The organism is Volucribacter amazonae (assembly GCF_029783845.1).
Taxonomy (GTDB): domain Bacteria; phylum Pseudomonadota; class Gammaproteobacteria; order Enterobacterales; family Pasteurellaceae; genus Volucribacter; species Volucribacter amazonae.
This window is the reverse complement of the sequence record NZ_LWID01000001.1, coordinates 1,835,343-1,893,013: the sequence shown is the minus strand read 5'-3', so window position 1 is coordinate 1,893,013 and position 57,671 is coordinate 1,835,343. Positions and strand designations below refer to the sequence as shown.

The following is a 57,671-nucleotide window of genomic DNA, read 5'->3' as shown; positions in this document are numbered from 1 at the left end:
GGCGTACAATAATCAAACCCATTTGCTTGTAAGGCTCGTAACACCTTTGGGTGAATAGGTAAATCAGCAAAACCTTGCTGAGTTAAATGTTGATGTTGTTGCATAATAACAAATTCATTTTGCCAATAAATAATAAAATCGTCTAAGCATATCACGAACCACTCAAAATGACGAATGTTATCATCAGGAAAAAAGTGCGGTGGGTTTTGAAAAAATTTTTATCAAGCAAACAGTAAAATCCACAGTATACGAGCAACATTTGCCAAGCATAACCTTGAGATAGATCAATAGTTATACTGAATTACACCTAAAGAGGTAGATAACTCAAGGGTTTATCATTGCCTATTATGCTAGAATGTCGCCTCGTAAAAACGATGAGATTTGTTGATATTCAAAGGATATTCAAATTATGTGGAAATGGCTACACCCTTATGCCAAAGCAGAAACCCAATATCATTTATGTGGTAAATTTATCCCTTTCTTTGCCCTATTAACCCTTGCCTTACTAGGCATTGGCTTAATTTGGGGCTTAGCTTTTGCACCAGCGGATTATCAACAAGGTAATAGCTTCCGCATTATGTATGTCCATGTGCCTACTGCCATTTGGTCAATGGGAGTTTACGGCTCAATGGCGATTGCGGCATTGATTGCGTTAGTTTGGCAAATAAAACAAGCACATTTAGCCATGATTGCTATGGCACCCATTGGGGCAGTTTTTACTTTCTTAGCTTTGGTTACTGGGGCAATTTGGGGTAAACCCATGTGGGGAACTTGGTGGGTATGGGACGCACGTTTAACCTCTGAATTAATTTTATTCTTTCTCTATTTAGGTGTATTAGCACTTTATTCCGCTTTTCAAGATCGCAATGTGGGAGCAAAAGCGGCAAGTGTGTTAGCTTTGGTGGGAGTTGTCAACTTACCCATTATTCATTTCTCGGTGGAATGGTGGAATACCTTACATCAAGGTGCCAGCATTACTAAATTTGAAAAACCTTCCATTGCGACCCCAATGTTAATTCCACTTATCTTGGCAATATTTGGTTTTTTAACCTTATTTATTTGGCTAATGTTAATACGTTATCGTAACGCTTTATTACAAGAAGATGCCAAACGTGCGTGGGTAAAAAATTTGGCACAACAAGCTAGATTGAATTAGGAGGTAATATGTTTTTTTCCAGTTGGAGTGATTTTCTTAATATGGGAGGCTATGGCTTTTATGTTTGGCTTTCCTATGGTATTTGTTTTGTTACTATTTTAGTTTTATTTGCCCAAAGCCTTGCTGGAAAACGAAAAGTCTTTGCGGAAATTCAGCGTCAACAACAACGTGAACAACGTTTACAACAAGCCCAACAATCTGGGGGACATCAACTATGACCCCAAGACGTAAATCAAGGCTTGCTATTGTCCTATTTGTCTTAATCGGCGTTGCAATTACCTTGGGCTTAATGCTCTATGCTTTACGCCAAAATATTGATCTATTTTACACCCCAACAGAAGTGGTTTACGGTAAAAATAATGATGCCAGTACCAAGCCTCGGGTAGGGCAACGAATCCGTATTGGTGGTATGGTGGTAACAGGTTCGGTACAACGTGATCCTAATAGTTTAAAAGTACAATTTGATTTAAATGATATTGGTCCTGCGGTAACCATACAATATGAAGGGATTTTGCCTGATTTATTTCGTGAAGGACAAGGCATTGTTGCCCAAGGATTATTAATTGAACCAACTGTTTTACAAGCAACGGAAGTCCTTGCAAAACACGATGAAAATTATGTACCGCCTGAATTAGAAGAACAAATGCAAAAAGTACATCAACCCATGGGGATCTCCGATCTTAGCCAAGAATCCGAACGAGATCGTATGCTCAAACAGCAAGGGGCAAATCCATGATTGCCGAATTAGGAAATTATGCCCTTGCTTTGAGTTTAGCTATTGCCATTCTGTTAGCAATTTTCCCATTGTGGGGGGCTGAAAAACAACATACCCAACTTATGTCATTGGCTCGCCCAATGACTTTTGGGCTTTTTATTAGCTTAAGTGTTTCTTTCTTATGCTTATTTTATTTGTTCGCGGTGAATGATTTTACCGTACAATATGTTGTCAATAATTCAAATAGCCAATTACCTCTTTACTATCGCCTTTCAGCCACTTGGGGGTCACACGAGGGATCACTATTATTATGGATCTGGTTATTAACCCTCTGGAGTGCAGCAGTGGCTATTTTTAGCCGCAAATTACCGCAAGAAGCTATTGCTCGGGTATTGGGTATTATGGGAATTATTAGCGTAGGATTTCTTATTTTTGTCCTGTTTACCTCCAATCCTTTCAGTCGCACTTTCCCCGATTTCCCTGTTGACGGTCGGGAACTCAACCCGCTATTACAAGATATCGGCTTAATCTTCCACCCCCCTTTGCTTTATATGGGCTATGTGGGCTTTTCAGTGGCTTTTGCCTTTTCTATTGCTTCGCTAATGAGTGGCAAATTAGATACCGCTTGGGCGAGGTGGTCAAGACCTTGGACCATGGCGGCTTGGTTATTCCTGACCCTTGGTATTGTACTCGGTTCTTGGTGGGCTTATTATGAACTCGGCTGGGGTGGCTGGTGGTTCTGGGATCCTGTGGAGAACGCCTCGCTAATGCCTTGGCTAGCGGGTACAGCCTTAATTCACTCACTAGCGGTAACCGAAAAACGAGGGAGCTTTAAGGCTTGGACTGTCTTATTAGCCATTCTTGCTTTCTCTCTTTGTTTATTAGGCACATTTTTAGTACGTTCAGGCATTTTAGTATCCGTACACGCCTTTGCCTCTGATCCTACTCGAGGCTTATATATTCTCTCTTATTTAATTGTAGTCATTGGCGGTTCACTGGCGTTATATGCCTACAAAGGTAGCCAAATTCGCTCTATGGATAATGCGCAACCTTATTCAAGAGAAAAAATGTTGCTATTAAATAATATTTTATTAATGACCGCACTTTGCGTAGTCTTACTCGGCACATTACTGCCTTTGGTACATAAACAAATTGGCTTAGGTACAATTTCTATCGGCGCACCTTTTTTCGATCAAATGTTCCTAATATTAATGATCCCTTTTGCTTTTTTATTGGGCATTGGACCTTTAGTCAAATGGCGGCGAGATCAAGTTTCAGCCATTGTTAAACCTGTGATAATTAGCCTAGTGATAATGTTAATTGCAGGCTTTGTACTCCCTTATTGGCTACAAGATCAACTTAAAACCAGTGCCGTACTTGGCGTTATGATGGCTGTTTTCATTGTATTGCTAAGCCTATATGAATTGCATCAACGTGCCACGCACCGCACTTCCTTTTTTTACGGTTTAACCAAACTTTCTCGTTCCCATTGGGGAATGATCATCGCCCATCTTGGTGTGGCGATGACCGTTTGGGGAATTGCCTTTAGCCAAAATTACAGCGTGGAACGTGATGTGCGTATGCGAATTGGCGATACCGCAGAAATTGCTGATTACCAATTTCAATTTAAGGGCATTCACGAAGCCAATGGACCAAACTATGAAGGGGGTAAAGCAGAAGTAGCAATTTCACGCCAAGGCAAACACATTACCACCCTTTATGCAGAAAAACGTTTTTATACTGTTAGTAAAATGACCATGACCGAAGCCGCTATTGATTGGGGGTTACAGCGAGATTTATATGTGGCACTCGGCGAAAGCCTTGGCGATGGTTCTTGGGCATTACGTTTATATTATAAACCCTTTGTACGCTGGATTTGGTTCGGCGGTGTCAGTATGGCATTAGGTGGACTACTTTGCCTCTTTGACCGCCGTTATCGTTTAAACTTAACCACCAATAAAAAATAACGAGTAAATGCCGATTATGCAGAAAAAACTTTATATCCCATTAATCCTCTTTCTGGCGTTAGCCCTCACTTTCTTCGTCCAACTTCAACGCAATGCGGGCGGAGAAGATATAAAAGCCCTTGAGTCCGCCTTAATTGGTAAACCTGTACCAACACGCCCCTTGCAGGATCTTTTTGCTCAACAACAATATGATCAACAATTATTTGCACAAGGAAAACCCATTTTACTCAATGTTTGGGCAACTTGGTGTCCTACTTGTTATGCTGAACATCAATACCTCAACCAATTAGCCGATGAAGGAATAACCATTATTGGCCTAAATTATAAAGATAACCGCAAAAAAGCCATTGACTGGTTAAAACAGTTAAAAAATCCTTATCAAGCCGTATTGGTTGATGAAACAGGCTCTTTTGGTTTAGATTTAGGCGTTTATGGCGCACCCGAAACCTTTATTATTGATGGTCAAGGCATTATTCATTATCGTCATACAGGCGACATCAATGCACAAGTGTGGCAACAAAAATTACAGCCCATTTATCAACAACTTTTTACGGAACAAAAATAATGAAAAAACTGACCGCACTTTTCTGCTTACTGTTTAGCTTCCCCCTTTGGGCAAGCATTGACGTGCTTGATTTTGATTCCGCTCAACAGCAACAAGATTACCATAGCCTAACACAACAGCTACGCTGCCCGCAGTGCCAAAATAATAATATCGCCGACTCCAATGCCACCATTGCCGTAGATATGCGTCATAAGGTTTTAGAATTGCTCAAACAAGGGCAATCAAAACAAGAAGTAGTGGATTATATGGTGCAACGTTATGGCAATTTTGTCAGTTATGACCCACCCATTACCGCCTCCACTCTTATCCTATGGATTGCACCTATCTTGTTGATTGGATTAGGGATACTACTGGTATTTAAAAAATCTCGTCATACCTCCAATCCCTCCTCAACAACTGAGCTGAATTTAGAACAGCAACAACGTTTAGCCAATATTCTAAAAAATGAGGAAAAACAATGATTTTTTGGATTATCGCCTTAGTATTTACCCTTATCATTGCTGTTATCTGCTTTTACCCACTACTAAAAAACAACACAGCACAAAAAAAAGACAGCATACATCAACGTGATGAACTCAATAAAGCCTTTTACTTAGATAGGTTACAAGAATTAGCACAAGAAGAAGCCCTAGGTTTACACAACAATAGCCAACAGCTCAAACTAGAATTACAACAAGCATTACTTGATGATATTCCAGCACAAAACACCAATTCAACATCATCAAAACATACAAAAATCAACAAGATTTGGTTTAGCTCCGCCTTGTTAGTTATCACTATCATCGCAAGCCTTGCTTATTTTCATGTCGGTGCTTGGCAAACAGAACACCACTTCGCTCAAACAGAACAAAAATTACCCTATTTTTATCAACGTTTAAGCGAAGAACAACAAAATCCTATGAGCGACAGTGAATTACAAGAATTTGCCACCGCACTACGCTTATATTTACACAATAATCCGCAAGGCAGCAGCAAATGGTGGTTACTAGGACAACTTGCCATGAACCTCAATCAAGGACAACTTGCTCATGACAGCTATGCTAAAGCCTATCAGCTTGCTCCTGATAACGAAGAATACAAACTCAGCTACGCACGTATCCTAATGTTTTCCGAAGATCCTTCGGACAAATTTAAAGGGGAAGAATTATTAAAAGCCTTAGTACGCGCTAATCATACCAATGTACAAGCCCTAAGTTTACTGGCGTTCCATTACTTTGAACAAGAAGACTATAAAATGGCAATCGTCTCTTGGGCAACTATGTTAAAACTACTCCCCAAAAGCGATCCTCGTATCCCTTTATTAGAAAAAAGTATCCGCTCAGCCCGCGATGCTTTGGAGGAACAGGAAAAATAATCTATTAATGTGGTACATAAAAATTATTGTGAAAACATTAAAAGAAAGCCAAAAACATGATTTTTTCGTCGTTTGCATTATTGGTATTTAAAACATCAAGATTATTTGAATGAACGCTCAGAGAAATGCAATGAAAAGGTTATTTTCCTTATAAACATAAAGGATTAAGAGGGGCATTAGCGAGCATTAAATATGATGAAAGGTATTTATTTACCTTTGAAAAGTATGAGGAATTAAATATTGAAAAAACAACAAATCGGCTAGAAGGTTTATTTAGTGAACTTAAGCGGAAATTAATTAATCACAACGGATTAAGTAGAGAACGTAAGATTGTGTTTATAAAGGATTTTTTTAATAAAAAGAGCCTGTAGAGTGATATAAAAATAATTAGATCTCACACTTTTGTCCACTTGGAATAAAAATGGACAAAATCCCACATTTTTGTCCATTACACGCTAAAGTAAAAAGGTGCAGTTCATTTTAAACTACACCTTTTGATTGGATAATGAATTAATTTATAACTAGATATGTTGTTCAACAAATGTAGCTAGTTGGCTTTTTGGGAGTGCGCCCACTTGAGTCGCAACCGCTTTGCCCTCTTTAAATAACATTAAAGTAGGGATACTGCGAACACCGAATTGAGCGGCAACTTGTTCATTTTCATCAATATTAATTTTGGCAATTTTTACTTTATCACCAAATTCAGTAGCAAGATCATCAAGTACTGGGGCGATCATTTTACAAGGTCCACACCATGGAGCCCAGAAATCTAATAATACTGGTACATCAGATCTTAATACATCTTGTTCAAAACTTGCATCACTAATATGTAAAACTTCACTCATTTTTTCTTCCTTTGTTATTGTTACAATAATTTCTCAAATAAGTCCAAATTATGCTTTTTCAAGCCTTATGTTATTTTCCAAAGGATAATAACATAAGCAAAATGACAATGTCATAAATTGCTCTAATAGCTTATTTAAATTGTGCTAATGCTTGAGTTAAATCTGCTTTTATATCATCAATATGTTCAATTCCCACAGAAAAACGCAACAAACGGTTACATACTCCACGAGCAATACGTTCTTGCTCTGGAATATCCATATGGGTTTGCGTGGCTGGATAGGTAATAAAACTTTCAGTGCCACCTAAGCTCTCTGCAAAGGTAATTAATTTTAATGCTTTTAGGAACGGAATAACCCAATTTTCTTGTTGTAAACGGAAAGATAACATACCGCCTTTGTTAGGATAAAGCACATCACTAATTTGTGGACAAGTTGCTAAAAATTGAGCAATTTGTTGAGCATTTTGCTGATGACGTTCCATTCTTAGGGCTAAGGTTTTTAAACCACGAATGGTTAAATAGCTGTCAAAAGGAGACAATACGGGACCTGCACCGTTTTGGATATAAAATAAACGCTCAGCTAACTCTTGTCCCTTAGTAACAACTAATCCAGCTAATACATCATTATGTCCTGCTAAATATTTAGTGGCACTATGGATAACAATGTCAGCACCGTGTTCCATTGGGCGGAATAAAACAGGGGTCAGAAAGGTATTGTCCACGATCAATAATAAATTATGGGCTTTGGCAATTTTAGCAATAGCGGCGACATCCGATTCTTCCATTAAGGGATTGGACGGTGTTTCAATAAAAATCGCTTTGGTATTAGCAGTAATGGCTTGTTCAATGGCGGTTAATGAGGTGGTATCCACATACACAGGTTTAACGCCATAGTTATTTTTATAAGCGAAATCTAAAAGGCGATAAGTCCCACCATACACATCACTTGAAATAATCCATTCGTCTGGGCTACGAAATAAATTCATTACTAACTGAATTGCCGCCATACCTGATGAACAAGCAAAGCCATTATCGCCACCTTCTAGCCTTGCGATCCCTTCTTCTAATACGCTACGAGTAGGGTTTTTAGTACGAATGTAATCAAAAGCATCTGTTGGAGCAACGCCTTTAATATCCGTATGGCTATATGCGGTTGATAAATGAATAGGCGTTGCCACTGAACCAACACGAGGATCGGTGCGATTGCCAAGTTGTACAAGTTGAGTATCTAATTGATAAGTCATTAATCTTTGCCTTTTATCCAGAAAATAATTTTACTATTTTGGCATAAACGAGCAGGTTATAAAAGTCATTATCGCCATATCATATAACTAAAATGATAAAGGGATTAGCCATAGCCTAATCCCCCTATCAAGTGATGAATTAAATATCTACGGGTTGCCAATTTTTATCTTTTAATGGTGGTAAATAGGCGAGTCCCTGTAATTGTTGTTGCCAAAGGTTATCAGGCAAATCGTAATGATCAGCACGATCAGGATCAATGGTTACTTCAATTTGATGCTCTTGCCCAGTGTGAATAAGTGTCGCCAAATTAGGATTAATCATTACCGCTTTACCCACCGCAATGAATTCAGCCCAACCAGTATTAAATGCATTTAATATATCTTGAGCGGATAATAAACAACCCACGCCAATTAATGGTAATTTGCCACGAATACGTTGATGAATTTGTTCTATTCTAGTTAATGCAGGGTTTGCACCACGACGAGCTTTTTTGTAAAAATCCCAAAGTGAAATATGCAAATATTGGAGCGGTTTTTCCACTAAAGCATCAATTAAAGCAAAGGTATCCGTCATCGTCAAACCTCGCTCCCCAGCTTCTTCTGGTGAGAAACGATAACCAATAATAAAATCGGGACGTTGATATTGTTGGCGAACTTGCTCGACTGCATCAATAACGGCTAAAGGAAAACGTAAACGATTTGCCAATGAACCACCCCATTGGTCAGTACGCTGATTGGTTTGTGCCGAGAAAAATTGTTGGATTAAATAACCATTTGCCCCATGAATTTCAACACCATCAAAGCCTGCTCGTATTGCTAATTCTGTTGCTTTAGCAAAATGATGAATAAGGGCGATAATTTGTGCTTCTGTTAAGGTTTGAGTTTGATTCGTACCAGAGGGCGAAACTGGGGATTGTCCTGCTAGTAATTGCGGTAAAGCCTGATCACCCCCATGGTGAATTTGCAAAATAGCCTTAGCACCTTGTTGTTTTATGATATTTGCCTGTTGTTGCAAGCTCGCTAAGTCAGATTCTTGACAAGCGTAAGGTTGCCCCACAAAGGCTTTCCCCTCTAATGATACCAATGTGGCAGCGGTAATAAACATACCAAAATCCGTAGCACGATGAGCGAGAAAACGGCGTTCTTGTTCGCTTATACTGCCATCTGAATGAGAACCATAATGGGTCATTGGTGCAACAACCAAGCGGTTTTTAATGGTTACGCCATTATTGAATTGATAGCTTTGAAATAAGGGGCTAAATTTTTCTACTTTCATTTTTTCTCCTATTTATATTTCTTTAAATCTAAAAATATAGATTTATTTATTTAATAAAAAATGCGATAAATCCACCGCACTTTTATAGTCTTCCTACATTAAAATAATACAGCGTTGATACGCCTTGTCTTATTTTAAATTGAAATGACTATTGTTATAAGTAATGTTGTAATTGTTGCAAAAATTTCTCAATCGCTTTTGGGTTATAACGATAATAGGTCCATTTACCTACCCGTTTTGATTCAATTAACCCAGCTTGTTTCAGTGAATTTAAATAGCCTGATACTACAGATTGTGCCAAGCCTGCTTTGGTAGCAATAGCTCCTACACAAACACCACCCTCAAAGTTTTTTTCCTCAGTTGCCATTTGATAAACAGAAAAATGCTGTAATGGCGATTTTAGCCATTGCAACATTTGTAAGCGATATTCATTGCTTAAAATTTTTAAGATTTCATTGATTTCCATAATGGCAATAAATCATATCTATATTTTTAGATTTGTCAATATGAATAATGATGCAAATGCTTTTAAATTAGACATAGTATAGGCTTAGTGAAACAATTTTGTGCCTATTATTCCTTAATGTGCGTCTTTTTTCGGCAATTAAACAAAAAAGTGAAAAACAATGATTGACAGTTTTTGATAAGTCAGTAAAATGCGCGTCATTGATTGCTGATATTGAAATAGCAGTCAACGCAATGCGGGAATAGCTCAGTTGGTAGAGCACGACCTTGCCAAGGTCGGGGTCGCGAGTTCGAGCCTCGTTTCCCGCTCCATTGCCCGAGTGGTGAAATCGGTAGACACAAGGGATTTAAAATCCCTCGGCTTTCGAGCTGTGGCGGTTCAAGTCCGCCCTCGGGCACCATTTAAAATGTCAAAAAAAGATAAATAAAATCAAAAAGTTAGTCGCAGTAGGCGGCTTTTTTTATGCCTAATTTTTGCTAATTTTTCACTCGCTTATTTTGCTAAATGTTCATCTAGTGGCTGTTTGGTGGCTGTAACAGCCACCAAAACGAATAAAAAATAATCAAAAAGCAATCAAAGATGACGTAAAATATTGTTATTTATCAGCCTGTTATTAGAATATATTCATTTCTCAGATCATTTTTAATTATCTTACCTAAAATTGATATAAATAAAGCCTTTAAATACGGGTTCACTGACAATTTACTACAAAATTTTTTCAAAAAAACGTATAATTATCGCTATTTTTAGTTATATCATTGTTCCATTTTTCTATTGGAGTTATCGTAAATCAGAGGACAATCAGCATTGTATCAACAAACCTTTACCCTTGAACCACAGGATAATGCACGTTTGCAATCCCTTTGTGGTGCTTTTGATAGTCATCTTGAATTGATTGAAAAATCTTTTAATTTGGTTATTTCTCGCCGTAATTTTACCTTTACTTTGCAGGCTGATGATGAGCAAGATAAGCCACACCATTTAAGTTTAATCAATAATGTAGTGAAATTAATTACACAACTTTATGTGGAAACTGCACCTATTCAGGGTAAAGTGCGAGAGTTAGATTTAGAAGATGTGCATATTGCTATTCAAGAAAGCCGTTTGTTATTGCAGGAAAATGAGGATACATCCTCTTCTGAAAGTAAGGTTTATGCGACTACCATTAAAACCAAACGTGGGTTAATTAAACCTCGTGGAGCAAATCAAATTCAATATTTACATAATATTTTACGCCACGATATTAGTTTTGGTATTGGTCCAGCAGGAACAGGGAAAACCTTTTTAGCTGTGGCGGCAGCAGTAGAAGCGTTAGAAAAACAGCAGGTAAGACGTTTATTGCTCACACGTCCTGCGGTTGAGGCTGGGGAAAAATTGGGCTTTTTACCCGGTGATTTGGGGCAAAAAATTGAGCCTTATTTGCGTCCACTTTATGATGCGTTATTTGAAATGCTTGGTTTTGAACGTGTGCAAAAATTAATGGAACGTAATGTGATTGAAATTGCACCTCTCGCCTATATGCGTGGTCGTACGCTAAATGATAGCTTTATTATTTTAGATGAAAGCCAAAATACCACCATTGAACAAATGAAAATGTTTTTAACAAGGATTGGCTTTAATTCTAAAGCGGTTATCACTGGCGATATTACTCAAGTGGATTTACCTCGCCATCAAAAATCTGGCTTACGCCATGCCATTGATGTGTTATCTGATGTGCCAGAATTAAGTTTTAATTATTTTATGAGCCAAGATATTGTACGCCACCCTGTGGTCGCGAAAGTAGTGCAGGCTTATGATAAATGGGAAGCAGAAGATGAGATCCGTCGTCAGCAACGCTCGGAGCAAAAACGCTTGGAAAAACTTAATGCAGAACAAGTGAAACTTGAACAATTAGCCCATGAGATGAATGATGAATAAGGTAATTATTGATTTACAACTGGCTTGTGAAAAACAAGAGAATTTGCCTAGTCTTGCTCAATTTGAGCAATGGGCGACCTTAGCGGTTAAACCACAGCGTGATGATATTGAAATGACTATTCGTGTGGTTGATGAAGCCGAAAGCCAATATCTTAATGCCACTTATCGGCATAAAGATAAACCTACCAATGTGTTATCTTTTCCCTTTGAAAGCCCTGAGGAAGTAGCGTTGCCCTTATTGGGGGATTTAGTCATTTGTCGTCAGGTAGTGGAGCAAGAGGCTCAACAACAAGCCAAACCCCTATTGGCTCATTGGGCACATATGGTGGTGCATGGCAGTTTGCATTTGCTCGGCTATGATCATATTGAACCACAAGAAGCGGAAGAAATGGAAAGTCTAGAAACCGAAATTATGCAACAACTTGGTTTTGCCGATCCTTATCTTAGTGAGAAAGAGTAGGATAGGATTTCTTTTGTGTTAGCCCGTTCCCTTTATATTTTAGACGTACAAAAACAAGGGGAAATTCCACCGCACTTGGTTCAGCATTTGCTTGATGATATGGTGTGGATTGGCGACAACCCCGTTTTATCCTCAATAAAATTTGTGGCTTTCTCGCAAACTCGCAACCTATTAGGGCAAGAATTTAGCTTGATTATTTATGATTGTCGGCAACAGCTACATTTAGAAAGCCTTGCTATTGTAAGCGGTACTTTAAAAGCTGGGGGAGCGGTAGTTATGTTGGTGAACGATTGGCAAACTTGGCACAAACAGCCTGATAAAGACAGTTTACGTTGGCATAGTGCAACCTATCCCGTAAGTGCGGTTAATTTTCGTCATTATTTTAAACAATGTTATCATCAATTTTTTGCTACGCTTTCCCCCTTAACTGACATAACTTATTTAAAATCGTTATTGACAAATATTACCCTCACTAAGCCTATTGTTAATCAGAGGGCGACTGCACAGCAACAAGCCATTATTGAACAAATTTTGTTACAACAGGCAAAATATTATGTGCTTACCGCACGGCGAGGACGAGGAAAATCAGCTTTAGCGGGGTTATTAGCTAATCAACTTAATGCAGAGGTCTATGTTACCGCTGCCAATAAAAGTGCGGTCAATATTTTGCAAAAATTTTGCCAAAAGAAACTGCAATTTATTGCCCCTGATCAACTTGAGCAACAATTAACTTTGCAACCGCAACAATTCGCTCAATCTTGGTTATTGGTTGATGAAGCCACAAGATTACCCTTGTCTTTTTTATATAAATTTAGTGCTTATTTTAAGCATATTCTTTTTACCACCACCCTTGACGGCTATGAAGGTACAGGGCAAGGTTTTCAACTAAAATTTATGCCAAGCATTGCCGATAAGCAACAACATTTCCACTTAACCCAGCCTTTACGTTGGGCAGAGCAAGATCCTTTAGAATGTTTTGTGAATAAGTTATTGTTATTAGAGAAAGCGCATTTGGAAATACCTGACAACTTAATACCCCCTACCAACATTCAGTTAGAGGCTTGTTCGCAAGCGCATTTAACCACTAATTTGGCAGAGCTTGAGCCATTTTACTGTTTGCTGACACAAGCCCATTATCGTACTACACCGATTGATTTACGCCGTTTATTTGATGGCGATCAACAGCAATTTTGGTTAGCTAAACAGCAAAAGCAATTAATTGGCGGAATATGGGGAGTTTTTGAAGGCGGTATGCAAAATAAGCTATTAATACAACAAATTTTGCAAGGAATACGTCGCCCTAAAGGCAATTTAGTCGCACAATTACTCTGTTTTCAACAACAATTTCCCTTAGCTTGTGAATTAAGAGCATTGCGTATTTCTCGTATAGCATTACAACCGCAATACCAACAACAAGGCATAGGTTCAGCTCTTATTCAGCAACTGATCCAACAATGTTCCCAGCAATCTAGCAAACACAATGGGCTTGATTACTTGTCTGTGAGTTTTGGTTATCAGCCAAGATTAGCACAATTTTGGCAACAAGCAGGGTTTGAATTGGTTTACCTTGGCGAGCATAAAGAAGCGAGTACAGGCTATTATAATGCAGTAGCAATATATCCGCTTAGTGAACAAGGGCAACAATTATGCCAACAGGCTCGGCAATATTTCCGCCGTAATATTGGCTTACAGCAACATTCTTTATCCCTTTATTTTGGGCAAATGCCCTTGGATTGGCAATTACGTCCACAAGATCAACAAAGCCTAAAAAATTTTGCTAAATCGCACCGCACTTTTTATGCTACATTGCCCGCTATTCAACGTTTAATTGCACACACTCAAGATCAAGACTTAGCCTTATTAGTTAACCAAAAAGCCAACCATAGTAAAAAACAATGGTTAGCCTTAATGCGTAATAAAATTTGTCAGTATGTATAATTAATTCAAAACAAAATGGTGTTTGGGCATTAAGGGGAATAATATAGGCAAGCTATTTTACTTAGAAATTCCAATTCAAAAAATGGAAGTAAAAATTTCAGAAAACAACTGTATTTTAAATCAGATAACGGGAGGGATCTCTAAAACAAAATAGCGAGCATATCTCTTTATATTTAACATTAAAAAGCATTTTGCTACGCTATCTTGCTTTAATTTTACTATATTACTCCGCCAAATCAGGCGAATGATATTGATTTAATGGCGGTACAGGTTTACCAATTTTGGCATAAAATTCCACCACAAATTGCTCAAAACGTTGTTGTTCAATGGCTTGGCGAATTTGTGCCATTAAACGTTGGTAATAACGTAAATTATGAATGGTGTTTAATCTTGCCCCTAAAATCTCGCCACATTTATCTAAATGATATAAATAAGACTTGGTGTAATGTTTACAGGTGTAACAATCACATTCAGGATCTAAAGGACTAGTGTCATCACGATATTTAGCGTTACGAATTTTGACAATGCCATTGCTGACAAACAAATGTCCATTACGAGCGTTGCGGGTTGGCATTACACAATCAAACATATCAATGCCACGCCGTACCCCCTCAACTAAATCCTCAGGTTTCCCTACGCCCATTAAATAGCGCGGTTTATCCGCTGGAATTTTCGGCGTAATATATTCTAGAATACGGTGCATATCCTCTTTGGGTTCGCCAACCGCTAAGCCGCCCACCGCATAGCCGTCAAAACCGATTTCCACCAAGCCTTCCACCGAAATTTTACGCAATTCTTCATACACACCGCCTTGAATAATGCCAAATAACGCATTGTTATTGCCTAATTGATCAAAGCGTTCACGGCTGCGTTTTGCCCAACGTAACGACATTTCCATAGACTGTTTGGCATAATCAAAGGTGGCTGGATAAGGGGTACATTCATCAAAGATCATCACAATATCTGACCCCAAATCATATTGAATTTCCATTGATTTTTCTGGTGAAAGAAAAATACGCTCGCCATTAATCGGATTTTGGAATTGTACGCCCTCTTCGCTAATTTTGCGTAACTTGCCTAAGCTAAACACCTGAAAACCGCCAGAGTCGGTTAAAATAGGGCGATGCCATTGCATAAAATCGTGTAAATCGCCGTGCTTACGCATAATTTCTTGCCCAGGGCGTAACCATAAATGAAAGGTATTGCCTAACAATATTTCCGCTCCCGTTGCCCGCACTTCTTCAGGGGTCATACCTTTGACTGTGCCATAAGTTCCCACAGGCATAAACGCTGGGGTTTCCACGCTAAACTCCCCTTGCGGACGCTGAAAAATCAAACGTCCACGTCTTGCTCTGCCGTCTGTTTTGTCTAATTGATATTGCATTATTGCTCCTTAACCGAATAAACAGTTCGATATTTATGTTTAATTTATAGCCATTTGCCATAAACAAAGGGCGATATTTTAATATGATTTTTGCTTTTTCGCTTGAATTTTCTCTCAATTTCCATTTTTTCTGACATAGTCATTTCAATTTTAAATAAGACAAGGTATGCCAATACGGTATTATTTTAAAGTGGGACGGCTATAACAAGGATACTAAGTGAATTCTTTATTCTTTTACCAATATGATAAAAACATATAATTCATAAAAACTTAATCTTTGCATTTGCTTGATTATTATTGATAATAACGCTTTTAATTAGCATAGCATATTAGCCATATAAAAAAGGACAACTATGGATATTCAAGGGATCATTAAACAACAACAGCTTGGTTTGCTCTTTCAACAAGGCAATTTCGGATTAGAAAAAGAAAGCCAGCGAGTTTATGCTGACGGGCGAATTGTAACTACACCGCACCCTAAAACATTTGGTAATCGTGCTTATCACCCTTATATCCAAACCGATTTCGCCGAAAGCCAATTAGAATTAATTACCCCACCTTGTAGCAACCTCAATGACAGTTTGCGTTGGCTATCCGCCATTCACGAAGTAATGGCTCGTTCATTGCCTGAAGACGAATATATTTTTCCGTTAAGTATGCCTGCAGGATTACCTGAAGAAAGTGCTATTCAAGTTGCTCAATTAGAGAATGCCGAAGATGTGGCTTATCGTGAACATTTGGTTGCGGTTTATGGTAAAAATAAACAAATGGTCAGCGGTATTCATTATAACTTCCAATTATCCCCTGAATTAGTGCAAGCCTTATTTCACGCTCAAAATGATTACCAAAGTGCGGTGGATTTTCAAAATAATTTATATATGAAAATGGCACGCAATTTCTTACGTTATCAATGGATTTTGGTGTATTTATTATCCGCTACGCCAACGGTACAAGCTGAATATTTTAACCATAATTCGCCATTAACTCCTAAGCAATATGTGCGTAGCCTACGTTCTAGCCAATATGGCTATGTTAATGAACCTGAAATTAAAGTTTCTTTTGAGAACTTACAAGATTATGTTGCCACCTTGGAACATTGGGTACATACGGGGAAATTAATCGCAGAAAAAGAGTTTTATTCCAATGTGCGTTTGCGTGGGGCAAAAAAAGTACGGGATTTATTAGACAAAGGCATTCAATATTTAGAATTTCGTTTATTTGATTTAAACCCTTTTGAGCCTTACGGTATCAGTTTGGCTGATGCAAAATTTATTCATACCTTTGTGCTGTTGATGATTTGGTTAGAAGATGCGGATCAAAGTGCGGTTGAACAGGGCAAAAAAATGTTGGAAGAAGTGGCGTTAGAATCGCCGTTACAACCGACTAAATTCCGTCAAGAGGGCGAGCAAATTCTACAACAATTAATTGCTATGCTTAAAGATATAGGGGCGGAACAAGATCTAATTGCCATTGCGCAAGACAAATTAAGCCAATTTGCCGAGCCAGCTAAAACCTTATGCGGTCGTTTAGTGAATGCCATTGAACAAGCAGGCGATTATCAAATTTTAGGGGCAAAACTAGCACAACAATATAAACAACAAGCCTGTGAAAAATTTTATGCCCTATCCGCTTTTGCCAATATGGAACTTTCCACCCAAGCCTTAATGTTTGATTTAATTCAAAAAGGCATCAAAATAGAAATTTTAGATGAAAGGGATCAATTCCTTTGCTTACAATTTGGCGAGCATATTGAATATGTAAAAAATGGCAATATGACTAGCCATGACAGCTATATTTCGCCATTAATTATGGAAAATAAAGTGGTAACCAAAAAAGTCTTGGCGAAAGCCGGTTTTAATGTTCCACAATCAGTAGAATTTACCGATCTTGAGCGTGCAGTGGCAAATTATCCATTATTTGAAAATCGTGCTGTGGTGATTAAACCTAAATCCACTAATTTTGGACTGGGCATTACCATTTTTCAGCAAGGGGTAAAAAATAAGGAAGATTTTGCCAAAGCAGTAGAAATTGCCTTTCGTGAAGATAAAGAAGTGATGATAGAAGATTATCTCGTTGGCACTGAATATCGCTTTTTTGTCCTCGGCGATGAAACCTTAGCGGTCTTATTGCGAGTGCCTGCCAATGTGAAAGGGGACGGCGAGCATACAGTCGCTGAATTGGTGGCAATGAAAAATGATCACCCATTACGGGGAGACGGTAGTCGCACACCATTGAAAAAAATCGCCTTAGGGGAAATTGAACAATTACAATTAAAAGAGCAAGGGCTAACGCCATCTTCTATTCCTACCAAAGGACAATTAGTCCAATTACGAGCCAATTCCAATATTAGCACAGGGGGCGATAGTATTGATATGACTGATGCTATGCACCCTAGCTATAAACAATTAGCTGTGGGCATTAGTCAAGCTATGGGGGCAGCGGTATGCGGAGTAGATTTAATTATCCCCGATTTAACCAAACCTGCTGAGCCCAATCTAACCTCTTGGGGCGTTATTGAGGCAAATTTTAACCCAATGATGATGATGCATATTTTCCCTTATCAAGGGAAATCTCGCCGAGTAACATTAAATATTATAAAAATGTTGTTCCCAGAGTGGGAAAATTAGTGAGTATTGGGGGTAAAGTGCGGTCAAAAAATAAAAAGTTTTGACCGCACTTTTGTAAGTGTTTTAATTTTAACTAAACACATAATGATTATCATCAACCCATTTATCTCCAATTTTTTCTCGTGCTGGGATACGTTCTTGCCAAGTGAAGTTGTTGCGGATTGCGACTTGGTTGCTGGCATGATTGGTTACGGCACAATAGAGATGAAATTGCTGGATTTCGGGGCGGTAGCGGGTAATTAATGCTTGTAAGGATTGGCTTACAATGCCTTGATGTTGATAAGGTGGAGCGAGCCAATAACCCATATCGGCGGATTTGTTGGTTAAGTCAAAGCGGTTAAAAGAAATTAATCCTGCTAACTGTTGTTGATAAATAATGCTAAATACGCGTTGCTGTTGTTGTTTTATGTTCGTTAAAGCCTGTGCGATAAAATTTTCGCTATCTTTGGGGTGTTGGGTAAAGCGAACCCAATCTAGATAGTTAGCGAAATAATCACGATATTGTTTAATTAACTGAAAAATTGCTTGGCTATCTGCCATTTGAATACAACGTAAATAACAGTTTTTGTTTACCTCAATAATTTCTGTGATTGGATCATTAAGCATTTTTTACCCTATAACAAATTTCTCTTTCCCACAAAAATTTTTAAAATTATACCGCACTTTGCTTAAAAGCGTTTGTGTTTAGTCTTTTATAGTTGTCCCACTTTAAAATGATACAGCGTTGGTACGCCTCGCCTAATTTTAAATTGAAACGACTATATTTCCGCTTTCTGTTCAATAAACATGGCATCGCCATAACTAAAGAAACGGTAGCGATGTTGCACAGCACTTTGATAAGTCTGCATGGTATGTTGATAACCAGCAAAAGCGGAAACCAACATAATTAAGGTGCTTTCTGGTAAATGAAAATTGGTGATTAAAGCATCAATAATATGAAAATTTTTACCGGGGTAAAGAAAAATCGCGGTGTCGGCAAAATAAGGTTCAATGATTTGACGACTTTGTTTGGCAATGGCTTGTTGTGCCGCACTTTCTACTGAGCGTACCGAAGTTGTCCCTACCGCAATCACTCGTTTGCCTGCCTTTTTAGTGGTAATAATTGCTTCGCAAACCTGAGCTGGCACTTCCACATATTCGGCGTGCATTTGATGCTCTTCAATATTTTCCACACGCACTGGCTGGAAAGTGCCAGCCCCAACGTGTAAGGTAACAAAAGCAAAATTAACCCCTTTTTGTTTTAGTTGATCGAGTAAATCTTGATCAAAATGCAAGCCTGCGGTGGGGGCGGCGACAGCACCTGGCACTTGGTTATACACCGTTTGATAACGTTCTTGATCGGCATCTTCATCTGGGCGGTCAATATAAGGTGGCAAAGGCATATGCCCTATTTGTTGTAACACTTCAAGCAGGGGCAAAGATTGATCTAATAATTCTAGCTCAAATAAACTGCCTTGCCTTGCGAGCATTTTTACCCCAATGCCTTTTCCTTCGCCTAATTTATCCTCGCCAAGCCATAATTCTGCCTGCTCTTTAGGCGATTTTGAGGCACGAATATGGGCTAAAAAACGGCTTTCAGTGAGAACACGTTCTACCAATACTTCCACTTTTCCGCCACTGGCTTTACGCCCAAACATTCTTGCTGGGATAACTCGTGTATTATTAAAAATCAGTAAATCCCCTTCATCAATTAATTCAACAATATCGGCAAACCTGCGGTGAGTAATGTCGCCTGTTTTGCCGTTAAGTTGTAATAAACGACTTGCTCGCCGTTCTGCCATAGGATAACGAGCGATAAGTTCATCGGGTAAATCAAAATAAAAATCAGAAACACGCATAATTTATTCTTTAAAAATACAATTCTATTTGGTGCTGAATTTTAACAAAGATTTGCGTTACTCGCTTGATTTTATTTCTCTCGTTGTCGCCAATAGGTGGCAAATCGTGGTTTGCCCTGATTGGTTACCCCACGATATCGGTAAGTAATCACTGAGCCTATGGCTGGTGGGTTTTGCCGTTCGGCTAAAGTAAATCCTGAGCCAATTTTGAATTGTCCACGATGATTTTCGCAGGTAATTGCACCTAATACTTGGGCAAATTGCCCTTGTCCTTGATGATGAGCGATAACGGTACATTCTTCATCAAGGGTACTTTTCACTTTTAAGATCCGCTGACTTCGCCCTATCATATAGGGTGCTTTGGGATCACGAATGACAATACCCTCGCCCTGAGCTTGTTCCACTTGCTTGAGAAAATCTTGCATATGTTGCGGATTTTGAATGGGAATTTGTTCAATAATCTGAATATAAGGGGTGGGATTTTGAGCTAAATAATCCCTTAAATATTGTAACCTTTCAGTTAAATCGCCCTGTTGGTTTGGCAGATCAAAAACATAGAGTTTTAATGTATCCCAGCCTTGATCCTGTTCCGAACGCACAATAGCGGAGATTTGTTCAAATTGATTGCGTTGGCTAAATAATTCGCCGTCAATAGCGAAAGGGGGAAAATGTTGAGTAAAATAACTTGGTGGCGATAGCAAGTAGCCATTACGGCTGAAAAGATGTTGACCGTCCCAATATCCTCGCACACCATCTAGTTTTTCGCTCATTACCCAGCCTTGTATGTCTTGTGCTTGATAATTTTCTAATAACATAAGATTGGGAGGATTGGCATAACCCCATAGGCTTATCAATAATGTTAAGGTTGTTGAGAATAAATGACGCATATTTCCTCCTTAGATAAATACAATGAACTATAAAACAAGATTGGAAAAAGCCAAAGTACAAGGAAAAAATTTTGCGAGGGAGATCGGAAAAATAAAAAATTGAGCAATAAAATATAGTCGTTTCAATTTAAAATAAAACAAGGCGTGCCAACGAGAACGACTATAATGTAAAAAAACTTGGCAAAATCGCCAAGTTTATGGATTAATCAATGACTTTTTGGATCAAAGCGGAAATATCTGTGGGGAAACGCTGTTGCTGGATCATTTGTTTTATCTCGGCAGAGGAATAACGCTCGCCGGGGTATAACACCACAATACTGCTATCGCCCACTTGTAAAAAGTTTTTCTCGCCAAAGGGGGTATAACGGGTTGCTCCAATGCTAATCACTGCTTGGGTTGGGTAATTGGCTTGTTGGATTAATGAATAAATATCATTCATTGGCCCTTGATCGGGCTGATGATTCATTCGATCAACAATCCAATCTAACAATTTTTGATGAAAATAAGAATAGCTTAATACTGGGCTATCTACGCCATATTCATTTAATGTTGTGCCACGTTGATGAAAACAAGCGATACGATATGCGTTAATTTCACTTTGTTGATCAAAAGAGGTCAATGAAATCAGATTCGTGGCAATGCCTTTGGTTTGCTCGCCCCAGTTTTTCTTTTCACAAATTTTATTAGCATTAGGACGGCGAATAGAACAATCATTATAAGCGGCAAAGGCACGAGGAATAAGTGCGGTTACTTTTTGCTGAGAATATTGAATATCACAAATTAACGCGACTTCAGGCTCAATTTGTAAATTATCCGCCCCTTGGCGAGGAAAGCGAATGTAATCTGCACTAAGTGGATAGGTCGCTAAAAAATCCTTGGCTTGGGGAACATAAAAGGGAAAAATGGCTTTGGGTTGAATTTCCTCTTGCGTTGTTACATTGGCAAAATCTTTTGCCTCGCCTGCTTGTTCTAAATGCCCAGCAAAATTACCTGCGACACCAAAACCAATGGCATTAATAAAATTCATGGTAACTTCTCCTTATTATGATTAATGGGATAATTGATGTTTACTCAATGATTTATGTACAATTTTGACTTTTTTGCCTTTTGCTTGAAAATATTCGCCAAGCTGTTGAGCAATATACACTGAGCGATGTTTGCCCCCTGTGCAACCAATGGCAATGGTTAAATAACTGCGGTTGTTTTGTTCCAACATAGGTAACCAAGTTTCAATATAATTGCGCGTAAGATAGAGAAAATGATTGACTTCACGATGTTTAGCAAGAAATTGGATAACAGGTTCATCTAGCCCTGTCATTGGGCGTAATACAGGATCCCAATGGGGGTTGGGTAAAAAACGTACGTCAAATACATAATCCGCATCAAGAGGAATACCATATTTAAAACCAAAGGACTCTACCACAATATTTAATTCTTTTTCACCATTACCTCGCAAGAATTGGCGTAATTTTTCAGCTAATTCGTGGGTTGAGAGGCTTTTAGTATCAATAATTAAATCCGCTTGCTGAATAAGAGGTTCAAGCTGTTGTTGTTCTAATTCAATAGCGGATTCTAGCGATAAATCTTGCGTGGACAAAGGGTGTAATCGTCTTGAATCACTGTAACGGCGAATTAAGGTACTTTGATCTGCTTCTAGGAAGATAATTTTAATTTGATGTTGTGGAGGGATTTTTGCCAAAATTTCATTGACGATTGTGGGTTTACGTGGCAAATTACGAATATCTAAGCTAATTGCCACCGAGGATTGATTAGCGGCGAGGTTATCAATCAATTGTGGCAACAAATTAAACGGAAGATTATCAACACAATAATATCCAATATCCTCTAATGCTCGTAATGCGACCGATTTACCCGCCCCAGAGCGTCCGCTAATAATGATAATTTCCATTACTTCTTATCCTCATTTATGTGTCTGATTGTAAGTCCACCATTTCAAAAATTTGCCAAATTTCTACCGCACTTTTTGCATTGCGTAACTGTTTACATAAGGATTTGTCGGTTAATTTTTGTGCTAATGCTTGTAACATAGGTAAACAAGTTTGACATTGTTGCTCTGGCAACATAATGGCAAAAAATAAATCAACCTCACGCCGATCTGCGGCATTAAATTCAATCGGGTTTTCTAATTGAATAAAAACCGCTAAGGGCTTTTCCCCTGAGGGTAATTTGGCGTGGGGAATAGCAACGCCATTGCCAAGACAAGTGCAACCCACTTTTTCTCGATTAAACAATTTATCAAAACATACATGTGGATCAAGGTTACCTTGTTGAGCAAGGATTTCAGCCACTAATTCTAATAAGCGTTTTTTGCTAGAGCATAATACCCCTTGCCGAATATTATCTGGGGTCAATAATTCAGTAAATTTCATAAAAATTACAGCTTAAATTGCTCGCCAAGATAAACCCGTTTAACCTGTTCATTATTCAAAATTTCATCAGGTGTACCATTGGCAATCATATGCCCCGCACTCACGATATAAGCTCGTTCGCACACATCTAGCGTTTCACGCACATTATGATCGGTAATTAACACCCCTAAACCACGATCACGTAAATCCACAATAATTTTTTTAATATCAATTACCGAAATGGGATCGACCCCAGCAAAGGGTTCATCAAGTAAAATAAACTTTGGATTAGCTGCTAAGGCTCTTGCGATTTCTACACGACGGCGTTCACCACCAGAAAGAGCTTGCCCTAAGCTATCACGAATATGCCCAATATTAAATTCCTCGATTAATTCATCGGCACGCTCACGCCGTTGCTGTCCATTCAGATCTTTACGGATTTGCAACACTGCCATTAAATTATCATAGACACTTAAACGGCGAAAAATAGAGGCTTCCTGTGGTAAATAACCTACGCCACGTTGCGCACGTTTGTGCATAGGCAATAGGCTAATATCTTCATCGTCAATCCGAATTTTACCTTGATCGTGGCGTACTAAACCTACGACCATATAAAAGGTGGTGGTTTTTCCTGCGCCATTAGGCCCAAGTAAGCCCACAATTTCCCCTGAATTGACTTGTAAGCTCACATCTTCAACCACCTGACGACTTTTATAGCTTTTGGCTAAATGTTCGGCATATAACACTGGCATCATCATCACCTATTTATTTTTTAATTGAGCGGGTAAAAGTACCGTTCTTACGCGAGAATTTGGCGAACCAACGGCATTTAATTGCTGTTTCTTCACATCATACGTAATCACATTACCGTTGATTTTACTATCCAGTTGTTTTAATTCCGCATTTCCCGTTAAGGTCAAAAATTCTTTTGCTAAATCGTAATGTACTTTTTGAGCCTTGCCATCAACAGGTTTTCCATCGTCCATGGTCTGATGAAAAGTAACAGGATTACCCGTTGCATCAATGGTTTCCTGTTGTTTTGAGTCCTGTGGACGAGTAATTACCACTTTTTGCGCTTTGATAACGATTGAACCTTGAGTAATTACCACATTATCGGTAAAGGTAACCACATTATGTTCTAAATCTAAAGATTGATTATCGGACACAATGTTAATAGGTTGATTCGTATCATCTTTTAATGCCCAAGCACTAAGCGAGGCGAGCAATAAACTTGCCGTTAATAAGGTTTTAGAGGCAAAATTATTGATTGTTAATTTCATAATGTGTTTTTACCTGTTCTTGTAAGGTTGCAATTTGTTGTTGTAAATTTCCAGTGAGTTTTTGTCCTGTGGTCACAAAATTTTGTCCATTGATTTTCACTGTGCTATCCGAAGAAATATCATGATTTGTCAAATTTACCACCGCACTTTGGGTTTCAATCCGTTGCAAACGTGAATCCGGTAATAAACTTTGCACCACCACATTGCCCGTTAAATATAATAAGTTTTCTTTGCTTAAGGTGGCAAGATCAGCACGCAATGTCCAGCTCTGTTGTTGTGGTTGATTGCTCTCCGTCCCATATAAATAAACGATCGGTTGTTCAAACTCAGTGCGACCATCGGTTTCAAAATAGGCAACTTTGCTTGATTTTGCCACATATTGACGTTGACCGTTGGTGGGCGAATAAAGCACAGTTTCCATATTTAACCCTGTATATTCTGGGCTTTCTTCGGATTTGATAAGGTTATGCAAATTCTCATCACTTTGATTTAATGAATAAAACCAAGCTAACAATAATAATGCAATGATAGATAGCACAATATTCCAACGAATATTCATAAATTTTTGCTCAAGATAATTCACCCAATATAAAGGGGTAATCATATCACGTTTCTAGTAAATTGTATGCTTATTCATATATTTTACGATTGATATTTTTCAGTCCCATTTATATATCGTTGTTGCACTTTGAAAGATTTCAAGATAAAACGATTATAGTTAACATTTATTTATCCATTTTCCCTCGGATAATTCCTTTTATAGTCGTCCCACCTTGCCTTATTTTAATTTGAAACGATGATATTATTTTGAGAAAAACAAAAATTTCCAGTAAAATAACCGCACTTTTTAAGGATATAAAGCATAATGGCAGATAAACAAAAAAAACGAATTGTTGTGGGGATTACAGGCGGAATAGCGGCTTATAAAAGTATTGAGTTAATCCGTTTATTACGTAAAGCACAAGCCGAAGTAAGGGTAGTATTAACTCCTGCGGCAGAAGCATTTGTTACGCCCCTTACCTTGCAAGCCATTTCAGGCAATGCGGTTTCAACCAGTTTACTTGATCCGCAGGCAGAATTAGCCATGGGGCATATTGAGTTAGCCAAATGGGCGGATTGTGTAGTTATTGCTCCTGCCAGTGCGGATTTTATTGCTCGTTTAACGGTAGGTATGGCGAATGATTTATTATCTACCCTTTGTTTAGCCACCGCCGCTCCGATTTTACTTGCGCCTGCAATGAACCAGCAAATGTTTGCTCAAACGATTACCCAAGCCAATTTAACCCAATTATCCGCACGAGGAATACAGCTAATAGGCCCAGCCACAGGAGAACAAGCCTGTGGGGATATTGGGGCAGGACGTATGTCCGAACCTGAGGAAATTTTTTCTGCGTTACAACAACGATTATTACAAAAACAAGATTTAGTCGGATTAGGCGTTGTGATTACTGCTGGCCCAACCCGAGAGGCGATTGACCCTGTGCGTTATATTAGTAATCATAGTTCTGGCAAAATGGGGTTTGCCATTGCGCAAGCCTTTGCTGAACGGGGGGCAAAAGTAAGCCTTATTGCAGGTCCGACAACATTACCAACACCTCGCAATGTGCATCGTATTGACGTGGAATCTGCTCAACAAATGTGGCAACAGAGTTTAACCTTGGCTTGCCAAAATCAAATTTTTATTGGTTGTGCTGCCGTAGCGGATTATCGGGTTGAGCAAGTGGCAAATCAGAAAATTAAAAAATCTGATGATAGCAATGAAATGATACTAAAATTAGTTAAAAATCCAGATATTATTGCTGATGTTGCTAATCTTTCTCAGCATCGTCCTTTTACCGTAGGCTTTGCGGCGGAAACCCAACAAGTGGCAGAATATGCACAAAGCAAATTACAAGGTAAAAAACTGGATATGATTTGTGCTAATGATGTATCTGCACAAGGACAAGGTTTTAATGCGGAGCAAAACGCCTTGCATCTATTTTGGCATACAGGTAATAAACAGCTTGCCTTAAATCATAAGAATATCTTAGCAAAACAACTAGTAAATGAAATTTTGCAACAATATCAACAATCGCAAATAAAAGAGTAAATTATGCAAAAAATTGATGTGAAAATTTTAGATCGCCGTTTGGGTAATGAATTTCCTTTACCAACCTATGCCACTTCTGGTTCAGCAGGATTAGATTTGCGTGCCTGTCTTGAGCAAGATTTGACAGTGCAAGCAGGACAAACCGTATTAATTCCTACGGGCTTATCCATTTATATTGCTGATCCACATTTAGCCGCTGTTATTTTACCTCGTTCAGGCTTAGGGCATAAACATGGTATCGTGTTAGGTAATTTAGTAGGGTTAATTGATTCTGATTATCAAGGGCCTTTGATGGTTTCGCTATGGAATCGTAGTGATGAACCTTTTACTATTAACATTGGCGATCGTATTGCTCAGCTTGTGTTTGTGCCTGTTGTACAAGCTGAGTTTAATATTGTTGATGAATTTAGCCAAACCGAGCGAGGCGAAGGGGGCTTTGGACATTCTGGAACACAATAATGGCAGAACAAACACAAATTATAAAAAGAACCAAAAAAGAACGTCAGCAGCAAGTGCTAACCGTCTTGACCCATTTATTACATTCAGAACGGGGTATGGAACGTATTACTACAGCTCGTTTAGCCGCAGAAGTGGGGGTTTCTGAGGCGGCGTTGTATCGTTATTTTCCAAGTAAAACCAAGATGTTTGAAGCCTTAATTGACTCCATTGAAATAAACCTATTAAGTAGGATTAACCAGTCTATGAAAATGCAAACCAATACTATGGAGCGAGTTAAAGATATTATGCAAATGGTGTTGGATTTTGCCCGCAAAAACCCCGGGGTAACTCGCATTTTAACAGGGCATGCGTTAATGTTTGAAGAAACCGCATTGCAGTTACGAGTGGCACAATTTTTTGATCGGTTAGAATTTCAATTTACCAATATTTTGCAAATGCGTAAATTGCGTGAGGGCAGAGCTTTTTTGGTTGATGAACGTATCATTGCCTCACATTTAGTTACAGTTTGTGAAGGGCAATTTATGCGTTATGTACGCTCAAATTTTCGTTATAATTCAAACCAAAGTTTTGAGCAACAATGGCGTTTTATTGAATCATTATTTGCATAGTTGTAGAATAAGGAAACATAATGATTATTCCTTGGCAAGAATTAGAGGAACAAACCTTAATTAATATTGTGGAAAGTTTTATTTTGCGTGAGGGAACCGATTATGGAATGGAAGAATTACCGCTAGCAACAAAAAGGGCGACATTATTAGCAAAAATCAAGCAGGGCGATGCAATTATTGTTTGGTCAGAATTACATCAAAGCCTTGATATTAAAGATAAGTCGGCATTTTTAGGTTAATTTAAATTGGGACATTTTTTGGGCGAGGTATTTATGCAAGGAGTTGCATCACAATCACAACAGCAGCAATCACAACAAGAGATTGAACAGCAAGAGCAACAAGAACAAACTCAACAACCAAAACCTTATCAACCCTCCGATCCTGTGTTGACGTGGTTTCTATCCCATTGCCATATTCACAAATATCCAGCCAAAAGCACCTTAATTCATGCGGGCGAAAAAGCAGAAACCCTCTATTATTTAATTAAAGGATCTGTGGCGGTGTTAGTGAAAGATGAAGAAGGCAAGGAAATGATCTTGTCGTATTTAAGTCAAGGGGATTTTTTAGGTGAGTTAGGTTTATTTGACGAAACCAAAGAACGTACTGCTTGGGTAAAAGCCAAAACCGCTTGTGAAATTGCTGAAATTTCCTATAAAAAATTTCGCCAATTAATTCAAATCAACCCTGATATTCTCATGTTCCTTACCGCCCAATTAGCTCGCCGTTTACAAAATACCTCTAAGCAAGTTACTAACCTCGCTTTTCTTGATGTAACGGGACGCATTGCACAAACTTTATTACATTTAGCCCATATGCCCGATGCGATGACTCACCCACAAGGTATGCAAATTAAAATTACACGCCAAGAAATTGGGCAAATTGTGGGTTGTTCACGAGAAACGGTTGGGCGTATTTTAAAAATGTTGGAAGATCAAAATCTTATTTCTGCCCATGGGAAAACCATTGTGGTATATGGCACAAGATAAAAAAGTGCGGTGAAAATAACCGCACTTTTCTTTTCTCATACTTATTTTTGTTTATTTAATTAGAATAATTTTCATTTATAATAATCAAATGCTAGTAATAATCGCAACGGAATGATCAATTATTGAGGATAGAAAGATGAAAAAAGAAGAAGTCGGACATAATTTTCTTGCTCGTTTAGGTAAAACCCGTTTGCGCCCGGGCGGTAAAAAAGCCACTGATTGGTTAATTGCCAATGGGGATTTTAGTGCGGAGAAAAAAGTGCTTGAAGTGGCTTGTAATATGGGGACAACTGCGATTGGATTAGCTCAGCAATTTGGTTGTCATATTGAAGGGGTAGATTTAGACGAAAATGCCCTTGCCAAAGCACAGGCAAATATTGCTAGCCATAATTTGCAAGATAAAATCCATGTTCAACGTGCTAATGCGATGAAATTACCCTTTGAAGATAACAGCTTTGATATTGTTATTAATGAAGCGATGCTTACTATGTTACCGTTACAAGCCAAAATTAAAGCGGTTACTGAATATTATCGTGTGCTAAAACCCAATGGTTTTTTATTAACCCACGATGTGATGCTGACCTCTGATAATTCGGAAGAAGTGATAGCACAATTACGTGATGCCATTAATATTACCGTCACCCCCTTAACCAAAGCTGGTTGGAAATCGGTATTTGCGGATTGTGGTTTTCGTAATATTGATACCTATTCAGGGAAAATGACCCTGCTGTCCCCTGCAGGAATGATCTACGATGAAGGGGTACTAGGTACTTTTAAGATTATTAAAAATGCCTTAAAATCAGAAAATCGTGAAACCTTTAAGAAAATGTTTAAAACCTTTAATAACCCCGATAATAAGCTGAATTTTATTGCGGTTTGTAGTCAAAAATAATCCTATAAGCCCCGTTTCGGGGCAATATTATTATGTCCACTATTATTCTTTACGCTAATATTCATCACCCTTTCCCCTTTGAACAAATTCCGCCTTCGTTATTGCACCAACGTTTATGCCAAACAACTCCCCTTCATAATTTACGCTTATGGCGTAAATACCAAGGACGACGGTTAGCACATTTCTTGTTATGGCAAGGGTTGCAATATTTACAACTTGATCCCGATTTGCTTGGTCAAATGACCTTTGCCAACAATGGCAGACCGCAATTTGCTGATCCTCAACTTGATTTTAATATTAGCCATTCTGCCGATTGGGTGGCGGTCATTCTGCAAAAAAACGCAAAAAGTGCGGTAGGAATTGACATTGAATTTGTACAAAAACCGCGTGATTATTCTGCCTTAATGCAGTATTTTGCCCCCTCTGCGGAACTCGCTTGGTTTGCTCAACAGGCTAATAGTGAACAAGGTTTTTATCGTTGTTGGTGCTTGCGTGAAGCCATATTAAAATCACAAGGGGCAGGCATTGCTCATTTATCCGAAGTGATACATTTGCCACAACAAAGGATTTTACGTTCGGCTTATTGCCCTAAGGGAAATCTATTGTATAGCCAACAATTTCCTTTTTATTTAGCCGCATTTTGCAATGGCGATATTCGGCAAGCCCTATTATTACAATGGCAAAATGGGCAATTACAACCACAATCCTCACATTCTCCCATTTATTATCAGGTTAATCCTTAATAACTTATCAATACATTAGAATAAACACAGGAGTAACGATGAAAACACAATTTAGCCAACAAGATATTGAAATTGTGAAACAAGATATTGTTTATCAAGGCTTTTTTACCCTACAAAAAATCCAATTTCGCCATAAGTTATTTAATGGCGGTACAAGTGATATTGTTACACGAGAATTATTAACCAAAGGACAAGCTGTTGTAGTGATCGCTTATGATCCTCAGTTAGATGCAGTGGTTATGGTTGAACAAGTGAGAATAGGGGCTTATGTGCCAAATGGTAGCGGTTCACCTTGGTTATTGGAAATGATTGCTGGTATGTTAGAACAAGGAGAAAGTCCTGAACAAGTGGCAAGGCGAGAAGCAAAAGAAGAAGCGGGTATAGCATTACAATGCTTAGACTATTTGTTTAGTGTTTGGGACAGTCCGGGCGGTGTATCAGAACGTATCCATTTTTTCGTGGCAAAAGTTGATGCACACCAAGCAAAGGGTATCCATGGGTTAGCCACAGAACAGGAAGATATTCGTGTGCAAGTGCTTGATCGTACCCTTGCCTATCAGGCGATTGCCTCAGGCGACATTGATAATTCTCTCGCGGTTATAGGATTGCAATGGTTACAGCTAAATTATGCTGATTTACAGCATAAATGGCTATATAGTCATTCCACTTTAAAATGAAACGACTATAAAATTACACCTTGTCATACTTTTTTGTTTAAAAAATATGATCTCGCTAGCATTTTTGATTTTCCTTTATGTACTTTTTATGGGAAAGGTATAAAGTGGTAGGCAGTCAGCTTAATTTCCATTAAAAAGTTGTTCGCTATATTAGTCTGAAGTTTTATTTATTTTGTGTATTAGGAGTCTAGCTTGGAAAATTCATTTTCATTAAGCACCGCAGCAGGATCGGTAATTAGACTGTTACAAATAACGGATCCTCATCTATTTGGTGATACGAATGCGGAATTATTAGGGGTTAATACTTTTGCCAGTTTTTGCCAAGTATTAACTGAAATTAAACAACGGGATTTTGCTTATGATCTTGTATTGGCAACAGGAGATTTAGTGCAAGACGGCAGTGAACAAGGCTATTTACATTTTTGCCAACTGGTCAAGCAATTAGACAAAACCTGCTTTTGGATCCCCGGTAACCACGATTTACAGCCCAAAATGCTGGCATTATTAAACCAAGCCTATGGCAATATCCACCCCGCCAAACACCTTCTTTTAGGCGATCAATGGCAAGTGCTATTATTGGATAGCCAAGTTTTTGGCGTACCGCATGGCGAACTAAGCAAATACCAATTAGATTGGCTACAACAAACCTTAACGGAATATCCCAACAGATATGCCTTAATTGTATTGCATCATCATCTATTATCCACCAATTCCGCTTGGCTTGATCAGCATAATTTGCGTAATAGCCAACATTTGGCTGATGTACTTGCCCCTTTTAAACAAGTGAAAGGAATTTTATACGGACATATTCATCAACAAGTTGACAGCCAATGGCAAGGCTACCCTGTTATGGCAACACCGTCCACCTGTATTCAATTTAAGCCTGATTGTAACCAGTTTACCTTAGATACCCTACAACCGGGCTGGCGAGAATTAACCTTACACCCTAATGGGCAAATTAGTAGCCAAGTATATCGTATTCAGCAGGCTCAATTTTTGCCTAATATGCAAGAAGAAGGTTATTAAAAGAAAAATAGGGGTTATGAGTCAATATGAAATGATACTTATGTTGAGGGAGCGTTAAAGTGCGGTAGTTTTTTACACATTTTTACCCTGATTTATTATTGATAATAATTATCAAAATCATTTATATTGATTTTTTTACATAATATACTTTTCGCTCAATAAATTATAATGATAAGGAGCCTTTTTATGAGCGAAATAAAATCCCTGTTTCCTTTGACCGTTATTGCAACTTGCGTTATTTCATCTGTGGTAATGGCAAATACAGATAACAATGATTATAGGGTAACCTTACCCACCATTGAGGTGATGACAACAGAAGATACTCATCATTTAAAAGGATATATGAACTATCGTGAGGCATCGGTAACACGTAATCACTTATCCAGCAAAGAAACACCACAAACTATTGATATATTGAATATCCAAAAAAATAAAAATTATGGCACGAATGATTTAAGTTCAATTTTAGAGGGAAATGCTGGTATTGATGCCAGTTATGATATGCGGGGTGAAAGCATTTATTTGCGTGGTTTTCAAGTTGATGCAAATGGTATTTATCGTGATGGTATTCGTGAAAGTGGACAAGTACGCCGTAGTACAGCGAATATTGAACGGGTTGAAATATTAAAAGGCCCAGCCTCTGTGCTATATGGACGAAGTAGTGGTGGTGGGATTATTAATATGATCAGCAAATCTGCCAATTTCAAAACCAGCCGTAATATTGGGCTGAGTTACGGCTCTTGGAAAACAAGGGCGATGAATATGGATATTAATCAAGTGGTCAATGATAATGTTGCTGTTCGTTTGACAGGAGAATGGAGAGCTGGTAACAGTTTTAGACAAGGGGTTTCCAATAAAAATCAAATGATTTCGCCGAGTATGAGTATTATCAGTGATGATGGACGCTTATCTTGGACAGGGCAATATACCTATGATAATGTTTGGCGTATTCCAGATCGTAATCCAGAAAAATCGGTTTATGATCAAATGGAACTAGACTATACCATAGGTTTCGCAAGAGCAGGTGATTATGTCAAAGATAAATCACAAATTTGGCGTTCTGATTTTTACTATATGTTGAATGATAAATGGAATATTCAATGGTTATTGGGGTATCGTACGGCAAATCAAGATTTTGATCATTATTATGCGGGAACATTTAGCCAAAGTGATCAAATGTTATCACAAACTTATGCTTGGCAAAAAACGAAAAATACCACGCTTTCTAATAGTTTAACCCTAAATGGCGAATTTAATACAAGTTTTATTGAGCACAAAATAACCTTAGGGATCGATTATAGCCGAGAAAAACGAAATCCTATTCTTGCCACATTGCGTAATCAAAAAATTGATCCTTATAATCCGAGTAGCTGGACAAGAACCACACGTCCTAATGCAACCATTAATAATCAGCACAAAGCAAATTCAGTTGGCGTATTTTTACAAGATTTAATCGGTTTAACACCAACATTTAAGGTTATACTTGGTGGACGTTATGACCACTATCGTTTCCATTCCACTAATATTAATCAACTTTCTCGGCATTATAAAGGGAATACTTTTAGCCCAAATGCAGGGATTGTGTGGGATATAACAGATAATCATACCTTTTATGTTTCTTATAACAAAAGTTTTTCACCTTATGGTGGACGGAGTTATTTAGGGGTTAGCACTGATCAAGCCGAGATATTTAATACTGATCCTGAATATTCCAAACAATATGAAATAGGGATTAAAAGTACTTGGTTAGAGAATAAATTAAGTACAACTTTATCAGGTTATCGTTTAACCCATTACAATATTCGCTATCGTTCTGATCCCGTTAATAATCTTTATTTATGGCAAGTACGAGGTAAAGAGCGTTCTCAAGGTATAGAATTAAGTACTATTGGACAAGTTATGTCCAACTTATATATGCGTACTTCTTTAGGTTGGTTAGATTCAGAAATCTTAGAAGATAAGTCTAAGCCAATCAATGAAGGAAGACAATTAAATGCCACTTCGCGTTTTAATGGTAACCTATTCTTACGTTATTTAGTTAATGAGCATCTTTATGGTGAAATCGGAGTAACGCGAGTGGGTAAAAGGTTTTTTTATAATGAAAGACAAAATACCGCTTATTATATTCCAAGTTTTAATCGTATTGATGCGATGATTGGTTGGAATTTTGAGCCGATAAGTGTTACTTTTGCTGTAAGCAATTTATCGGATAAACAATATTTGCGATCTAATGCAATGTTAGGTAATGGACGTTCTTACACCTTGAGAATTAATTATCATTTTTAGGGAAAACAGATTAATCACCCGAATTATGTTTAATCTGGGTGATTTTTATATAAAGTGCGGTCTATTTTTCATTTATTTTTTAGCTAAACAGGATAATGTTGATAACCGAGCTGTTGCGAAACGGTTTTGCCTGCTTGATGAAGTTGTTTGACTAAATCGCTAAGTTGGGCTTGATCAAAACGCACAGTTGGGAGGGAAATAGAAATACCTGCAATAATGCTACCAAAGCGGTCATAAATGGGAACAGCAATACATTTTAGCCCTTGTTCTTGCTCTTCATTATCCATCGCATAATGTTGTAATCTGACTTGTTCCAGTTCTTGTTGTAGCTGTGTCATATTGGTTAATGTGTGTGCTGTATGGGGGATAAATTCTACGCCTTTGAGTTTGTCAGCCACTTCTTGGTTGCTATATTGCGAAAGTAAGATTTTACCAATGGCGGTGCTATAAGCAGGATTTCGGCGACCAATGCGTGAGTACATACGCAAATTATAGTTTGAATCAATTTTATGTAGGTAAATAATTTCTTGCCCATCTAATGTGCCTAAGTGCAAGGTTTCATTGGTTTGTTTCGCAATTTGATTCATGGCTTGGTGAGCAAGCTCAATTAAGTCGGTATATTCTAGGGCTTTTGAGCCTAATTCAAACAGTTTTAAGGTTAAACCATATTTTTCGGTATCATCGGTTTGCTGAACAAAGCCAAGATTTTTCATGGTTTGTAGAAAGCGGTAGGTGGTACTTTTTGACATCATTAATTTGGTGGCTAAGTCGGTAATACCAATTTCTTTTTGTTCCGCAAGAATATCTAAAATATTAAACACTTTGAGGACAGCGGCAACATTGTCAGGTTGGGTATTTTTTTCCATTCATCATAATCCTGTTAATCATCATTGAGGTGAAACATTATAAAGGCAAATAAATTAAAAACACAATTTCAATAATAAAATTTATTTTTAATAAAAATGAAAAAATGTTTTATTTTTATTTTGAAAAGTAGGGGGAATTTGTTATAGTAATGGGCAATGAAGCATTGTGTTGAGTCATATTAATAAGATAAATAGGGTGAATTATGCAACAATTATTTGATTTAACAGGAAAAGTTGCCATTGTAACAGGCTGTAATAAAGGGCTGGGACAAGGCATGGCGTTAGGGCTTGCTCAAGCAGGTTGTGATATTGTTGGCGTGAATATTGGTGAGTCAACGGAAACGAAACAACAAGTTGAGAAAATAGGACGGCAATTTTTATCCCTTTCTGCAGATTTAACCAAACTTGATGATATTAATACAATTATTCAAAGTGCGGTGCAAAAATTCGGTAAAATTGATATTTTAGTCAACAATGCTGGCATTATTCGGCGTGCTGATGCCTTGGATTTTAGCGAGCAGGATTGGGACGATGTGATGAACATTAATTTAAAAACCGTTTTTTTCCTTGCGCAAGCGATGGCGAAACAGTTTATCCAGCAAGGACAGGGCGGTAAGATTATCAATATTGCTTCAATGTTATCTTTCCAAGGGGGCATTCGTGTGCCTTCTTATACTGCCTCTAAAAGTGGCATTATGGGGATTACACGTTTAATGGCAAATGAATGGGCGAAATATCACATTAATGTGAATGCCATTGCGCCGGGTTATATGGCAACGGATAATACTCAAGCCTTACGAGCGGACGAACAACGTAATCAGCAAATTTTAGAGCGAATTCCAGCAGGGCGTTGGGGAAAACCTGCTGATGTGGCAGGACCTTGTGTGTTTCTTGCCTCGTCGGCGGCTGATTATGTGAATGGTTATACCTTAGCCGTTGATGGTGGTTGGTTAGCAAGATAAATTTTTAGGCTGATAGCAAGAGGTTATCAGCCTAATTTGTTATAGCAGGAGCAAAAAATGACCGACAAAATCATTATCATCGGCGAATGTATGGTGGAGTTACAACAACAAGGCGAGTTATATCGGCAAGGATTTGGCGGCGATACTTTAAATACCGCTCTTTACCTTTCTCGTTTAACACAACATTTGCCTTTACAGGTTTATTATGCCACAGGATTAGGGGTTGATGAATTTAGTCAGCAAATGCTTAGTCAATGGCAACAAGAGGGCATTGATACCTCATTAGTGTTTCAATCTCAAACTCGCTTGCCCGGGTTGTACAGCATTTTTACTCAACCTAATGGCGAACGGCATTTTTATTATTGGCGTAATGACTCAGCGGCAAAATATTGGTTGAGTGAAGTGGATCTTGATCGCTTGCAAACACAATTTTGTCAAGCGAAATGGCTTTATTTAAGTGGTATTAGTTTAGCCATTTTACCTGAGAAAGAGCGAGAAATTTTATTTGATTTATTGCAAAAAGCGAAACAAGGCGGTACAAAAATTGCCTTTGACAATAATTATCGTCCAATTCTTTGGCAAACCAAAACACTTACCCAGCAAGTTTATCAACGCATTTTATCTTTAACGGATATTGCCTTTTTAACCTTTGATGATGAAGTTTTATTATATGGCGAGCATCATATTGATGATTGTATTCAGCGTACCCAAAGCTATGGTGTCGCCGAAATTGTGATAAAACGTGGGGCTGAACCTTGCATTGTAGTAACCGATCAATATCAACAATTAGCCGCCAATAAAATTGATAAGGTGGTGGATACCACTGCGGCGGGCGATTCTTTTAGTGCAGGTTATTTAGCCAAACGTTTAACCGGTGGTTCTGTTTTGCAAGCTATCGCACAAGGTCATCAGTTGGCAGGTTTGGTTATTCAGCACAAAGGGGCGATTATTGATAAATCGCTTATGCAACCTCTTATTGACAAGAAATAAAGGAAATACATTATGGCTTATTCTATTGAACAACTCAGTGAAAAATTACGCAGTATTAAGCTGGTGCCAGTGATCGCCTTAGAACAGGCGGAAGATATTCTTCCTCTGGCAGATACCTTAGCAGAAAATGGTTTGCCAGTGGCAGAAATTACCTTTCGTTCGCCAGCGGCAGCACAAGCCATTGAATTGTTGCGTTCTCACCGCACCGATATTTTGATTGCGGCAGGAACGGTTTTAACCCCTCAACAAGTGGTTGCCGCTCAACAAGCAGGTGCAGATTTTATTGTTAGTCCTGGATTTAATCCGAATATTGTACAACTTTGTCAACAACTTGATCTTCCTATTACCCCAGGTGTAAATAATCCAAGTGCCATTGAGCAAGCCTTGGAAATGGGGATTAATGTGGTGAAATTTTTCCCTGCCGAGGCATCAGGCGGTGTGAATATGATTAAGGCATTATTAGGGCCTTATGGACAGTTACAAATTATGCCAACAGGTGGTATTAATTTAACCAATATCCACAATTATTTAGCCATTCCTAATGTGCTTGCTTGTGGCGGTTCTTGGTTTGTCAGCAATGAATTGATTAATAGCAAAAACTGGCAAAAAATTGGCGAATTGACAAAACAGGCGGTGGAGTTAGTCAAGCATAAACCCGTTTAATGAAAAACAAAAGGAGGAGAAAATGAAAATATTTCATAATTTTCACCCTGAAGATGTTAAATCTTATGATACACAACGTTTAAGAAAGGAATTTTTTGAGCCTGATTTATTTGTTGAGGGGCAAATTCGTATTATTTATAGCCATATTGATCGGATTGTCGCCCTTGGAGTTTGTCCGAAAGATCAGCCTTTGGCATTAAATGATGTGATTGATGCTAAAGCCTTTGGAACGGATTATTTTTTGCAACGGCGAGAATTGGGGATAATTAACCTTGGCGGCAAAACGGAAGTGAAAACCAAAGATGATGTCTTTATTTTGGATTATCTTGATGCTTTATACCTAGGTAAAGAAAGTGAAGATATTGTGTTTACTGCGTTAGAGCCGCAGCAACAAAATGCCCTTTATTGTCTTAGTGCCCCAGCTCATCATAAATTCGCTAATCAGTTAATTACTCAGCAACAGGCGAAAAAAGTTGCGTTAGGTTCTCAAATCAATGCTAATCAACGGGTGATCAATCAATATTTACACCCTGATGTGGTGGAAACTTGTCAATTATGTATGGGCATTACCCATTTAGCTGAGGGCAGTGTCTGGAATACGATGCCAGCTCATACGCATCTTAGACGTATGGAAGTTTATCTCTATTTTAATATAAAGCCTGAGCAAGTGGTCTTCCATTTTCTTGGCGAGCCTGAACAAACTCGGCATATTGTAGTAAGGGATAAACAGCTTGTTTTCTCGCCAAGTTGGTCTATTCATTCGGGTTGTGGTACTCAAAATTATAGTTTTATTTGGGGAATGATTGGTGAGAATCAAACCTTTGATGATATGGATTTTGTGGATATGAATAAAATCTGTTGATTTATTCGCTTTTATTTTATCAATAAATAAGGAGCATACTATGCGTACCCTCTCATTTTCTCGTTTAGCCAAATCTTTGTTATTGGTGGCAGGATTAGGTGTCAGTTTTGTTAGCCAAGCTGCCACAGAAATTAAAGTGGCGTTTAATCAATCAGATAAACACCCACAATATCAAGCCTTAACCGCATTGAGCGAAAAATTAGAACAACAAACAGAAGGGCGGTATAAATTAAATATTTATCCGAACGAGTTATTAGGCGCTCAACGAGCGGCGTTGGAATTGGTGCAAAATGGAGCCATTCAAATGGCAATCGTGGCAAATCCATTGGTGGAAAACTATAACAAAGATTTTATTGTGATTGGTTTGCCTTATATTTATGATTCGCTGGAGCATCAACAAAAGGTGTTTACCTCAGGGATATTAGATGATCTCTTTGCCGCTACTGGACGTTATGGTTTTGACGTTTTAGGGGCTTATACCGCAGGATCTCGTAGTATTTATACCAAAGGAAGTGCGGTCAATAATCTTGAAGAAATGAAAGGGAAAAAGATCCGTGTTATTCAATCGGAAACCATGCGTAAAATGCTAAGTTGTATGGGAGGTATTGGTGTGCCGATGAACCAAGGGGAAGTTTATACCGCCATTCAACAAGGGGTACTTGATGGTGCTGAAAATAATGAAATCACTTATGCGGATTTAAAACAATACGAAGTTGCTCCTTATTTTTCACGTACAAAACATTTAATGGTGCCAGATTTAATTGTTACCAGTAGCTATTTTATTGCCTCAATGCCAAAACAAGATCAGGAAGTCCTTAAACGTTTAGTCAAAGAAAGCATTGATCATCAATTTGATTTATGGCGTACGCAGGTACAACAGGCAGAGGAGCTTGCCAAAGCCAATAATGCCACCTTTGTGGAAGTGGATATTACCCCATTTCAGCAAAGTTGCAGTAAATTACAACAAGATTTAATCACCAGCCCTGTGCAAAAAGCGTTATATGAAAAAGTGATTGAGTTGCAATAATCAGAAAATCCAGATAGTTAAACTGTCTGGATTTTTTTATAGGAGCTTATTATGTCTTCATCATCTAACCTGTTAGCTACCATAAAATTATGGGTAGATAAATTTATGCAATGGCTTTGTATCGCTATTGTAGGATTAATGTGCGTATTAGTAACCTATCAAGTGGTTACTCGCTATGTGTTTAATGCCCCTAGTGCAGTCAGTGAAGTGTTAGCAAGATATTTGTTTATTTGGTTAATTCTGTTTGGCGGTGCTTATGTGTTTGGTTGTCGTGAACACCTTTCTATTGCTTATGTAAAGCAAAAACTTTCGGCAAAAGGGCAAATATTCGCGGATATGATTTCTGAGTTAGCCATTTTACTCTTTACCTTATCCATTATGCTATTTGGTGGCTATCACATTGCCATGCGACAAATGTGGCAAATGGATTCCGCCTTACAGTTGCCAATGGGGGTAATTTATTCTGCCATTCCATTAGCGGGGATCATTATCCTGTTTTATGCCTTATATAACCAAATTCAATTAGTAAAAAAATGGAAAACCTTAGGATAGAGGGGGAATTATGGATTTAGCAATGACAGCCGCACTGATTATGTTCGGTAGCACGATTTTATTACTGATTATTGGCGCCCCCATTAGTATTGGCGTGGGCTTATCTTCTTTTCTGGCTATGTTGGTCATTTTACCTAGCGAAGGGGCAATGATTACTTCGGCACAGCGTATTTTCGTTGGATTAGATTCTTTTGCCCTGTTAGCCATTCCTTTCTTTATTTTAGCAGGCAATATTATGAACAAAGGTGGTATTGCCCTGCGATTGATTAATTTAGCCAAAGTGGTTAGTGGACGCTTTCCCGGCTCATTAGCCCAAACCAATGTGGTATCCAATATGCTTTTTGGCTCAATTAGTGGTTCAGGTGTGGCATCAGCGGCAGCCGTAGGCGGTATTATGTCGCCAATTCAAAAGAAAGAAGGTTATGATCCCACTTTTAGTGCCGCAGTTAATATTGCCTCAGCTCCCACAGGTATGATTATTCCGCCGAGTAACACGATCATTGTGTATGCTACCGTTGCTGGCGGTGTTTCTGTTTCCGCATTATTTATGGCTGGCTATTTGCCGGGAATTTTATGGGGCTTAGCAATTATGCTCGTGGCAGGTTATCTTGCCAAGAAAAAAGGCTATATTCAAAAAAGCCGTGTGAGTTGTCGTGAGGCAGTTCAGGTTTTACTTGAAGCAATACCGAGTTTATCCCTTATTTTCATTGTTATCGGCGGTATCTTAGCGGGGATTTTTACTGCAACGGAAGCATCAGCCATTGCGGTGGTTTATTCCTTAATCTTAGGTTTTTGTTATAAAACCCTATCCTTAAAAGAATTACCCGATATTTTTTTACAAACCGCCAAAGTGTCGGCAATAGTGATTTTTATGCTAGCCACCTCATCAATTATGTCTTGGGTTATGGCATTTACCCAAATTCCAAGCATTATTGCCAATGGGTTAATGGGATTGACGGATAACCCTATTCTTATTCTATTGATTATTAATGTGGTGTTATTATTTATCGGCACCTTTATGGATCCAACCCCAGCCATTTTAATTTTTACCCCTATTTTTCTGCCGATTTGTACCGATTTAGGTATGAGTCCAGTGCAGTTTGGGATTGTGATGGTGGTTAATTTATCCTTAGGCACAATTACACCGCCAGTAGGTCCGATCCTCTTTACTGGTTGTAAAACAAGTAATGTGGAAATTGAACAGGTAATTAAACCCTTAGTACCGTTTTTCTTTGCCATTTTACTGGTGTTATTGTTGGTAACTTATGTGCCAGCGATTTCAATGATTATTCCTGAATTAATGGGGCTTGTTTAGTTTAAACTTTATAGTCATTCCGCTTTAAAATAATACGACTATACATAACGGGGAACTTCCCCGTTAAAAATATTTTGATTTTTGACCGCACTTTTTATTGTGATTTCCATTTATAGCTGTTTGCCTTGCCTTCTTTCAACGGAATAACAATGGCGGGGTCATCAGGTTTATTAATTTGTTCAATTTGCTGTTGTAAACCATAATCGCTCGGATCCGCTTGGTTATCAAACAGATTAAAATGGGGATCAAGCTGAGGATTTTGAATTCCTATCCAATTAGCCAATGCCTCGGTGAAATTTAACCCTGATTTCATACTGTAATAATGCTGGCGTTGTTTGTCATCACTGGCAATTTTGAATAAAGGCACATCATAATGGCGTTTACTTTTGCCACTGCTATTGTGAATACTAATGTTGTCCCCTTGAATATCATGGGCTAAACCATGATCGGCAAAATAGATCATTGAAAAAGTGCGGTGGTTTTTCTGTTCATTTTTTTGCAATGTTTGATAAATTTGCTGCAGTATATCATCGGTTTTTTTAATGGAGGAAATATAGCAATTAATATTGAAGTATTTTGCTTCAATATCTTGCTCTGCAAAGATTTTGGGATAATCGGTTAAGCGATCACAACTTATTGGGTGTGAACCGTATAAATGTAACACAATAAAACGCTTATGTGGGCTATTGTCTTGTATTAATTGCTGAAATTTTTCCAATAATAAAAAATCACTGGTGTTCTGGCTAAAAGCATCGCCTGATTTCAAAAAGAAACGGTAATCACTTTGGTTAGCGAGGGCGGAAATTGGCGTGTCAAATTGCCCGAAATAACCATGATTAGAAAGCCAATAGGTTTGTATGCCTGCTGATTTTACTAAATCAATCAAATTAAGGGCATAATTGCCCTCGTGATTGACTTTATCTGGCTTAGTAAGCATTAATTTTAAAGAGGCTATGGTATTTGTCCCCCCAGCGGTAAGACCGTCAACTAAAATGCCCTTTGCTTGGCTCATAAAGGGGGTATTTTCAATGGGGTAACCATAAGCATGATGATAATCTTTGCGTGCACTTTCGCCAATCACCAAAATATAATCATCATAACCACCTGGTTTGAGGGTGGATTTTCCCCATTGGCTCGTGATTTTTAGCTGGTTAAGCTGACGTAATTCATTAATCACTTTATGGCTAGCTTGATAACTTTCTTGTATAAAGCGAAAAGGGGCTTGTTGCCATAATATGACCAAGATAACCATAGCTAAAAAATAGGGATTGGCATAAAAAGAAAACGGGTTTTTTAGGCTAAATAAACGGTATAGCCATAGCCCAATAATGATAACCAAGGGATAAAGTAAATTTTTCATTGGGATTTGAGCAAAAAACTCTTTTCCCTCTTGTGGATCAGTGGCAAATACTGAGGCAATATATTGGTAAGAGGGAGGACCAAAAGTAACCCCTATGGGACTATAAAGGGCATTAATCAGAATAAAAGGCAATAATATGCCGTAGAAAAGCCACTTGGTACGATTAAATACGCTAATTAGGATTGCCATTGATATAATCTGCATAAATGTTGGTTGAGGATAAAAACCTGAACCTAGCAACAATTTGTGGCTAATTCCATATAAGCAAACTAAGGACAGAAATAGATAAATACTGGGTTTAAACATTTGAGGTAACTTGATCACGTTAATTGCCTTTATTTCATCACTATCAGGTGGCTATTTTAGTGAATTTTTATTTTACTGGCTATGGGCAGAGGCAATTCGTTGTTTGTATTTGCTTTTCTCTTGCTTTCTGATAGGCATAGTGTCAAACTGATAATTGTTATTATCTTTAATTTAGGGGTATTTATGGAGAAAATCATTAATCAGAGAATACAATCAATGAAAACCGCACTGGCAAGCAATAAAATTGAAGGGGCTATTGATCAAACAAGGTCTTTAGCTTTATTAGAGAGGGCAAAAGCTCCTATTAGTAATGAAGTATTCCGACAACGTGAATTAAGCAGAATTTATCAGGAATATGGTTTAACTTATGTCAAATAGCCGTTATTTAGCGGAAGAAATTAACGCAAGTAAATATTTTTATGCTGGTATTTTTCCACCAGTATTAAAAAATAAATTAAATATCAAACAAGCAGAAGAACTTGCGAAAAGAGAAAATGAAATTATTATGATTAATTTTCCGCTAAGACCTATTTTAACCAAATTTACTTTACAAGAAATCCAAACTGTCCATTATTCTTTGTTTCGTGATATTTATGATTGGGCTGGGAAATTAAGAGATTATACCACGGGGCGAGGAAATGTTCCCTTTGCTCGTCCTGAAATGATTGAGAGTTTTTATCATAAACAAATTTTTTTGGCATTGCAGCAAGAGAATTATTTACAAAATTGTGCTAAAAGTAAATTTATAAAAAAATCGGCTTATTTTATTAATGAATTTAATGCTATTCACCCATTTATTGATGGTAACGAGCGGTTAACCAGAATTTTTTTACAAGATTTAGCATTAAATGTGGTTTTGCATTAAATCTAACAAACATTCAGCAATCAGGCTGGTATAAAGCAATGGAGCATGGTTTTTATCGCGGAGATACATACTTCATTGAGCAAGAAATTCGAGCTTGTTTTGATTAAGTATCAACAAGAATATAAGAGAAATAAGGTTTTTAATGATGACAAAAAAAATAAATAAAAAACAGACCGCACTTTTAGATCCCAATTTTGATCTTGAGGCAAAAAAATATGCAAATCCTATTCCAAGTCGGGAATTTATTTTGGCAACCATTCGTCAACACAATGCGCCAATGTCTAAGGAGGAGCTATTTACCGTTTTAGCGGTGGACGATGAAGAACGGCAAGAGGGTATGCGTCGCCGTTTGCGCGCAATGGAAAATGCAGGGCAATTAGTTTTTACCAAACGTAAACGTTATGCCTTACCAGAAAAATTAGATTTGCTTAAAGGTATGGTAATAGGGCATCGTGATGGTTATGGTTTTTTGCAAGTTGATGGGCAAAAAGAGGATTGGTTTATTCCTAATGGGCAAATGCAACGAGTTTTGCATGGCGATTATGTGCTTGCTCAGCCGAATGGTACAGATCGCCGAGGGCGGAAAGAAGTACGCATTGTGCGAATTTTGGAAAATCGCAAGAAACAGATTGTTGGGCGATTTTTCTTAGAGCAAGGCATTGGCTATGTGGTACCTGATGATAGTCGGATTAATCGTGATATTTTGATCCCAAATGAAAACCGTAAAGGTGCTCGTATGGGGCAAGTGGTGGTGGTTGATATTCAATCTCGTACAGGAATAAGTTCCAGCCAACCTATTGGTATCATTAGCGAAGTGCTTGGCGACAATATGGCAAAGGGTATGGAAGTAGAGATTGCGATCCGTAACCACGATATTCCCCATAAATTCCCTACTAGCGTAGAAAAATATGTTAAGCGTTTTAGTGAAGACGTGCCAGAACAGGCTAAGCAAGGACGGGTTGATTTACGTCAATTACCCTTAGTTACCATTGACGGCGAAGATGCTCGAGATTTTGATGATGCGGTATATTGTGAAAAACGTGGTAAAGGCTGGAAACTTTGGGTCGCCATTGCTGATGTGAGTTATTATGTGCGTTTGAGAACGGCTTTGGATAACGAGGCTTATCAGCGTGGTAATTCCGTTTATTTTCCTAATCGTGTTGTGCCTATGTTGCCAGAAGTGTTATCCAATGGGTTATGTTCATTAAATCCACAGGTTGATCGCCTGTGTATGGTGTGCGAGTTAGATATTTCAAGCAAAGGAAAAATGCAGGGGTATAAGTTTTACGAGGCGGTAATGAACTCTCACGCACGTTTAACCTATAACAAAGTGTGGAGCATTTTGCAGGGCGATGAAACCTTGATTGAACGTTATCAAGGATTAGTACCGCATTTACAACAGCTTTATGCTATGTATCAAACTCTATTGACGGCTCGTCATCAACGTGGTGCCATTGATTTTGAAACCCTTGAAACGAAATTTATTTTTAATCCGCAGGGACGGATTGAGCGGATTGAACCTGTGGTACGCAATGATGCCCATAAAATTATTGAAGAATGTATGATTTTAGCCAATATTGCGGCGGCAAATTTTATGGAAAAGCACAATGAACCTGCTTTATACCGTATTCACGCTGTGCCAAGTGAGGAAAAATTAGCGGCATTTCGTGATTTCTTGCGTGAATGTGGGTTAACCTTACAGGGCGGTTTAACACCAAGTACGCAAGATTATGCGGCATTATTAGAGCAGGTACGAGAGCGTCCTGATCGAGAGTTAATTCAAACAATGTTGTTGAGATCCTTAAGCCAAGCGGTATATTCTGCGGATAATATCGGACATTTTGGTTTAGCATTGCCAGAATATGCCCATTTTACTTCGCCAATACGCCGTTATCCTGATTTAACCTTGCATCGTAGTATTAAATATTTATTAGCCAAACAAGCTGGAAGTAAACGGCGAACAACAGATACGGGAGGCTATCATTATACCTTAGATGATATGGATTTATTAGGTGAGCATTGCTCTATGACCGAACGGCGAGCAGATGATGCAACACGAGATGTGGCGGATTGGTTAAAATGTGAGTATATGCAAGATCATGTTGGTGAAGTATTTGAGGGCGTTATTTCCTCTGTTACTGCCTTTGGTTTATTTGTACGCCTAAATGATTTATTTATTGATGGTTTAGTCCATGTATCTAGCTTAGATAATGATTATTATGCCTTTGATGCAGCAAGACAAATGTTAGTGGGCGAAAATTCAGGGACAGTTTACCGTCTTGGCGATGCCGTTACCATTAAAGTTGAGGCAGTAAGTCTTGAGCAACGCCAAGTGGATTTTTCTATGGTACAAACAAGTCGTAAAGTACGGCGGGCAGGAAAAACGGAAAAAGATAAATTAAAGAAAAATCAACGTTATGCTAAAAGTTTAGAGAAGCAACTGGCTAGCAAGGGAAAAGCAAGAAAAGCAAAGCCAATCAAGGCTAAAGCTACTAAAACACCAAAAAGTGCGGTCAAAAATAAGAATAAATCTAACAAAAATAGGAAAAACTAATCCATTATGAGCGATTATATTTATGGTATTCATGCGGTAGAGGCATTATTACACAATGCCCCTGAACGTATTATTGAAGTCAACGCCTTGAAAGGGCGTGAAGACAAACGCTTACAAGCCCTATTACAGCAAGTGAATAAATTAGGGATTGCCATTCAATTACTCAATCGGCAAAGTTTAGATAAAAAAGCCAATGGCGAAGTGCATCAAGGGGTTATTGCTCGTGTACTTCCAGTGAAGGAATTAAATGAAAGGGATCTTGATGTGATTCTAGCCAATAAAACTGACCCCTTATTATTGGTATTAGATGGGGTAACCGATCCGCATAATTTAGGGGCTTGTTTACGAACCGCTGATGCCGCAGGCGTTGATGCGGTAATTATTCCTAGAGATCGTGCGAGTGGATTATCGGCGATTGCTCGTAAAGTAGCTTGTGGTGCGGCAGAAACGATGCCGTTAATTCGTGTTACTAACTTAGCTCGTACATTAAGGGAGCTACAACAGGAGCACAATATTTGGGTGGTAGGAACAGCAGGCGAGGCGAGAGAAACCCTATATCAAACGAAACTGACTGGCGGTTTAGCTTTAGTAATGGGGGCAGAGGGCGAGGGTATGCGTCGCTTAACCCGAGAACATTGCGATCAATTAGTGAGTATTCCAATGGCAGGGACGGTGTCTTCTTTAAATGTCTCTGTTGCCACTGGGGTATGCTTATTTGAAATTGTCCGCCAACGGTTGGGGTAAAAATATCCAGTTACTCCCTTGAGATCTGATTTTATACCCTTATATACAATGATTAAGATTTATTAATTAGAGAGAAAGATTATGTGTGCTGGTCGAACAAAAAAAATAGCTATTCCAGTATTGCCATTGCGTGATGTGGTGGTTTTTCCTTATATGGTTATGCCGTTGTTTGTCGGTAGGGATAAGTCTATTCGTAGCCTTGATGAAGCAATGGAACAAGGGAAACAATTACTTTTAGTTTCCCAAAAACGTGCGGAACTTGAAGATCCTAGCATTGATGATGTTTATGATGTGGGGACAATAGCGAATATTATTCAATTATTGAAATTACCTGATGGCACTGTAAAAGTGCTTGTAGAGGGGCAACAACGCGCCAAAATTACCGCGTTAGAAGATGATGGCGAATGTTTTATGGCACAGGTTACGCCTATTAATACATTGTTAGGCGATGAACAAGAATTAGACGTGATTAAGCACAGTGCCTTAACGGAGTTTGAAAATTACGCTAAGCTCAATAAAAAAGTACAGCCTGAAGTGATTAGTGCTTTGCGTAACATTGATGACCCAGAACGTTTAAGTGATACTTTGGCAGCTCATATGCCTGTGAGCGTTGCCAATAAGCAAAAAGTATTGGAAAAGGCGAATGTGGTTGAGCGTTTTGAGTTTTTGCTAGGCTTAATGGAATCAGAGGCGGATCTTTTACAAGTTGAGAAACGTATTCGTCAGCGTGTTAAAAAGCAAATGGAAAAAACTCAACGGGATTATTATCTCAATGAACAAATCAAAGCGATTCAGCGTGAACTTGGCGATAATAATGAAAATTCAGTGGTTGATGAAATTGAGCAATTACGGCAAAAAATAGAAAAAGCCAAAATGCCATTGGAAGCACGTCAAAAAGTTGAGGCGGAATTACAAAAATTAAAAATGATGTCGCCAATGTCGGCGGAAGCCACTGTGGTGCGTAGCTATATTGATTGGATGTTGCAAGTACCTTGGCATAAGCGGACTAAAGTGAAAAAGGATCTTGCTCAAGCACAACAGATTCTCGATCAAGATCACTATGGTTTAGAACGGGTTAAAGAGCGTATTTTAGAATATTTAGCGGTACAAAGCCGTTTAAACCAAGTTAAAGGGCCGATTTTGTGCTTGGTTGGGCCTCCGGGGGTAGGTAAAACTTCCTTGGGACAATCTATTGCTAATGCAACAGGGCGTAAATATGTGCGTATGGCATTAGGTGGTGTGCGTGATGAGGCGGAAATTCGTGGGCATCGTAAAACCTATATTGGTGCTTTACCCGGTAAGTTAATGCAAAAAATGGCAAAAGTGGGGGTAAAAAATCCGTTATTTTTGCTTGATGAAATTGACAAAATGGCGTCTGATATGCGTGGTGATCCTGCCTCTGCCTTATTAGAAGTGTTAGATCCAGAGCAAAACACTACCTTTAACGATCATTATCTTGAAGTAGATTATGATTTATCCGATGTGATGTTTGTGGCAACCTCTAATTCAATGAATATCCCGGGGCCATTATTGGATCGTATGGAAGTCATTCGTTTGTCAGGTTACACCGAAGACGAAAAACTCAATATTGCTAAGCAACATTTATTAGCCAAACAAATGGAACGTAATGGCTTAAAAGAAAAAGAATTACACATTGATGAAAGTGCTATTCTAGGAATTATCCGTTATTACACCAGAGAAGCTGGCGTGCGTGGTCTTGAACGTGAAATTTCTAAAATTTGTCGTAAAGCAGTAAAAAATTTATTGTTAGACAAAACATTAAAGCATATCAAGGTCAGTGCAGAGAATTTATCGGATTACCTTGGGGTAAAACGCTTTGAGTTTGGACGTGCGGATACGCAAAACCGTATTGGTGAGGTAACAGGGTTAGCTTGGACGCAAGTGGGTGGAGATTTATTAACTATTGAAACTGCCTCAGTATTAGGTAAAGGCAAACTCACTTATACAGGCTCATTAGGCGATGTGATGAAAGAGTCTATCCAAGCGGCAATGACAGTGGTGCGTTCTCGTGCGGAAAAACTAGGGATTAATAATGATTTCCACGAAAAACGTGATATTCATATTCATGTGCCTGATGGTGCAACGCCGAAAGACGGCCCGAGTGCGGGGATTGCTATGTGTACCGCCTTAGTGTCTTGTTTAACAGGTAATCCTGTGAAGTCAGAAGTGGCAATGACAGGCGAAATTAGCTTACGTGGTAAGGTGTTACCTATTGGTGGGGTAAAAGAAAAATTACTTGCGGCTCATCGCGGAGGCATCAAAACGGTGTTAATTCCAAAAGACAATGTCAAAGATTTAGAGGAAATTCCAGATAATGTGAAGCAAGATTTAGCAATTCATCCAGTGGAAACCATTGATGAAGTGTTAAGTTACGCATTGGAAAATCCGCCTACGGGGATTGATATTGTAAAACAAGCAACCATGAAAGCTATCGCACCTGTAAAACAAACACGCCGTAAGCGTCAAAGTGCGGTCAATTAATTTATTATTTTTAAGCCAGCATTGAAAGATGTCTGGCTTTTTAATGATTTCATTTTATTTAAATAGTGCGTATAATCTTCACTATTTAACAATTTTTAATAAGGGTAATTGTGCATGATAATGGATAAATTTCGCGGCGCAAGTAATAGCTTGCCTGCTAAGATTTTATTGACGATTATTGCGGTTTCATTTGTATTAAGTGGCGTAGCGAGTTATGTTTTTTCTCGTGTGGATACCTCCGCAGTAAAAGTGAATGGCGAAGAAATTTCACAGCAAGTATTTCAACGCCAATATAATTTGGAATATCAGCAATTAAGTAATCAACTTGGTGCACAGTTTGCTGCTGTGGCAGATTCACCTGAGTTTATTAATGGTTTACGCAATAGCGTATTAAATAACTTAATTAATCAAGAATTATTACGCCAATATGCTGATGAACTAAAATTGGCGGTTACCGATGAACGTATTAAACAACAAATTGTTTCAACGCCAGCATTTCAAGTTAATGGCAAATTTGATAATCAGTTATACCAACAAATGTTAGTCAGCAACCAGATTTCGTCAGACACCTATGCCCATTATGTGCGTGAAGGATTGGAGTTAGAACAATTACAAACAGGGTTATTATCCTCAGATTTTCTTGTACCAGCCCAGCAACAAGAGCTGACAAAATTATTATTACAACGTCGTGAAGTGCGTTTAGCCACTTTAAATTTAAATGATGAAATTGCTAAACAATATGTAAGCGAACAAGAAATAGAAGACTATTATAATGCAAATAAAAATGCCTTTTTAATCCCTGAATTGGTTAAAGTGCAATATCTTGATATATCCAGAGCGGATATTGAAAAAAATATTCAGGTTTCTGATGTAGAAATTGCACAGTACTATCAAGATCATAAAGCCGATTTTCTTACTCAAGGACAACAGCGTGTTGCCCATATTCAGTTAAATAATGAACAAGATGCAAATGAAGTTTATCAAGCCTTACAAGCAGGCGCTGATTTTGCTCAATTAGCCCAATCTCGTTCTATTGATAAATTATCAGGCGTTAATGGTGGTGATTTAAGCTGGGTAGTAGCTGGCGAATTTCCTCTTGCATTTGAACAAGTTGCGGATAAATTGGCAGTAGGCGAATATAGCCAACCAGTCAAAGTGGATAACAGTTTCCATATTATTAAAATCCTTGATCGCAAAGCCCCTTCAGAACTTCCTCTTGAACAAGTGAGAGGGCAAATTATTGATCAAATTCGCCAAGATCTCGTTAGCAGAGAGTTTTATCAGCTAGAGAAAAGTATTGCCGAGAAAGCCTTTGAGAATCCAACCTCTTTAACGGCAGCAACTGAAATTGCACAACAAAATGGTGTAAAATTAGTGGAAACCGATTATTTTTCACGCCAAGATATTCCTGTTGCATTAAATTATCCTAATGTAGTGTCTGCCATTTTTGACAGCGATTTAGTCAATGGTGGCGAAAACTCCCAACCGATTAATGTTGGCGATGAACATTCTATTGTTTTACGTGTGGTTGAGCATAAAGCTGAAGGGATAGAGAGCCTCGCTGATGCGAAAGTAAAAATTGAAAATCTCTTAAAACGCCAAAAAGCCGAACAAATTGTATTACAACAAGCACAACAAATTGTAAGCGATTTAACGGATAATCCGAGTGCGGTGCAGAATAAAGTTAATTTTGCGGATAGACAAACATTAACTTATGGGCAAACTACTGATCCCGTATTGAATAATGCTATTTTTGCCCTATCAAAACCAGAAGAAAATAAAGCGATTTATTCTGTGGCAAAAGCAGGTAATGGCGATGTGGTCATTATTGAGTTAGATAAAATCATTGAGGGAGAATTAGATCAAGCTCAACAACAGGCCTTTAACGCTCAACTCGCTCAAGCCCAACAACAAGAGTTACAACTTACCTTGCTTGAGGCATTACGGAGTAAAGCCAAAATTGAAATAAATGAAGAGTTTATTAATCAACAACAATAATCTTTTATTATCAAGCCTTTCTGTATAGAAAGGCTTAAACAATAAAAACCCTAGATAATGGACAACATTATAAATTTAATTGTTCTACTTCCGCTCTATCATAGCCAGTCCAACGTTTACGCAGATAAGCTCGGGTAATTTCAATAACCCAAATCCATAAAAATGAACCGCCTAATTCAGAAATAAAACCTAACCATTGGAACGGAGCATATAAGCCGAGAATTGGAAAAACGATATAATGCGAACCAAATGCAACGGCATAACCAAAAATCGCTCCTTGCAAAAGTTTGGTTTTAGGAAAAATTTCGGCTAAGACACAATAAAGAACGGCAAAGACAATGGAAAATAAAATATGCACGCCATTACCGCCCCAGTTGACACTCACATCTAGCCAAGTATAGGTCAAATGTGCGGTATCAATACCAAACATTTGTAATAGCTCAATGGGTGGCGGAGTAATATTAGGACTGCGTGGTGGAACAATATCTTCCCAACCTGATTTTACTAGGGCAGAAATAAAACCAGCAATAATGCCAATGACAACTAATAAACTATAATGTCTTGCACGAGGCTGAGTGCGTTCAAATAAATTCATAATTTTTTCCTAATTGATGACAAGTAAAAGAATATTTTTGTTAATGCTTAGTGAGCAAAAACGATTAAATTCTATGAATTTCTAGCATAAAAGCAAGCAAAATAAGAATGATAATTATTTTAAATTAAAATGACTATGGTAAGTGAACATTTACCAAAACAAAAAACTTTTCCAAAACCCACCGCACTTTTGCTTATAGTCGTTTCAATTTAAAGTTGAACGACTATATTATTCCATCGTTACTCGCAACGCCATGGCGATAGCGAAAGGCGATAAGGTCAGGCTAGCAGTGAGCATTGCGGCGAGAATGGCAAGTTGTCCTTGATAGGGGAGATTGAGGCTAGCCGCTTCTAGGACAGCTGAGGCAAAAATTAATACGGGAATAAAAAGTGGAAGCACTAATAAACTTAATAACACCCCACCTTTACGCAATCCTACGGTTAATGCTACGCCAATCGCACCTAAACAGCTTAATATTGGTGTGCCTAATAATAGGGTTAGCACTAAAGCCCACCAAATATGCAGCTCCAATGAAAGTAATAAGGCAGCAATGGGCGAAAGCAAGATAAGTGGCAATCCCGTTAATAGCCAATGGGCGATAACTTTGGCAAGTGCGGTAAGGGCTAAGGGCTGATGGGTAAGCATTAATTGCTCTAATGAGCCGTCAATAAAATCATCACGAAACAATCGTTCAAAAGACAATAGTGCAGATAACAATGCTGCTACCCAAGCAATCCCTGTGGCAATACGACTTAATAATTGTGGATCTGGGCCTATTACTAAGGGAAATAATGTAATGATAATTAAGAAAAACCAGAGCGGATTAAGAATTTCCGCTTGTTTACGCTGTGCAATTTGTAATTCTCGTTTAATAATGGCGAAGAAGATCATTGATATTGTTCCAAATTCACTTTTTGTAATATTGTACTTGGGATTTCTTGGTGGCTAGTTAAAATCACGATGCCCCCTTGTTGGCTATGCTGTTCAAATAATCTTGTCAGCACTTGTACACCATGTTTGTCAATGGCATTGAAAGGCTCATCAAGTAGCCATAATGCGGCGTTGGATAGCCAAAGACGTGCTAGAGCAATGCGTTTTTGCTGTCCTGCGGACAGTTGCCCAGCCACAATATCTTCTTTGCCGAGTAAGCCAACGGTTTGCAATACTTGCCATAACTGGTTTTCATCAACAGTGCCTTGGCTGATTTGTTGGTAAAAGCGTAAATTTTCCCAAGCGGTTAATTCAGGTTTTATGCCTGCTTGATGACCGATATAAAGTAGGTTGGCATAAAATATTTCACGATGTTGCCAAATATCTTGATTATTCCACCGCACTTTGCCTGTTTTAGGACGCGCTAAGCCTGCAATAACACGCAGTAAACTGGTTTTACCAATGCCATTATGCCCTTCAATTTGTACAAAATTGCCCCCTTGTAGCAAAAGGTTAAATTGGCGGAATAAAATTTTGTCGCCCCGTTGGCAACAAATGTTATCAAGTGCTAATTGCGCAATGGATTTTGGCATAAATATTATGGTCATTAGAAAATTTGGCATTATTCTAGCATAGGCAACGTCAAGCAGAGAGAGAAAAAATAGGTAACAATAAAAAAATTGTTATTTTATAAAATTCTGTTATTTGTGTATTTTGTGATAAGTTTTTGTATTTGGTTAGTGTTAAATTTTGTTGTTTTGCTTATTTCTGGTTTATTGCTCTGTTATGGTCGGTGATTTATGGTGCAAAAAGGTTTGACAGTCTGGTTTTATCAGGTAATATGTTGTCAGTTTTTCACAATTTTGGACAAAAAAGATGTTTATTCGCACTGTGTTATTCCTCAACCTGCTACTCGCAACTCCGTTGTGCGGTTTGGTGGTGGATAGAAATCAGTGAGAAAGATTATCCAATAAATTGAACCCGCACATATTCAGCGGGTTTTTTTGTATCCAGAAAAATTATTTTATTTTTGACCGCACTTCAGCGAGATATATTAAGGGGAAATGATGAACAATAACGTGATTATTTTTGATACGACATTGCGTGATGGCGAGCAGGCGTTGAAAGCCAGTTTGACCGTAAAAGAGAAATTGCAAATCGCTTTGGCGTTGGAACGCTTGGGGGTTGATGTGATGGAAGTGGGCTTTCCTGTGTCGTCCAGTGGTGATTTTGAATCGGTGCAAACCATTGCTCGTCATATTAAAAATAGCCGAGTTTGTGCCTTATCTCGTGCGGTAGCTAAGGATATTGATGCCGCTTATGAAGCATTGAAAGTAGCGGAGGCGTTTCGTATTCATACCTTTATTGCCACCTCAGCCTTGCACGTGGAGCAAAAATTAAAGCGTTCCTTTGATGATGTGGTAGAAATGGCGGTAGCGGCGGTGAGCCGAGCGAGAAATTATACCGATGATGTGGAATTTTCTTGCGAGGACGCAGGCCGTACTGGGGTGGATAATATTTGTCGTGTGGTTGAAGCGGCAATTAAGGCAGGGGCAACCACCATTAATATCCCTGATACAGTGGGTTATACCTTGCCAACCCAATTTGGTTCTATTATTGATAATGTGATGAATCGCGTGCCGAATATTGATAAAGCCATTATTTCGGTGCATTGCCATAATGATTTAGGTATGGCAACCGCCAATTCTTTAACGGCGGTGCAATATGGGGCAAGACAAATTGAATGTACCATTAATGGCATTGGCGAACGAGCAGGTAATACCGCATTAGAAGAAGTGGTAATGGCGATTCATACTCGCCAAGATTTATTGAATGTGCAAACCAATATTAATACCAAAGAGATCTATCGTGTGAGCCAAATGGTGAGCCAGCTTTGCAATATGCCTATTCAGCCGAATAAAGCCATTGTGGGATCAAATGCCTTTGCCCATTCTTCAGGGATTCATCAAGACGGTATGTTGAAAAATAAAAATACCTATGAAATTTTATCACCAGAAAGCATTGGTTTGAAAAAGGAAAAATTAAATTTAACCGCACGTTCAGGGCGTGCCGCAGTAAAAAATCATATGAGCGATATGGGTTATACTGAGCAAGATTATGATTTAGATAAATTGTATGAAGCGTTCTTAAAATTGGCGGATAAAAAAGGGCAAGTTTTTGATTATGATTTAGAAGCGTTAGCCTTTATAGATATGCAACAAGGGGACGGCGATCGGTTAAGTTTGGCAAAAATTTCTGCCCATTCCGTAAGCGAGTTTCCAGCCACGTCTTTTGTGGAATTGGTGTTAGACGGCGAGAAATTAAGCACGGTATCAACAGGGGGCAATGGGCCAGTTGATGCTACCTATAATGCCATTTTGTCCTTAACGGGTATGGATATTCGTATGTCCCACTATAATTTAACCGCTAAGGGCGAGGGCGCTGAGGCGTTGGGGCAAGTGGATATTGTGGTGGAATATCAAGGGCGTAAATTCCACGGCGTGGGATTAGCCACTGATATTATTGAGTCTTCAGCGTTAGCCTTAATTCACGCCATTAATGCCATTTATCGTTCACAAAAAGTATCAGAATTAAAGAAAAATACGGAGAAACACTAATGCAAAATAATCATGTCGCGGTTTTAGCTGGTGATGGTATCGGCCCTGAGGTAATGGAGCAAGCCTTAAAAGTATTAAGTGCGGTGGAAAAAAAATTTAATTTTCAGCTAAATTATCAACATTATGATATTGGTGGGGCTGCCATAGATAAACAAGGTAAAGCCTTGCCAGAAAGCACCTTACAAGGTTGTGAGCAGGCTCAAGCTATTTTATTTGGTTCGGTAGGCGGACCAAAATGGGAACATTTACCGCCGAATGAACAGCCAGAGCGAGGGGCATTGTTGCCGTTACGCAAACATTTTGGCTTATTTTGCAATATGCGTCCAGCCACCTTATACAAAGGTTTAGAGCAATTTTGCCCATTGCGTGCTGATATTGCAGCAAAAGGCTTTGATATTGTGGTAATTCGTGAATTAACTGGCGGTATTTATTTTGGGCAACCAAAGGGGCGTGAGGGCGAGGGAGTCAATGAAAAAGCCTTTGATACTGAAGTCTATTATCGCTATGAAATTGAGCGTATTGCCCATTTAGCCTTTCAAGCAGCACAAAAACGCCGTAAAAAAGTTACTTCGGTGGATAAAGCTAATGTGTTAATTAGCTCAATGTTATGGCGAGAAGTGGTTAATCAAGTAGCAGAGCAATATCCTGACGTTAGCCTTGAACATATCTATATTGATAACGCAACAATGCAATTAATTAAACAGCCTGAGCATTTTGATGTGTTGCTTTGTTCCAATATTTTTGGCGACATTATTTCTGATGAATGTGCGATGATTACAGGCTCAATGGGTATGTTGCCGTCATCAAGTATGAATGAAAAAGGTTTTGGTTTATATGAACCTGCTGGCGGTTCTGCCCCTGATATTGCTGGCAAAAATATCGCCAATCCGATTGCCCAAATTTTATCGGCAGCAATGATGTTGCGGTATAGTTTTCAATTAGAACAGGCGGCACAAGCCATTGAAAAAGCGGTACAACAGGTGTTAGCTGAGGGCTATCGTACCGCAGATTTAGCCGATCAAACGCCAGCGATTTCTACCAGTGCAATGGGCGATTTAATCGCAGCGAGAATTTAACATAGAGAGTGATTATTATGGGAAAAACATTATACGAAAAACTTTTTGATGCACATATTGTGTATGAAGCGGAGGGCGAAACGCCGATTTTGTACATTAATCGCCATTTGATGCACGAAGTTACCTCGCCACAAGCCTTTGACGGCTTGCGAGTGGCAGGGCGTAAGGTTCGTCAACCAAGCAAAACCTTTGCGACAATGGATCATAGTATTTCTACACAAAGCCGAGATCCTGCTGCTTGTGGGGAGCAAGCTAGAATCCAAGTGCTTGAGTTAGATAAAAATTGCCATAGCAACAATATTTCTTTGTATGATTTGCAGAATAAAAAGCAAGGGATTGTTCACGTAGTCGGCCCAGAACAAGGTTTAACCTTGCCTGGTATGACCATTGTATGTGGCGACTCACATACGGCGACCCACGGTGCTTTCGGTGCATTGGCATTTGGTATTGGTACGTCGGAAGTAGAACACGTATTAGCCACTCAAACCTTAAAACAGACACGTGCTAAGAAAATGAAAATTGAAGTGCGAGGCAAAGTTGCACCGGGCATTACCGCCAAAGATATTATCTTAGCCATTATCGGTAAAACCACCATGGCTGGGGGAACAGGGCACGTTGTTGAGTTTTGTGGGCAAGCCATTGAAGATTTGTCTATGGAAGGGCGTATGACCGTATGCAATATGGCGATTGAATTGGGGGCAAAAGCAGGATTAATTGCCCCTGATCAAACCACCTTTGACTATCTAAAAGATCGCCCCTTTGCCCCAAAAGGCGAACAATGGGAGCAAGCCGTCGCCTATTGGAAAACCTTAAAAACCGATGATGATGCACAA

Annotated in this window: 57 protein-coding genes and 2 tRNA genes (2 of these 59 cut by a window edge); 39 read left to right on the top strand and 20 right to left on the bottom strand. The window is 38.5% G+C overall.

Annotated features, from left to right (window positions below; genetic code table 11):
- Positions 1-104, bottom strand: partial view of an ATP-dependent RNA helicase RhlB gene (rhlB, locus tag A6A20_RS09075; RefSeq protein WP_279573128.1) — the beginning only. Its footprint begins 1,168 nt before the window's first position; only the first 104 of its 1,272 coding nucleotides appear in the window; its start codon is at positions 102-104; the stop codon falls past the left edge of the window.
- Between the two features lie 305 nt (positions 105-409).
- Between rhlB and A6A20_RS09070 the strand changes: the two genes are divergently transcribed.
- Genes A6A20_RS09070 through ccmI form a run of 7 tightly spaced genes read left to right on the top strand, consistent with a single transcriptional unit; the run spans position 410 to position 5,757 of the window.
- On the top strand, positions 410-1,156 hold the full coding sequence (locus tag A6A20_RS09070; protein WP_279573127.1) for a heme ABC transporter permease: 747 nt from the start codon (positions 410-412) through the stop codon (positions 1,154-1,156).
- A gap of 8 nt (positions 1,157-1,164) precedes the next feature.
- Entirely contained in the window at positions 1,165-1,374 is a 210-nt protein-coding gene (ccmD, locus tag A6A20_RS09065) for a heme exporter protein CcmD (protein WP_279573126.1), read from the top strand.
- Positions 1,371-1,892 carry a cytochrome c maturation protein CcmE gene (gene ccmE, locus A6A20_RS09060; RefSeq protein WP_279573125.1) on the top strand — a complete coding sequence of 174 codons (522 nt, stop codon included), beginning with the start codon at positions 1,371-1,373 and terminating at the stop codon, positions 1,890-1,892. Before ccmD ends, ccmE begins: the two co-directional genes overlap by 4 nt.
- Positions 1,889-3,838, top strand: a complete 1,950-nt coding sequence (locus tag A6A20_RS09055; RefSeq protein ID WP_279573124.1) for a heme lyase CcmF/NrfE family subunit — start codon at positions 1,889-1,891, stop codon at positions 3,836-3,838. Before ccmE ends, A6A20_RS09055 begins: the two co-directional genes overlap by 4 nt.
- Positions 3,839-3,854: 16 nt before the next feature.
- Positions 3,855-4,403 (top strand): DsbE family thiol:disulfide interchange protein, encoded by a 549-nt coding sequence (locus tag A6A20_RS09050; protein WP_279573123.1) that lies wholly within the window; start codon positions 3,855-3,857, stop codon positions 4,401-4,403.
- Positions 4,403-4,864: a cytochrome c-type biogenesis protein gene (locus A6A20_RS09045; RefSeq protein ID WP_279573122.1), complete on the top strand. Its 462-nt coding sequence runs from the start codon at positions 4,403-4,405 to the stop codon at positions 4,862-4,864. The genes A6A20_RS09050 and A6A20_RS09045 overlap by 1 nt, the downstream gene beginning before the upstream one ends.
- The gene (ccmI, locus tag A6A20_RS09040; protein ID WP_279573121.1) at positions 4,861-5,757 is read left to right on the top strand and encodes a c-type cytochrome biogenesis protein CcmI; all 897 of its coding nucleotides are present in this window, start codon (positions 4,861-4,863) and stop codon (positions 5,755-5,757) included. Before A6A20_RS09045 ends, ccmI begins: the two co-directional genes overlap by 4 nt.
- 521 nt (positions 5,758-6,278) lie before the next feature.
- Here the strand turns inward: ccmI and trxA are convergent.
- From trxA to A6A20_RS09020, 4 genes are all read right to left on the bottom strand, one after another.
- A complete protein-coding gene (gene trxA, locus A6A20_RS09035) occupies positions 6,279-6,602 on the bottom strand; it encodes a thioredoxin (protein ID WP_279573120.1) in 324 nt (107 codons plus the stop codon).
- Positions 6,603-6,732: 130 nt separating this feature from the next.
- Entirely contained in the window at positions 6,733-7,845 is a 1,113-nt protein-coding gene (locus A6A20_RS09030; RefSeq protein WP_279573119.1) for a methionine biosynthesis PLP-dependent protein, read from the bottom strand.
- 139 nt (positions 7,846-7,984) lie between these two features.
- The gene (locus tag A6A20_RS09025) at positions 7,985-9,121 is read right to left on the bottom strand and encodes an NADH-dependent flavin oxidoreductase (protein WP_279573118.1); all 1,137 of its coding nucleotides are present in this window, start codon (positions 9,119-9,121) and stop codon (positions 7,985-7,987) included.
- A gap of 154 nt (positions 9,122-9,275) precedes the next feature.
- Positions 9,276-9,587 carry an ArsR/SmtB family transcription factor gene (locus tag A6A20_RS09020; RefSeq protein ID WP_279573117.1) on the bottom strand — a complete coding sequence of 104 codons (312 nt, stop codon included), beginning with the start codon at positions 9,585-9,587 and terminating at the stop codon, positions 9,276-9,278.
- A gap of 235 nt (positions 9,588-9,822) precedes the next feature.
- Here A6A20_RS09020 and A6A20_RS09015 point away from each other — a divergent pair.
- From A6A20_RS09015 to A6A20_RS08995, 5 genes are all read left to right on the top strand, one after another.
- A tRNA-Gly gene (locus A6A20_RS09015) sits at positions 9,823-9,898 on the top strand.
- Positions 9,899-9,900: 2 nt separating this feature from the next.
- A tRNA-Leu gene (locus A6A20_RS09010) sits at positions 9,901-9,987 on the top strand.
- A 407-nt stretch (positions 9,988-10,394) separates the two neighbouring features.
- The gene (locus A6A20_RS09005) at positions 10,395-11,504 is read left to right on the top strand and encodes a PhoH family protein (protein WP_279573116.1); all 1,110 of its coding nucleotides are present in this window, start codon (positions 10,395-10,397) and stop codon (positions 11,502-11,504) included.
- Positions 11,497-11,964, top strand: coding sequence for an rRNA maturation RNase YbeY (gene ybeY / locus A6A20_RS09000; RefSeq protein WP_279573115.1), 468 nt, complete (start codon positions 11,497-11,499; stop codon positions 11,962-11,964). The genes A6A20_RS09005 and ybeY overlap by 8 nt, the downstream gene beginning before the upstream one ends.
- A 15-nt stretch (positions 11,965-11,979) precedes the next feature.
- Complete coding sequence (locus A6A20_RS08995; RefSeq protein WP_279573114.1) at positions 11,980-13,902, top strand: GNAT family N-acetyltransferase; 1,923 nt, start codon at positions 11,980-11,982, stop codon at positions 13,900-13,902.
- A 223-nt stretch (positions 13,903-14,125) separates the two neighbouring features.
- Here A6A20_RS08995 and tgt read toward each other — a convergent pair whose 3' ends face one another.
- Positions 14,126-15,286: a tRNA guanosine(34) transglycosylase Tgt gene (tgt, locus tag A6A20_RS08990; protein ID WP_279573113.1), complete on the bottom strand. Its 1,161-nt coding sequence runs from the start codon at positions 15,284-15,286 to the stop codon at positions 14,126-14,128.
- A 353-nt stretch (positions 15,287-15,639) separates the two neighbouring features.
- Between tgt and gshAB the strand changes: the two genes are divergently transcribed.
- On the top strand, positions 15,640-17,913 hold the full coding sequence (gene gshAB, locus A6A20_RS08985) for a bifunctional glutamate--cysteine ligase GshA/glutathione synthetase GshB (protein ID WP_279573112.1): 2,274 nt from the start codon (positions 15,640-15,642) through the stop codon (positions 17,911-17,913).
- Positions 17,914-17,982: 69 nt separating this feature from the next.
- Here the strand turns inward: gshAB and A6A20_RS08980 are convergent, their stop codons facing one another.
- From A6A20_RS08980 to lptC, 9 genes are all read right to left on the bottom strand, one after another.
- Complete coding sequence (locus A6A20_RS08980) at positions 17,983-18,519, bottom strand: GNAT family N-acetyltransferase (protein ID WP_279573111.1); 537 nt, start codon at positions 18,517-18,519, stop codon at positions 17,983-17,985.
- 152 nt (positions 18,520-18,671) lie between these two features.
- The gene (gene queA, locus A6A20_RS08975; protein WP_279573110.1) at positions 18,672-19,751 is read right to left on the bottom strand and encodes a tRNA preQ1(34) S-adenosylmethionine ribosyltransferase-isomerase QueA; all 1,080 of its coding nucleotides are present in this window, start codon (positions 19,749-19,751) and stop codon (positions 18,672-18,674) included.
- 71 nt (positions 19,752-19,822) lie between these two features.
- Positions 19,823-20,638, bottom strand: a complete 816-nt coding sequence (locus A6A20_RS08970) for a DNA ligase (protein ID WP_279573109.1) — start codon at positions 20,636-20,638, stop codon at positions 19,823-19,825.
- A 202-nt stretch (positions 20,639-20,840) separates the two neighbouring features.
- Positions 20,841-21,665, bottom strand: a complete 825-nt coding sequence (locus tag A6A20_RS08965) for a DUF5718 family protein (protein ID WP_279573108.1) — start codon at positions 21,663-21,665, stop codon at positions 20,841-20,843.
- A gap of 21 nt (positions 21,666-21,686) precedes the next feature.
- A complete protein-coding gene (rapZ, locus tag A6A20_RS08960; RefSeq protein ID WP_279573107.1) occupies positions 21,687-22,547 on the bottom strand; it encodes an RNase adapter RapZ in 861 nt (286 codons plus the stop codon).
- A gap of 16 nt (positions 22,548-22,563) precedes the next feature.
- Positions 22,564-23,028: a PTS IIA-like nitrogen regulatory protein PtsN gene (gene ptsN / locus A6A20_RS08955; protein WP_279573106.1), complete on the bottom strand. Its 465-nt coding sequence runs from the start codon at positions 23,026-23,028 to the stop codon at positions 22,564-22,566.
- Positions 23,029-23,033: 5 nt separating this feature from the next.
- Entirely contained in the window at positions 23,034-23,759 is a 726-nt protein-coding gene (lptB, locus tag A6A20_RS08950) for an LPS export ABC transporter ATP-binding protein (RefSeq protein ID WP_279573105.1), read from the bottom strand.
- 9 nt (positions 23,760-23,768) lie between these two features.
- Positions 23,769-24,287: a lipopolysaccharide transport periplasmic protein LptA gene (lptA, locus tag A6A20_RS08945; RefSeq protein ID WP_279573104.1), complete on the bottom strand. Its 519-nt coding sequence runs from the start codon at positions 24,285-24,287 to the stop codon at positions 23,769-23,771.
- Positions 24,268-24,846, bottom strand: a complete 579-nt coding sequence (gene lptC / locus A6A20_RS08940) for an LPS export ABC transporter periplasmic protein LptC (RefSeq protein ID WP_279573777.1) — start codon at positions 24,844-24,846, stop codon at positions 24,268-24,270. Before lptC ends, lptA begins: the two co-directional genes overlap by 20 nt.
- A 306-nt stretch (positions 24,847-25,152) precedes the next feature.
- Between lptC and coaBC the strand changes: the two genes are divergently transcribed.
- The 10 genes from coaBC to A6A20_RS08890 all read left to right on the top strand — a co-directional run bounded on the left by coaBC (position 25,153) and on the right by A6A20_RS08890 (position 34,053).
- Positions 25,153-26,376 (top strand): bifunctional phosphopantothenoylcysteine decarboxylase/phosphopantothenate--cysteine ligase CoaBC, encoded by a 1,224-nt coding sequence (coaBC, locus tag A6A20_RS08935; protein WP_279573103.1) that lies wholly within the window; start codon positions 25,153-25,155, stop codon positions 26,374-26,376.
- A gap of 3 nt (positions 26,377-26,379) precedes the next feature.
- On the top strand, positions 26,380-26,835 hold the full coding sequence (gene dut / locus A6A20_RS08930; RefSeq protein WP_279573102.1) for a dUTP diphosphatase: 456 nt from the start codon (positions 26,380-26,382) through the stop codon (positions 26,833-26,835).
- Complete coding sequence (slmA, locus tag A6A20_RS08925; protein ID WP_279573101.1) at positions 26,835-27,443, top strand: nucleoid occlusion factor SlmA; 609 nt, start codon at positions 26,835-26,837, stop codon at positions 27,441-27,443. The genes dut and slmA overlap by 1 nt, the downstream gene beginning before the upstream one ends.
- Before the next feature lie 20 nt (positions 27,444-27,463).
- A complete protein-coding gene (locus tag A6A20_RS08920) occupies positions 27,464-27,682 on the top strand; it encodes a YheU family protein (RefSeq protein WP_279573100.1) in 219 nt (72 codons plus the stop codon).
- A gap of 33 nt (positions 27,683-27,715) precedes the next feature.
- Complete coding sequence (crp, locus tag A6A20_RS08915; RefSeq protein WP_279573099.1) at positions 27,716-28,429, top strand: cAMP-activated global transcriptional regulator CRP; 714 nt, start codon at positions 27,716-27,718, stop codon at positions 28,427-28,429.
- A 136-nt stretch (positions 28,430-28,565) separates the two neighbouring features.
- Positions 28,566-29,321, top strand: a complete 756-nt coding sequence (locus A6A20_RS08910) for a class I SAM-dependent methyltransferase (RefSeq protein WP_279573098.1) — start codon at positions 28,566-28,568, stop codon at positions 29,319-29,321.
- Between the two features lie 32 nt (positions 29,322-29,353).
- Entirely contained in the window at positions 29,354-30,064 is a 711-nt protein-coding gene (locus A6A20_RS08905) for a 4'-phosphopantetheinyl transferase family protein (RefSeq protein WP_279573097.1), read from the top strand.
- A gap of 38 nt (positions 30,065-30,102) precedes the next feature.
- Entirely contained in the window at positions 30,103-30,741 is a 639-nt protein-coding gene (gene nudF / locus A6A20_RS08900) for an ADP-ribose diphosphatase (RefSeq protein ID WP_279573096.1), read from the top strand.
- A gap of 192 nt (positions 30,742-30,933) precedes the next feature.
- Positions 30,934-31,767, top strand: coding sequence for a 3',5'-cyclic-AMP phosphodiesterase (gene cpdA, locus A6A20_RS08895; protein ID WP_279573095.1), 834 nt, complete (start codon positions 30,934-30,936; stop codon positions 31,765-31,767).
- Positions 31,768-31,953: 186 nt separating this feature from the next.
- The gene (locus A6A20_RS08890) at positions 31,954-34,053 is read left to right on the top strand and encodes a TonB-dependent receptor (protein ID WP_279573094.1); all 2,100 of its coding nucleotides are present in this window, start codon (positions 31,954-31,956) and stop codon (positions 34,051-34,053) included.
- Between the two features lie 83 nt (positions 34,054-34,136).
- On the opposite strand, the gene kdgR is transcribed toward A6A20_RS08890, so the two are convergent.
- Positions 34,137-34,919: a DNA-binding transcriptional regulator KdgR gene (kdgR, locus tag A6A20_RS08885; RefSeq protein WP_279573093.1), complete on the bottom strand. Its 783-nt coding sequence runs from the start codon at positions 34,917-34,919 to the stop codon at positions 34,137-34,139.
- Between the two features lie 203 nt (positions 34,920-35,122).
- Between kdgR and kduD the strand changes: the two genes are divergently transcribed.
- The 7 genes from kduD to A6A20_RS08850 are packed head-to-tail and all read left to right on the top strand — an operon-like array spanning position 35,123 to position 41,290.
- Positions 35,123-35,881, top strand: coding sequence for a 2-dehydro-3-deoxy-D-gluconate 5-dehydrogenase KduD (gene kduD, locus A6A20_RS08880; RefSeq protein ID WP_279573092.1), 759 nt, complete (start codon positions 35,123-35,125; stop codon positions 35,879-35,881).
- A 57-nt stretch (positions 35,882-35,938) separates the two neighbouring features.
- Positions 35,939-36,871: a 2-dehydro-3-deoxygluconokinase gene (kdgK, locus tag A6A20_RS08875; protein WP_279573091.1), complete on the top strand. Its 933-nt coding sequence runs from the start codon at positions 35,939-35,941 to the stop codon at positions 36,869-36,871.
- A 12-nt stretch (positions 36,872-36,883) separates the two neighbouring features.
- Positions 36,884-37,534, top strand: a complete 651-nt coding sequence (locus A6A20_RS08870; RefSeq protein ID WP_279573090.1) for a bifunctional 4-hydroxy-2-oxoglutarate aldolase/2-dehydro-3-deoxy-phosphogluconate aldolase — start codon at positions 36,884-36,886, stop codon at positions 37,532-37,534.
- 22 nt (positions 37,535-37,556) lie between these two features.
- Positions 37,557-38,396, top strand: coding sequence for a 5-dehydro-4-deoxy-D-glucuronate isomerase (kduI, locus tag A6A20_RS08865; RefSeq protein ID WP_279573089.1), 840 nt, complete (start codon positions 37,557-37,559; stop codon positions 38,394-38,396).
- Positions 38,397-38,436: 40 nt separating this feature from the next.
- Complete coding sequence (locus A6A20_RS08860; protein WP_279573088.1) at positions 38,437-39,423, top strand: TRAP transporter substrate-binding protein; 987 nt, start codon at positions 38,437-38,439, stop codon at positions 39,421-39,423.
- Between the two features lie 51 nt (positions 39,424-39,474).
- Positions 39,475-39,975: a TRAP transporter small permease gene (locus tag A6A20_RS08855; protein WP_279573087.1), complete on the top strand. Its 501-nt coding sequence runs from the start codon at positions 39,475-39,477 to the stop codon at positions 39,973-39,975.
- Between the two features lie 10 nt (positions 39,976-39,985).
- Positions 39,986-41,290 (top strand): TRAP transporter large permease, encoded by a 1,305-nt coding sequence (locus A6A20_RS08850; protein WP_279573086.1) that lies wholly within the window; start codon positions 39,986-39,988, stop codon positions 41,288-41,290.
- Between the two features lie 94 nt (positions 41,291-41,384).
- Here the strand turns inward: A6A20_RS08850 and A6A20_RS08845 are convergent, their stop codons facing one another.
- Complete coding sequence (locus tag A6A20_RS08845; RefSeq protein WP_424585446.1) at positions 41,385-42,956, bottom strand: phosphoethanolamine transferase; 1,572 nt, start codon at positions 42,954-42,956, stop codon at positions 41,385-41,387.
- 183 nt (positions 42,957-43,139) lie between these two features.
- Here A6A20_RS08845 and A6A20_RS08840 point away from each other — a divergent pair, with 183 nt between their 5' ends.
- From A6A20_RS08840 to ppiD, 6 genes are all read left to right on the top strand, one after another.
- Positions 43,140-43,334, top strand: coding sequence for a hypothetical protein (locus A6A20_RS08840; RefSeq protein ID WP_279573084.1), 195 nt, complete (start codon positions 43,140-43,142; stop codon positions 43,332-43,334).
- Positions 43,324-43,821 carry a Fic/DOC family protein gene (locus A6A20_RS08835; protein ID WP_279573083.1) on the top strand — a complete coding sequence of 166 codons (498 nt, stop codon included), beginning with the start codon at positions 43,324-43,326 and terminating at the stop codon, positions 43,819-43,821. The genes A6A20_RS08840 and A6A20_RS08835 overlap by 11 nt, the downstream gene beginning before the upstream one ends.
- Before the next feature lie 145 nt (positions 43,822-43,966).
- Positions 43,967-46,375 carry a ribonuclease R gene (gene rnr / locus A6A20_RS08830; protein ID WP_279573082.1) on the top strand — a complete coding sequence of 803 codons (2,409 nt, stop codon included), beginning with the start codon at positions 43,967-43,969 and terminating at the stop codon, positions 46,373-46,375.
- Between the two features lie 6 nt (positions 46,376-46,381).
- Positions 46,382-47,119, top strand: a complete 738-nt coding sequence (gene rlmB, locus A6A20_RS08825; RefSeq protein WP_279573081.1) for a 23S rRNA (guanosine(2251)-2'-O)-methyltransferase RlmB — start codon at positions 46,382-46,384, stop codon at positions 47,117-47,119.
- Positions 47,120-47,200: 81 nt separating this feature from the next.
- Positions 47,201-49,621: an endopeptidase La gene (gene lon, locus A6A20_RS08820; RefSeq protein ID WP_279573080.1), complete on the top strand. Its 2,421-nt coding sequence runs from the start codon at positions 47,201-47,203 to the stop codon at positions 49,619-49,621.
- Between the two features lie 114 nt (positions 49,622-49,735).
- Positions 49,736-51,619 carry a peptidylprolyl isomerase gene (gene ppiD / locus A6A20_RS08815; protein ID WP_279573079.1) on the top strand — a complete coding sequence of 628 codons (1,884 nt, stop codon included), beginning with the start codon at positions 49,736-49,738 and terminating at the stop codon, positions 51,617-51,619.
- Between the two features lie 67 nt (positions 51,620-51,686).
- Here ppiD and A6A20_RS08810 read toward each other — a convergent pair whose 3' ends face one another.
- From A6A20_RS08810 to ccmA, 3 genes are all read right to left on the bottom strand, one after another.
- Entirely contained in the window at positions 51,687-52,214 is a 528-nt protein-coding gene (locus tag A6A20_RS08810; protein ID WP_279573078.1) for a DUF1440 domain-containing protein, read from the bottom strand.
- Positions 52,215-52,442: 228 nt separating this feature from the next.
- Positions 52,443-53,105, bottom strand: coding sequence for a heme exporter protein CcmB (ccmB, locus tag A6A20_RS08805; protein ID WP_279573077.1), 663 nt, complete (start codon positions 53,103-53,105; stop codon positions 52,443-52,445).
- On the bottom strand, positions 53,102-53,737 hold the full coding sequence (gene ccmA, locus A6A20_RS08800; RefSeq protein WP_279573776.1) for a cytochrome c biogenesis heme-transporting ATPase CcmA: 636 nt from the start codon (positions 53,735-53,737) through the stop codon (positions 53,102-53,104). The genes ccmB and ccmA overlap by 4 nt, the downstream gene beginning before the upstream one ends.
- A gap of 474 nt (positions 53,738-54,211) precedes the next feature.
- On the opposite strand from ccmA, the gene leuA reads away from it, so the two are divergent.
- The 3 genes in view from leuA to leuC are tightly spaced (at most 17 nt apart) and all read left to right on the top strand, a layout consistent with a single transcriptional unit that may run on beyond the window.
- Positions 54,212-55,762 carry a 2-isopropylmalate synthase gene (gene leuA, locus A6A20_RS08795; RefSeq protein WP_279573076.1) on the top strand — a complete coding sequence of 517 codons (1,551 nt, stop codon included), beginning with the start codon at positions 54,212-54,214 and terminating at the stop codon, positions 55,760-55,762.
- Positions 55,762-56,838, top strand: a complete 1,077-nt coding sequence (gene leuB / locus A6A20_RS08790) for a 3-isopropylmalate dehydrogenase (RefSeq protein WP_279573075.1) — start codon at positions 55,762-55,764, stop codon at positions 56,836-56,838. Before leuA ends, leuB begins: the two co-directional genes overlap by 1 nt.
- 17 nt (positions 56,839-56,855) lie before the next feature.
- Positions 56,856-57,671, top strand: partial view of a 3-isopropylmalate dehydratase large subunit gene (gene leuC, locus A6A20_RS08785; RefSeq protein WP_279573074.1) — the 5' portion only. The gene runs 597 nt beyond the window's last position; 816 of the gene's 1,413 nt are visible here — the first part of the coding sequence; its start codon is at positions 56,856-56,858; its stop codon lies beyond the right edge, outside the window.

Coding starts and splice junctions, on each gene's coding strand:
- kdgR (WP_279573093.1), bottom strand. CDS start 34,919: ATGGAAAAAAATACCCAACCTGACAATGTTGCCGCTGTCCTCAAAGTG.
- A6A20_RS08845 (WP_424585446.1), bottom strand. CDS start 42,956: ATGTTTAAACCCAGTATTTATCTATTTCTGTCCTTAGTTTGCTTATAT.
- dut (WP_279573102.1), top strand. CDS start 26,380: ATGCAAAAAATTGATGTGAAAATTTTAGATCGCCGTTTGGGTAATGAA.
- A6A20_RS09070 (WP_279573127.1), top strand. CDS start 410: ATGTGGAAATGGCTACACCCTTATGCCAAAGCAGAAACCCAATATCAT.
- A6A20_RS09020 (WP_279573117.1), bottom strand. CDS start 9,587: ATGGAAATCAATGAAATCTTAAAAATTTTAAGCAATGAATATCGCTTA.
- tgt (WP_279573113.1), bottom strand. CDS start 15,286: ATGCAATATCAATTAGACAAAACAGACGGCAGAGCAAGACGTGGACGT.
- ccmB (WP_279573077.1), bottom strand. CDS start 53,105: ATGATCTTCTTCGCCATTATTAAACGAGAATTACAAATTGCACAGCGT.
- ybeY (WP_279573115.1), top strand. CDS start 11,497: ATGAATAAGGTAATTATTGATTTACAACTGGCTTGTGAAAAACAAGAG.
- A6A20_RS08890 (WP_279573094.1), top strand. CDS start 31,954: ATGAGCGAAATAAAATCCCTGTTTCCTTTGACCGTTATTGCAACTTGC.
- rapZ (WP_279573107.1), bottom strand. CDS start 22,547: ATGGAAATTATCATTATTAGCGGACGCTCTGGGGCGGGTAAATCGGTC.
- kdgK (WP_279573091.1), top strand. CDS start 35,939: ATGACCGACAAAATCATTATCATCGGCGAATGTATGGTGGAGTTACAA.
- A6A20_RS09050 (WP_279573123.1), top strand. CDS start 3,855: ATGCAGAAAAAACTTTATATCCCATTAATCCTCTTTCTGGCGTTAGCC.
- queA (WP_279573110.1), bottom strand. CDS start 19,751: ATGCGTGTTTCTGATTTTTATTTTGATTTACCCGATGAACTTATCGCT.
- A6A20_RS09025 (WP_279573118.1), bottom strand. CDS start 9,121: ATGAAAGTAGAAAAATTTAGCCCCTTATTTCAAAGCTATCAATTCAAT.
- ccmD (WP_279573126.1), top strand. CDS start 1,165: ATGTTTTTTTCCAGTTGGAGTGATTTTCTTAATATGGGAGGCTATGGC.
- A6A20_RS08980 (WP_279573111.1), bottom strand. CDS start 18,519: ATGCTTAATGATCCAATCACAGAAATTATTGAGGTAAACAAAAACTGT.
- leuB (WP_279573075.1), top strand. CDS start 55,762: ATGCAAAATAATCATGTCGCGGTTTTAGCTGGTGATGGTATCGGCCCT.
- leuA (WP_279573076.1), top strand. CDS start 54,212: ATGAACAATAACGTGATTATTTTTGATACGACATTGCGTGATGGCGAG.
- coaBC (WP_279573103.1), top strand. CDS start 25,153: ATGGCAGATAAACAAAAAAAACGAATTGTTGTGGGGATTACAGGCGGA.
- lptC (WP_279573777.1), bottom strand. CDS start 24,846: ATGAATATTCGTTGGAATATTGTGCTATCTATCATTGCATTATTATTG.
- rnr (WP_279573082.1), top strand. CDS start 43,967: ATGACAAAAAAAATAAATAAAAAACAGACCGCACTTTTAGATCCCAAT.
- A6A20_RS08855 (WP_279573087.1), top strand. CDS start 39,475: ATGTCTTCATCATCTAACCTGTTAGCTACCATAAAATTATGGGTAGAT.
- A6A20_RS08835 (WP_279573083.1), top strand. CDS start 43,324: ATGTCAAATAGCCGTTATTTAGCGGAAGAAATTAACGCAAGTAAATAT.
- A6A20_RS08905 (WP_279573097.1), top strand. CDS start 29,354: ATGTCCACTATTATTCTTTACGCTAATATTCATCACCCTTTCCCCTTT.
- kduI (WP_279573089.1), top strand. CDS start 37,557: ATGAAAATATTTCATAATTTTCACCCTGAAGATGTTAAATCTTATGAT.
- slmA (WP_279573101.1), top strand. CDS start 26,835: ATGGCAGAACAAACACAAATTATAAAAAGAACCAAAAAAGAACGTCAG.
- lon (WP_279573080.1), top strand. CDS start 47,201: ATGTGTGCTGGTCGAACAAAAAAAATAGCTATTCCAGTATTGCCATTG.
- lptB (WP_279573105.1), bottom strand. CDS start 23,759: ATGCCAGTGTTATATGCCGAACATTTAGCCAAAAGCTATAAAAGTCGT.
- gshAB (WP_279573112.1), top strand. CDS start 15,640: ATGGATATTCAAGGGATCATTAAACAACAACAGCTTGGTTTGCTCTTT.
- lptA (WP_279573104.1), bottom strand. CDS start 24,287: ATGAAATTAACAATCAATAATTTTGCCTCTAAAACCTTATTAACGGCA.
- A6A20_RS08810 (WP_279573078.1), bottom strand. CDS start 52,214: ATGAATTTATTTGAACGCACTCAGCCTCGTGCAAGACATTATAGTTTA.
- A6A20_RS08965 (WP_279573108.1), bottom strand. CDS start 21,665: ATGAATTTTATTAATGCCATTGGTTTTGGTGTCGCAGGTAATTTTGCT.
- A6A20_RS08860 (WP_279573088.1), top strand. CDS start 38,437: ATGCGTACCCTCTCATTTTCTCGTTTAGCCAAATCTTTGTTATTGGTG.
- ptsN (WP_279573106.1), bottom strand. CDS start 23,028: ATGAAATTTACTGAATTATTGACCCCAGATAATATTCGGCAAGGGGTA.
- rlmB (WP_279573081.1), top strand. CDS start 46,382: ATGAGCGATTATATTTATGGTATTCATGCGGTAGAGGCATTATTACAC.
- A6A20_RS08920 (WP_279573100.1), top strand. CDS start 27,464: ATGATTATTCCTTGGCAAGAATTAGAGGAACAAACCTTAATTAATATT.
- trxA (WP_279573120.1), bottom strand. CDS start 6,602: ATGAGTGAAGTTTTACATATTAGTGATGCAAGTTTTGAACAAGATGTA.
- nudF (WP_279573096.1), top strand. CDS start 30,103: ATGAAAACACAATTTAGCCAACAAGATATTGAAATTGTGAAACAAGAT.
- A6A20_RS08840 (WP_279573084.1), top strand. CDS start 43,140: ATGGAGAAAATCATTAATCAGAGAATACAATCAATGAAAACCGCACTG.
- A6A20_RS09055 (WP_279573124.1), top strand. CDS start 1,889: ATGATTGCCGAATTAGGAAATTATGCCCTTGCTTTGAGTTTAGCTATT.
- ccmI (WP_279573121.1), top strand. CDS start 4,861: ATGATTTTTTGGATTATCGCCTTAGTATTTACCCTTATCATTGCTGTT.
- ppiD (WP_279573079.1), top strand. CDS start 49,736: ATGATAATGGATAAATTTCGCGGCGCAAGTAATAGCTTGCCTGCTAAG.
- A6A20_RS08850 (WP_279573086.1), top strand. CDS start 39,986: ATGGATTTAGCAATGACAGCCGCACTGATTATGTTCGGTAGCACGATT.
- A6A20_RS08910 (WP_279573098.1), top strand. CDS start 28,566: ATGAAAAAAGAAGAAGTCGGACATAATTTTCTTGCTCGTTTAGGTAAA.
- A6A20_RS09030 (WP_279573119.1), bottom strand. CDS start 7,845: ATGACTTATCAATTAGATACTCAACTTGTACAACTTGGCAATCGCACC.
- A6A20_RS08870 (WP_279573090.1), top strand. CDS start 36,884: ATGGCTTATTCTATTGAACAACTCAGTGAAAAATTACGCAGTATTAAG.
- A6A20_RS08970 (WP_279573109.1), bottom strand. CDS start 20,638: ATGCGTCATTTATTCTCAACAACCTTAACATTATTGATAAGCCTATGG.
- kduD (WP_279573092.1), top strand. CDS start 35,123: ATGCAACAATTATTTGATTTAACAGGAAAAGTTGCCATTGTAACAGGC.
- ccmE (WP_279573125.1), top strand. CDS start 1,371: ATGACCCCAAGACGTAAATCAAGGCTTGCTATTGTCCTATTTGTCTTA.
- ccmA (WP_279573776.1), bottom strand. CDS start 53,737: ATGCCAAAATCCATTGCGCAATTAGCACTTGATAACATTTGTTGCCAA.
- A6A20_RS09045 (WP_279573122.1), top strand. CDS start 4,403: ATGAAAAAACTGACCGCACTTTTCTGCTTACTGTTTAGCTTCCCCCTT.
- crp (WP_279573099.1), top strand. CDS start 27,716: ATGCAAGGAGTTGCATCACAATCACAACAGCAGCAATCACAACAAGAG.